The sequence below is a fragment of the Coprococcus sp. AF16-5 genome (assembly GCF_003479365.1).
In the GTDB taxonomy this organism is placed as follows: domain Bacteria; phylum Bacillota; class Clostridia; order Lachnospirales; family Lachnospiraceae; genus Coprococcus; species Coprococcus aceti.
Genome location: NZ_QUGZ01000003.1, coordinates 287,250 through 344,920 on the forward strand (window position 1 = coordinate 287,250; position 57,671 = coordinate 344,920).

Below are 57,671 nucleotides of genomic sequence, written 5' to 3' on the forward strand. Positions count from 1 at the left end.
TAAACTATTTTGAAATTTCTTCCTTAACCTGAGCAACCCACTCATCAACCGTACCATACCAGTCGATCATTTCCTGAAGCTTTTCTTCCTCAACATCATCATCGCTCTCTAAGATCTGTTTATGCTCATTGAGCACACCGGCCATGTCGACCATTGTATCAACCAAATCCTGATCATAAGCCTGTGGATTTTCGTTGATAATGTTTGCAACCTCATTAAAAGATGTACTTGTCTTATTGAACGCATCAATCGCAGGCTGCTTATCTGCACCGCCGCACGCCACCAGAGACATTCCCATCATCATGGTCATTATGAGAACCATCAGTTTTTTCATTGCCTTTTTCATAATAATTTCCTCCTCTTTATTGCAATCACATAATCTGAGTATATTTTATTATGTATTTGCAATCAGTGAGGTCTAAATGCACGAATCGTACCAAAAATGTATCGAATCGACACTCTTTTACAATGACAGTCTGAGCGTAAACTTGCCATCCTTTTCCGCAAAGCTGAAAACCCCGCCGTAACGCTGCACGATCGCACATATGCTCTGAACGCCTATACCATGTCCTTCCATATCAGACACAGGTATTCCATTTTGAAACTTTATGGGAGCTTTACAGTCATTTACCACCTGTAAAAAAAGGTGTTTATTTCTTTCATAAAAATTCACATCAATCTCGCATGATCTTCCCTCTGCAGCCAAAGGCACACATGCATGCAAGGCATTTTCCAAGGCATTAGACAAGAGCACACACAGATCACTTTCCGACACAGTAAGATCTGCGGGAATTGCACATTGTATCTTTATTTCAATTTCTTTCTTCCTGGCTCTACCCGCAAATGAAGATAGGATCAGATTCACTGCCTCATTTTCACAGTATATTTGGACCTTCTGCGCCTCAATCTCCTTACATATTCCCGATATATAAGCCTGCGCCTGTTCAACTTCACCATTTTCTATACATGTAGACACATACTGCAGGTGATGACGCATATCATGGCGATACTGTCTGGTCAATGTCTGCGACTCACGCAGACTGCTGATTTCCCTCACCGCCTGACTTAACTGCAGATCCAGATTATTCCGGATCAGCTTCATCTCATTCTGCATCTGTTCCTTTTTGGAGTTATATAAGAGAAAGGCCAGATATGCAACACAGCATACAAAAGGCATAAATTCCGCTACAACGTAACTGCCACTCAAAAGAAGGTTCGTATACACTATTGTAAAATAGTCAAATACATAATATAGCGCCGGTATGATTCCAAACTGCCATTGCTCCCTGAGACTTTTATCTGACAATCCTCTGACTGCAGGTGACACAAAATGAAGCAGAAGCAGCAATGCAGGGATTGTAACCACAAGTTCTGTAATATCCTGCATCATCTGCCTTCCCGAAAATGCAGCAACTGTGGCAAGTGCAACCCATCTTCTAAGTTCGCAGCACAAGTATGCCGCCTGTACAGAAAAAACAGACCACAGCAATTTTCCTGTCAACATCCAGAGAACAATGACCAATGGAAGATGCACCGCCAACGGATAAATATGTCTTACAAAATCAGCGCCCTTGCTGAAATATAATATGCTCTGTATCAGCGGGAGTAAAACCATGCATCCTATGAAAATGAGTTTTCTTTTCCTAGTGGATAGCGCATTACAAAAAGACGCTGATAATATTCCCCCAAAAAAGCTCACAGCCATATTGTTAAGGAGCGAAATATATAGGCTCATATCATTACCTGCCTGTTCTGGAACGCATATTCAAGGAATGCATCCTTTACTTCATTGTATTTTCCCCGTGGAACCGGTATTTCTGCAAGACTAGACATGGTAATCCCCCTAAATGTTATGTTTTGCACATATTCCAGATTTACCAGATAAGAACGGTGAGGTCTGTGAAAAAAAGGATACGTGGAAAGCTGCTTTACAAGCTCATCCATGCTGCCGGCGCTTTCCAGTACTTTTCCTGTATTCAGGTGAAATATAAGGGTGCGGTGAATGACTTCGCAATATTCCAGGGCTTTTATATCTATACGGGTGATTCCACTCTTACATCGCAGAATGAGGCTGGTCTCCGCCTCCTTTTTACAGGCTGCAAGCACAGAATCAAGCAAACGGAAAAAGCTCTCTGCCCAGATGGGCTTTAATTGATAATAGTATGCACCTATCACGTAAGACTGCACCGCAAACTCAGAGGACGATGTGACAAATATGATCTTGACATTTTTATCGTATTTTCGTATCTCCGTTGCCGCTTCAATTCCATTCTCTCCCGGCATCAAGACATCCATAAACAGGATATCATATCTGTTTCCCTTCTCTATTTCCGCCACCAGGTCAAAAGGATGATTGAAAATATTGTATTCTATTTTGCAGTCTCTCTCCGCGCAATACTGTTCCATGAGCCTTTGCATCTCATCAAGCACAGAAACATCATCATCACAAAACGCAATTTTTGCCATAACCCCCTATATGCCTCCTTGGTGCCAAATATTTTCTCCAGCACTTATTATCGCACATCTTTTACAATTCGACAACAAGGGGGGGATATTGCATTGATTTGTATGAATTTATTTTCTCACCCACCTGGCGTAGAGTTTTCTGCTGCCGGTGCTGCCGGCTGCAATCTTCGTAACCTTTTTCTTGAATTTTGGATCGCTGTACCAACCCTTGAATATATAACCTTTTCTGACTGGATTCTTCAAGACTATAGTCCTGGAAACGACGGTATAACTGGCTGGATTGGACCGGCTGTTTGCCCCCTTGCCAAGACTGTACTGGATCTTATACTTTACCAGCTTCCACCTTGCGTATAATGTCTGATTCTTGGTAGTCCTCACAACCGAACTGCTGCCGATCCTGCTGCCGCCACTCTTTGCTGTGTACCAGCCTGCAAATGTATATCCCCTTCTGGTAGGTGTCGGCAGGGTTCCGTAAGTTTTTCCACAAATGACTGTCTTACTTCCAGAACTCACACGCCCTCCATTTGAAGCAAATACTATTCTCACGCGCTTTACTGTGTCCGTATATTTTGCAGTAAAAGAAAGCTTGGTGGATGTTCCTGCCACACGCAATGCAACCTTTTTACTTCCCGCCTTCCACGTCATCTGATTTAAGGCATATGCGATAATCCCATTTTGAATACCCGAAATGCTCGGCGGATATGACGCATTGTCAGTGCTGACTTCGAATTTGGTTTTACCTGCATTGAGATTTTTCTGAATCCTCTCAGCGTAGGCTCGCGCCCACTTTGCGGCATCTCCGTTCCTGACAAAATAGTTATCTGCCAGACTTGTGGAACGTGTGCCATAACCGCTTGCCGTATAAATCTTATTATGACCGTTGTGTGCCAACGCCATGAGTTCATCCGTCAGTCCAAAATACAAATGCGTAGGATCAAAGTTATAATAATTGTCCTTTGTATCATCCCATGTACAGTCCACCTGATACCATTTGCCATCCAGTTTCATGGCGTTCCAGGTATGTCCATCATAGGTATCCCTTGTCTCAGCATTTGTTATGCCGGCTGCAGTAAGCAGTTTTGAATAGGCACTCTCATATGCTTGACATGTGCCCAGTTTTCGTGTCAGTGCACTCTCTGCCGAAGACCATTTCAGGGAATGATCGTAATCAAGCTGCTGCAACAGCCAGTCATGCAGCCACAATGCCTTTTCATAGTCTGAACCATCAGTCTCCTTGCTGCACTTTTTTACCGCAGCATTCACGATGTCACCCACGCTCGGATAAGCCCTGTCAGATACCTGTATATTTGTGCTCACACGCATATAATAAACCCCTGAGGTTTTATCCATTACATAAAACCTGAAGTTATAGACTCCCGAAGCAGCCATTGTGAATTCAAAGTCGTGAGATTCGCACTCATCTGTGTATTGAATCCACGCTCCGCGGCTTGGATCCGCCACGGATTCAAAGCTGTACTCACCCGGATCGGAATAACTCGGTGCATCCATTCTGAACAAATACCGGCCACTGCCACCATCCGCTGAAACATGGAATGTTGTATCCTCCCCTAATTTGGGCTCGTTCCATTCAACCTTCAATGCTACACCATTTTGAGGGTCACTTTCAGCACTGTACTTATATTCTGTAACTCCCTCTTGGGGATTTGTTGATGAACCAGAAGATTCTTCCTGCGCATAGCCTATCACACGAATCGTCGATACACCTGTCATCACCAGTATTAATGTCAACATAAATGTTGCAAATTTTCGTTTTATCATAAGCAATACCTCATCACTTTCACAAATCAGACACCCTTAAATCTACTCCCCATGCCTCTTCACCTCAATCCTGCCTCTTCCACTCTCCTTAACATCATAGAGGGCGTTATCCGCCTCCTCATACATCTCGTTGAATGTCAGTTCAGTTCTTGCGATCACCGCACCCATGGAGATTCCTGTTCCTCCCTCTGTGGCCTTCACAGTCAGGTTCACCTTGTCAAATATCTGCTGGGCACGTTCCCTTATCACGTCATCAGACACACTCTTGTTGAAGAACAGCATGGCTGCAAATTCATCACCGCCCATACGGCATGCATGGTCATCACCGCGGAGTGCCGCCTGCAGTGTCTGTGCCACAAGGACAAGATATTTGTCGCCATTGTGATGTCCGTAGGTGTCGTTGTACTGCTTGAATCTGTCTACATCCATCATGATCATCACCGCTGTGTGCGTACACTCAAGAAGTCTCTGCTCCATGTCACTTCTAAATGCCGCATGGTTCAAAAGTCCTGTGAGGGGATCTGTACGATAGGTATTCTCCCAGTTTCTGAGTCTCACATCCGCCTTATTCTGCTCCGCATCTGTCAGCATCTTCAAAGCATATGTACTTGATACATCCACTATTACTATTTCTCCTCTGTCTTTCTGAAGTGCCGAATCATAAAACATTCTTCCAGTACATAATACATATATATCCCTGCCATCCTTCCTATGTATCTTGTGTTCCTGAAATACAAATGTGCTCTTTGCCAGATTCGCATTTACCTGACAGAGATATTCTGTTTTATCCTCGTCCGGTATAAGGTCGATCTGGGTTATGATATTATTCTCTATGTCCTCCTTGCTGTAACCCGTAAGCTCCTCAAAATTATCGTCTACAGATATGATCCTCCAGTTTTCATCCACCAGATATCTGCTATATTTGACTGTATGTACACGAAACGCATCCTTGCCATATTCAGTAGAATCCACCATCTGTCTGCGCGCCATAATCCGGATCTCTGTCTGTTCGTCGTCTGTGCTGGCGCCATCACCATCAGCGTCCGCCAGACCATCTCCTGGGGCAGTTCGATCACCAACATTCTCTCCATTACCATCTGCACCGACACCACCATCAGCAGCCCCTTGCTTTGAGTCAGCTGCCAGCGAATCTGCATACTTCTCTGATACAAGCCTTATAAACTCCGAAACTATATATGGATCAAACTGGCTGCCCGCGCAGCTCTTTAATTCTTCTATCGCTTTTGATATCGGCATACCCTTTCTGTAAGGTCTGTCATTGATCATTGCGTCAAATGCATCGACCACCGCGATCACACGTGACAGAACCGGTATGCTTTCACGGCTCAGTCCATCCGGATATCCATTTCCATCCCATCTCTCATGATGATGCCTTATCTCCTCCGCGATCTGTCTGAGTTCTGTGTTGCTCATGGCGATCTCATAACCCTTCTCAACGTGGGAACGCATGATCTTCCATTCCTCATCCGTGAGTTTTCCCGGTTTGTTAAGTATCTCCATAGGAACTCCTACCTTTCCTATGTCATGGAGCAGACAGAGCAGCGCCAGCTTGCTCTGCTGGCTATCTGACAGCTCTATTCGTCTGCCAAGCTCAGCCCCCAGCTCCTGTGTACGACGCACATGCTGTTCCGTATCGCTGTCGCACTCCTCAAGAGCCCTTATAAGCGATGTCAGCATATCTGAGTGCGATGATTCACTGTCCACAAGCTTTTTTGTCTTCATGGCTGTTGCCGCATCAGTGATTGCAGCGACGATGCTCTGTCCCTCATCCGCAGCCACCCCCACTGCATACTGTATACTTCCATCATACTGTTCTTTGACCTTTTCAACACATGCCGCCATCTCTTCCTCACTGCTGTGACTGCAAAGTGCTATCAGGTGCGCATCAATACCCCTGACGTAATATGTTCTCTCCGGAAAGTCCTTTCTCATGATGCCCGCAAGTGCATTTATCCTCTGGTCACCCGCCTGATTACCCAGGGTGCTGTTGATCACGGACAATCCGTTGATATCGCATATTGCCACTCCAACCGGAAACGTAAAATGGTCCACCTCCTCCATGGCAAGTCTCTGAAAGCTATCCCATTTCTGAAATCCTGTAAGCATATCCGTCTCCAGAGATATATCCGAAAATACGAACATCTGGCCAAGCCTTCGGCCTTCCTTGTTGTCAAGCCTTCTGATGTCACACCTTAAAGGTCTGTCTCCATCATCACCTTTTATATAGCACTGCAGAGAAAAACTGTCGTCATCAGCTGCAAGATCAACGGACAGATCATACGTCTCAAGAAACTGCTGCAGATTCTCACATCTGCAGAGGAGTTCCTTTCCAAGGAAGTCATCCGCTCTGTCATTGTGCAGGATCAAATGGTTGTCATAATCAAACAAAACTATTCCCTGACCTATATTCTCGAATATGTTTGTCTTTAGTTTGTTGAGCATGCCATGGGTTGAATAATTAAAGCAGCTCCAGTACAGAATATATGATGTAAGACTGTAGCCGCAGATGGAATAATCCAGAAGTTTGTACACCTCCGATCCCGGAACGTAGAGAAATATTGCATTTATCCCAACGAGCACAGAGAGTCCCAGAATGACACTGCTGTACTGCAAACGATATTCATGCGGAATCGTGCAAAGCTTCTTTACAAGGAGTATGAGTACCACACCCACCAGCGCATATGAAAAAACCAGATGCATATCATACAGCGGCTTCATATCATAGCTGTATTTTGCTATGACGGTGTCCCTTCTGACATACCCTATCGCTATATTTTTGAATGGGTTTATGGCAAATATTACAAGCTCATACAGACAGTAAAAAAAGCATAAGCCTATCGCCGCCTTTCCATACTTTGAAAAACGTCCGTTTGTAAAATAAACAGTAAATATGAGCAGACATACCAGCATATAATCAATGCTTACAAAATATATACTCGACATGACGGACATGGCCATATACGAATCGCTTATAATGCTGATAAGATAACTGACATCAACTATAGCTGCTCCTATGCAGGCAAGTCCCAGAAACCTTCCCGTCGTCTTATTCTTTTTTATGGATTTCATCGCCAGTATAATATCCATGACGGCTATTATGATTGACGAAAAGACATATATCTTTAAAACGACTTCATTCATACTCATTCCTCCTGAACACCCGCCATGCAAAATATGGTTATATTTTACTACGTATCAAGATATGGGGCAATGTAGAAATTTTACCCATTCCCTCCCTTTTGCACATAAATTTCACTTGGTCTGACGGAATTCAAATATTGAACACACCTGTATTTGATGATAAAATCTACTATATTTATTGAATTTGGAGAACTAAGATGCAGAAAAAAATCGCTCTAATAAATGATGTTACAGGATTCGGAAGATGTTCCATCGCTGTCATGGCGCCGATAGTGTCCGCCATGAAGATCCAGGCAGTCACTGTACCGACGGCAATACTGTCTACACATACACAGTTTCCTATATTTTACTTTGATGACTACACACCAAAAATGCGGGATTATATCCAGACCTACAAGGATCTGGAGTTGCAGTTCGATGCCATATCCACAGGATTTCTCGGTTCTGAGGAACAGGTTGATATAGTTATCGACTTTATCAAATACTTTAAAAACGAGAAGAATTTTGTTATCGTTGATCCCGTCATGGGTGACTACGGAAAACTGTACCCGACCTATACCGCATCTATGTGCAGCAAGATGAAGGAGCTTGTAAAATATGCCGACATTATCACTCCTAATCTGACGGAGCTTTGCACCCTCCTTGATCTTCCATATCCGGAGCACACTGTGACCGTGAACGAGCTCAAGCAAATGTGCATGGTCCTGGCAAAGCAGGGACCGGAACATATCGTTGTGACAGGAATACATTTCAATAAGACTCAGATAGCCAACTTCATCTACAACAAGGATGAGGATTTCCAGATGGTCATGGTTGACAGGATCGGCGGCGACAGGAGCGGCACCGGGGATGTGATTGCAGCCATCATTGCGGGTATGTATATGAACGGACACAGCGTCTATGAATCCGTTAAAAAGGCAGCTTCCTATGTGTCAAAGTGCATCAGCTACTGTGTTGAGAACAATGTTCCGGAGAACTGGGGACTGTGCTTTGAAATGTACATGAAGGATCTGACTGAGGAATAACTTAAACGATTGGAGATTCAACTATGGTTTTATACACTGTAACCGGAAAAGTCGGTGAGGAAGGTTACCTCGACATTGCAAAGAGCGGGGATCTCACAGGCAAAAATATATATGTAAACATGACAAACAAATGTCCATGCAGCTGTGTGTTCTGCCTGAGGCAGACAAAAAAGCAGCAGGAGAACAATACTCTCTGGCTGAAGGATGGCGAGCCTTCTATAGAGGAGGTTCTGGAACTTTTCTCAAAGTATGACCTGAATATCATAAATGAACTTGTATTTTGTGGATTTGGCGAGCCTCTTGAGAGACTGGAAGACGTGTGCGCGGTGATCGATTCACTGAAAAACACATATCCCAATCTCAAAGTCCGTCTCAACACCATCGGACTTGCCAATCTTATATATGGGAGAGATGTCACACCTGAGCTTGAGGGCCGATTCGACACTGTATCAATATCCCTGAACGCCCCTGATGAAAATGAATTTCTTGAACTGACCAGATCACGCTATGGGATCCAGTCCTACGCGGCCATCAAGGATTTTGCCGTTCTTGCCAAAAGGTACGTTCCCAATGTTGTCATGACCGTTGTAGAAAAGGTCATGCCTGAGGACAAGATCAAGCGATGCCGCCAGATATGCAAGGATTTAGGCGTGACTTTGAGGGTTCGCCCATTTGAAAATTAACCGCTTTTTACAGTGACACTTACAAAGGAGGTACCGCTATGTTTCAATCTCTAGAGTTAAAACACCCAAGATTTTATCAGGCATTCCGCCTGTTCATCGTCGTATTTGCATCTATACTATACGCATGGAATCTCCGATGCTTTGCCAAGACCGCAGGACTGTTTCCAAGCGGGTTCTCCGGAGCATCCCTGCTTCTCCAGAACATTGGAATAAAATTTCTGCACATAAGCGTGCCTTTTGCAGTATTCAACATTGGACTGAATCTATTTCCCACATACATATCATACAAATATATCGGCAAAAGATTTACCCTCTATTCGATCATAGTCATTCTTCTGTCGAGTATATTTGTGGATATTCTGCCATCATATGTATTCACTGACGACATAATGCTTGTAAGCCTGTTCGGCGGTCTCATCAACGGACTCGCCATCAGCCTGTGCCTGAACGTTGGAACCAGCACCGGGGGAACTGATTTCATAAGCATATTCCTGTCCCACCAGAAGGGTATTGATGCATGGAATTACATACTGCTCGGAAACATCGTGATGCTGATCGCTGCCGGCGCGCTGTTTGGCTGGTCTAAGGCTCTGTATTCGATCATTTACCAGTTCTGCAGCACCCAGGTGATCCAGCTTCTATATAAGAGGTATAAGAAAGAAACGTTGTTCATCATCTCCGACAAGTCAAATGAGATCTACCACGCCATCAGCGACCTGACTCACCATGACGCTACTCTGTTCAAGGGTGTCGGATGTTACGAGGAGAAGGAGAAAACCCTCATCTACTCCGTCATCAACTCGGAAGCGAAGCGTGAGCTCATACCGATGATCCGTGGGATCGATGAGCACGCATTTATCAACGTGGTCAAGACCGAGGAGCTGGACGGAAGGTTCCATGATATTCCTCACGACTGACGTGTGGCATCCCCTACCGGGATCCGTATCTCCGTGACAAACTTGCTCGTGTCACTTGTAAGGCCGTTGTCGATGAGGGTTATCTCCCTTGCAAAATCTGTCATTTCCAAATGTTTTTCTTCTATATATTCCATGAGTCTGCCATAGTGTTCCGGGGCCTCGTTGTGACTGCCGCGGAATCTTATAGTGACGCACCTCTGTGCCGGGATCAATTCCACATCGCCGCGGTATTCCTCCTCATCGTCCAATATGAGGAACGCCCGGTCGTACACATATCTGCCGTGCCGCAGATTGTCCTCAGATATTCCCACGCCGACTTTGCCCAGGAACACCAGTATCTTATCCTGATTCTCCTGAAATCTGCGGATCGAACCTTCCAGTCCAAGGTATGTTCCAAGTTCAAGCTTCTCCCGCACCTGCACTATCCTTTCAGGCGGAATTATCTTCTCTGTTATAACTTCCAGCTCCGATTCAGATGCGTCCCGAAGAAATTCCAGCCTGTGGTCCAACTTCTTTGATATGAGCTCCAGATCCCGGATCTTTGCCGACACGATCTGTTTCTGATTGAGCAATTTTTCCTCTATAAGCTCCACATCCCTGTTCTGAATGAAGTCTCTGATCTCGGATAGCGGCATGTCCAACACCCTAAGATAACCTATGGTATTGAGCACCTCAAGCTGGCGCACTCCATAATATCTGTAGCCGGTATTTTCATCTGTATATTCTGGTGTGAGAAGTCCCTCCTTCTCATAATGGCGCAGTGTACCCATGCTCACATGATACATCTTCGCCACTTCACCTATCTTGAATAATCTGTTTTCATCCATATAAATCTATCCTCACGACAATAATACCTTTACGAAAGGGACGCTCAGTAAACATTACTATCACCAATAAACATATCTCTTATAGGTTCGCCTTATACAGCGTACCGCGTCTCTTCATCCACACAAATGCGCTCACACATATAACTATCGAGATAAGTGATCCCGCAGGAGCCGCAAATCCCATAGGAAACAATGTATCAGGATATTTGATCGATGCCAGATATGAGCCCGGAATCCTTGCACATACTATGGCTATCATGTTGTGTATAAATCCTATGTAGGATTTGCCATATGCACAGAAATATCCGGTGAAGCTGAAATGGATTCCGGCAAATACGCAGTCCACGATATAACTGCTTATATACTGGACACCCATGGTCACAACCACCTTGTTCTTGCTGAAAAGTCCCACAAGTTCCGGTGCAAATATTTCAACTACCGCAATAGCTATGGCTCCGTATACCACTATGATCCCCAGCGCATACCTTAGTATCTGCTCCGCCCGGTCATGCTTTCCTGCGCCAATATTCTGTGCGGCAAGTGCCGACACTGTGGCGAGCATTGACGATGGAACTATGAAGATAAAGCTTATCATCTTCTCCACAACGCCCACTGCCGCCGCGTCATTTACACCACGTTTATTCGCAATGACGGTTATGATGATGAATGCTATCTGTATACAGCCGTCCTGAACAGCCACCGGAAGACCTATCTTTACGATCTCTCCGAGCACAGATCTTCTCGGAACAAAATCATTTTTCGTAAGTCTCAGCCCTGTGTTCATTCTCTTTATCGCCACAAATGATATTATAACGCTGAAGGTCTGTGCCAGCGTTGTTCCAAGTGCTGCGCCAAGAGGGCCCATGCCGCAGACGCCTATAAATATATAATCAAGTGCAATATTAAGGCCGCATGCAACAGCGATGAAGTACATTGGACTTTTGGAATCGCCGAGTCCCCTGAATATGGAACTTATCACGTTGTATGCTGTTATAAATGGAATTCCTATAAAGCAGACTATCAGATAATCCGTGATTCCTTTGACAGCCTCCTCCGGGGTATCCATAACTGCAACTATTGGATTTATAAAAATGAGCAGCATTACTGTAAGCAATACTGATATTATCATGAAGATGGTGACTGTATTTCCGATGGCCGCCTGTGCATCCCGAAGCTTCTTCGCCCCCACTGCTTTTCCTATGACAACTGTGGTTCCCATGGCAAGTCCCACCAGAATAACTGTGAGCATGTGCATGACCTGGGAGCCATTTGCCACCGCTGTGGTGGCCCCGGCATCATTGCCACAGAACTGCCCTATGATGAACAGATCCGCCATCCCGTATAGAGTCTGTAGAAAATAAGATAATAGATAAGGCAGTGCAAAATACGCCATCGTCTTTGGCACACTGCCGGTCGTAAGGTTCTTTTCCATTGATTTGTATGGCCTCGTCTTTCATGTTGATATGGACGGAGGGCGTCCGTTACCTCCGTCCCCACATGATATTAAACCTTACAACAGTTGTAATGTCAACACATCAACTCTACCAAGGATACTGTCCTTTCTTGGCATATGGCAGGAGTTTTCCGTCAAACTTGATGATGACTCTGTGGTTGCCCTCGGCATCCTCAGTCACATCCACGTCAAGGCCAAAATCGATGGCACTCATGATGGCATTTCCGCCCTGCTCGTGGATTATGTCCTTGATGGCAGGACCATATGTATCAATGACCTCATGAAGTCTGTAGAGAATAGGATCCGTGTTGCCTTTATATGGGTGCTCTGCAAGAAATGCCGTGGCTGACTTATCTATTCCCAGTGCTTCTGCAAGCTTATCGCAATATTCTTCAGGCACATACTGCTGTCCCTCAAATGCTGATGCGAGCCATACTTTATTCACACCTATTTTCTCTGCCAGCGCCTCATATGTGAGTCCGCTTGCCTTTTTTGCTGCCTTCATAGCGTCAAGTTCATCTGCGTGCTGCAATCTGATAAGATAATCTGCATTGTTCATCGGTGTCATAACATCATCCTCCTCAAAAATCTGTACGGATATAAAATCCATCATAAAAAAAATAGAGGCACTGCAAGATTCTGCAGTACCTCTTTGTACTTTCTGAGCTAATAATAGTCCTATATTCCCAATATTGCAATATACAACATCATGTATTTATATTTTTTAGATAATTCTTCCGTTCTAAATACTTGCATATTCAGGGCAGCCACTATCAGGCAACAATCACAGACATAAGATAAAATGGTGTAGTGCCGGCACACTCATCATCAAGAACCATTATTTCAAGTGTGTGTTTCTTCTTCTCACCGTGATGAAGCACAGGCTCTATATACAGACAATCACCCCAGTCCTCATCAAAATTGCCATCTAATAAAACTGAATGCTCGATATCCCCATCAAGCACAGCCTGCGCCCTAACCGCAGGTCTTGATATTGTCTTTCTGTACTGTATACCTATACAACTTCCTTCAAGCTCAAATGTTATGCTATCACCGGCATTTTCTCCGATCCATCCATTCTTGAAATGATCAAGGTGTCCCTTCTTCTCATGAGTATCAGCCCTGAACCCTGAAAGCTTAGGACATATCTCGCGTATGGTAAGCCTCTTTGCATACTCATAAGCATTTGCGGTCACAGGTGCCGGAAGTACACATGAGCAGGCTGATTCGTCCTGGATATCATTCTCTGTGTCCGCGCCAGCATATGCGGTATCCGTATTTGAGTCATCAGACAATTTCTCAGACTGTTTGAGATCACCTACAATACTCTCAAGAAACTTTGTTATCTCACCGGCTACCAGGCCATGTCCCTTGTCATTTGGATGAAGTCCATCCGGGGTTATGTCGATCCTGTTATATTCTCCCGCCTTCATCCGTCTGTATATGGTGTCGTGCACGCTCACATACGGCACTCCATAATGATCTGCAAGTCTGTTGTGAATATCCTGGGTGCTCACACCCGTGTCGTAGAAAACATTATTGAGCACCACCACCGCCGGTCTTGAATGCCAGCCAAGCAGTGTTCTCAGCACACCTTCAAAGGTCTCTTCACAGTATATGTTATCCACATCATTTACACTGAAATCCACAACCACAAAATCAGGCTGGTACATGAGCACATCAGTCACAGCCCTGGACACACCATAGTATGAGTCTGTGCCGCCTATTCCGCCATTCACATAATTGAACTTTGCCTGTGGAAATGTATCACACCACCACTTGTATACCCTGTATGCATAAGTATTTTCATGCTCCGTCGCCAAACTTCCCTGCGTTATCGAACCGCCAAGGAACCCTATTGTAAGTTCCTGTCCACTCTGGGCGCGCTGTATAACTGATTTTATTCTTTCAAGATCATAATTTTCCATGGTTTATCCTCCATATTTGAACATCAGCTCATTAATAATCCTATATTACCTCTAAGTTAGGATATAATTTAATTCCACCCCTCAATTTCGAGACCTTCTATATATTCGGCCAGCTCCGTTGCCATCTCACACGCCTCCGGTATTCGGAGATGTCCTGGCGTGCCGCAGCCGTTTCTTCCATATACATAATGAGTTATCATTTTATCATTCATAGTGTCAACCACTTCATCTATAGCCTTGTCCCATGAACAGTCGTGACAGAGAAGTGTGGTACAGCAGATTATGTGTGCATCCGGATATGTCTTCCTGAGTTTTCCCAGAAATTTCATGTAATGGTCACGCCACGTTTCCGCCTGCCTGCCGTTATAGTCATTTTTCATAAAATCATACGGATGGTTGTCATTCTGTCCTATAGCAACTATAACAACCTGAGGTGTGTACTGGGAGAAATCCCACTGTGTCACCGGACCAAATGTAGGATTGTAGTGAATCTTATCCCACACACTTTCCATGCCAATCTGATTCGGCTCTTGGAACCATCCTATCCTGTCCATGAGAGCTATCCCTCCCTGGGCTATGTCATGAATCTGTGCTTTCAGCTTTCTTGCAGTAATCCACGCATACGAATACCAGCTGTTTGAATAACCGCCATTGTGTACCGGGTCTTCCTTTCCAACGCAGTCGACAGCCTCCGATACCTCGCCCGCTGACACCGAATCTCCATACACCTCTATTCGCCTGCCTGACAGCGGTTTCAAAGGAAGAAGTCTCTCCCCATCTCCAATCTCATACTCAAGTATTGTTACCTCATGGCATGCATCCTGTCTCTTGAAGAACAGCACACAATGTTCATTTGTATCGTTATCCGGAACCGCTATATCCAGTTCCATGATCCCTTCTTTGTTCAAAAAATAACTTCTCTGTGACTGGTCAATTATACAGCCCAGATAATTGTTCCAGTAATTGTTTCTGTTGGACACCTTTATCTTAAGAGTATTGCCCGTAAATTTCATCTCCGCAGATGTACAAGGATATACCCACACCGGCTTCTCCGCATCTGTCCAGTCAATACGTCCTGTATACCTGATCATAACATCATTTGGCTTGATCTTCATAATATTGTCTCCTGTCATTCCATTTGTTCTATATATATTATACATTTCTGTTTTCATATTAGTTAAGCTCTACCTAATAGTCAAACTTAATTTAGTTAAATATTAATTATTTTTTAATCACTTTAAACAAAATATGATTGAGAAGGTAGTTTCATATCTATAACACACCCCCATATACGTCTATTGATTATTTTTAACTGCAGTTCTATTATATGAAAGTAAACTATTCAATACATTTTGTAAGGAATGAAATCTATGAAAAGAGTAAACTTTGAAAATGGAAAGATAACTCAAAATATACTCGGTGTGGCCATGCCTATGCTAGTGGCTCAGCTCATAAGTCTGCTGTACAACGTGATCGACCGGATCTACATAGCAAGAATACCTGATGTGGGCACCGCTGCTCTCGGCGGAGTCGGTCTCTGTTTCCCGATCACCATCATAATCACTGCCTTCAGCAATCTGTTTGGCAGTGGCGGTTCCCCTCTGTTCTCAATCAGAAGAGGGATGGGGGATGATAAAACCGCAGATACCATAATGAATACAGCCTTCACTATGTTATGTGGTGCTGCCATTATTCTCATGGCTGTCGGTATGATATTTGCAAGACCGCTGTTGGTCCTGTTCGGAGCATCGGAAAGCGCACTCACATATGCGTACCCATATATGATGATATATCTGCTTGGCACTCTGCCATCCATGGTATCAACAGGCATGAACCCATTCATCAATGCACAGGGATATTCTGTAACAGGTATGCTGACAGTGGCCGTCGGTGCTGCCGCCAACTGTATTCTCGATCCCGTATTTATATTTGTCCTACATCTCGGCGTCAGAGGTGCGGCCATAGCCACCGTGATATCGCAGATCATGTCTGCCGCTTTTGTCCTCTACTTTCTGAAGAACAAAGCCGAATTGCAGGTAAAGCTGCTTTCATTGGGACAATTCAGGGAGTGTGTGACATATGCAAAGGATATTGTCAGTCTGGGAACCGCTGGATTTGTGATGCAGCTCACAAACAGCCTTGTATCAATATGCTGTAACAGTGTCCTGTCACGTACCGGAGGCGATGTCTATGTGTCAGTCATGACCATCGTGTCAAGCGTCAGACAAATCGTCGAAACTCCTATCTGGTCAATAGCCGAAGGTGCTTCCCCAGTCATCAGCTACAATTATGGAGCCAGAAAGCCCGATCATGTCAAAAAATCCATAGCCATCATGTCCCTGCTTGCAGTGATATATATGGTCATAGCATGGGGAATCATCCTGATTGCTCCGGGAGCACTTATATCTGTATTCAGCTCAGACAGTTCACTTATAAGTGACTCCATCCCAGCTCTCAAAATATATTTCGCTGCATTTGCATTTATGCTGCTTCAGTATATCGGCCAGACTACTTTCAAATCGCTGAACAAGAAAAAGCAGGCGATTTTCTTCTCTCTGCTCAGAAAGGCGATCATCGTAGTCCCTCTTACATACCTGCTGCCGTATGCTTTCCATCTCGGAACAAATGGCGTATTCATGGCTGAACCTATATCAAATATACTCGGAGGAAGCGCATGCTTTTTCACAATGCTGTTAACCGTAATACCGGAGCTTAACCGGATGAAAAAATAAAAATGATCCCACAGATATCCATAATAATATCTGTGGGATCAATAATTCTCTCTCTATTTTATTGTCTGGTTAAACTGCTTATCATCTAAGCTGCCTTCTTATCCTGAGTCATGTCTTTTGCATCTGGAGCCGTGATATCCTCTGATTCACGGTGCATCTTCTCACCCCAGTTTTCGTCCACAAAGCATTTGATAGCTGCTGCAAGTGCTATAACCCCAAATGTATAAGCCAATATATCCATTGCCATAATTATCTCTCCTTCACTGGTAATCTCTATTACATTTAATTCCCAATGAAGGTGCGCTTTTTCCCGTCTGACCTGTGTATATATTCCAGGAGTATCCATCTGCGGCTGTTTGTCATCTCGGGATATCTGCCTGCAGATGCACATACACAGAATATCAGACTCAACAGCAATGCCGCAAGAACCGCCGACAGCATCCATGTATCGTCTATGGATTCTTCTGAATTTCCAGTCCGTATGTTCCTTGTCTGGATCACAAGCCCCGCAGAACTGTCAACCATGAGCACATCGTTGTTCCCGGCGTCTATTCCCCGACTCTCACCAAGCAATGATACCGAATGCGCAGAATAATTCCTGACATTCGGGTTGTAAAGCCCACAAACTCCAAGATATGAGACGCACATAACCACAGCAATTATCCATGCATATATATTGTAATGTGCTCTGCATCCTGCCATATGTGCCACCTCCCATACTTGATAAATACATCTGTCTTACTTACCATGTATTATATTATATAAGGGAGATTTTTTCTTCCGATACACCGCTTCTTTAGCTGTCTCTTTGCCGTTTATTTGTCAATTCTTATCCTACTCAGGCTGGACAACCTCTATCCTGAACACATTGATCGTGTCCACATCAGGACAACAGAACACTGCAGTTCCCGGCTCATTTCCCGGGATGGTTCCACCATATCTAAGAATATCCACATATGGAAATGCCACATGCATGGCCATGGGACAGAGCTGCCCTCGCTCAGTATCAAAATCGTAGCTGTCACCTATCTTATGCCCCCTGTGGCAGCCGTGAGGGCCTTTGCGGTCTATGAGTGTTATCTTGATCTGCGGTCTGCTCATTCCGTTATCACCTCTATGTACTGTTCAAGAGGGATTCCCTTGTACTTGTCAACATTGTCCTTGTTCAAGGCTATAAGCTTCTCCACCACTTTCATGGCTGACTGCACACTGTCTTCTATGCTGTGTCCGCCTCTGTACTTTCCGATAAGCACAGCAGAGAATATATCACCGGTTCCCGGAAATCTCACAGGAATCTCTGTATATGGGAACACGTTCATTTTGTCTGTCTCGCCATCCAACAGGAGAGTGCTTGTCTGTCCATCTATATTCACGCTGGTAATAACTACGGTCTTTGCTCCATATCCGTGAAGCGTATGTGCCAGATCTTCGGCCTCCGCCATGGTCAGTATCCTCTTGTCAGTGTATTTGCTGGCAAGAAATGCTGCTTCTGTGCAGTTTGGCACTATGAGATCCGCCACTTTGCACATCTGTCTCATATAGCCAACCGTATTCTCCGTAACACCGTTGTACAGGATTCCGTCATCGCCCATGATCGGATCGACAAATATAAACGCACCCTGGTCTTTCTTCTTCTCACAGAACTCAGCCACAAGCCTGGTCTGTTCCTCCGATACAAGAAATCCGGTTGCTATGGTGTCAAATGTAAATCCAAGCTCACCCCACACTCTCATGCTGTTCTTCATATAGCCGGTGGTCTCAAGAATATCGAATTTACCGTAGTCCAGTGTGTTTGACACAAGGGCTGTCGGCAGGTTGTACACCTGAAATTTCATGTTGGACATGATCGGTATCATGGCTGACAGTGCAACCTTGCCATAACCAGCCATATCGTTTATAAGCAGTATATTATTCATAGTCTCTTCCTCTTCCTGATCAATTAAAGTATATTATTTTTATAACATATATTTGTCACCGGATAAAGACTGCTTTATGAACTCGTACTCTTCATCGGTGACTGAGTACAGCTTCCTAACAATGTCATCTATCTCTTCATACAATCTGTATCGCTGCAAATGGTCTTTACCTGTCTTGTACGTCTGCATTTCTGAATTCACAGAACTTTCTGTGATAAGTTCTTCTGCCATAAGCTCTTCTGCCTTTGAGATTATGCGTCTCTGTGTCTCCTCGTCTGCGACTGGAACAGGAATATTCTCTATATGGGATCTCAGAACCTTCACTGCGTTGTACCGCTTCTCATATATGTACTGCGCCACCCTTGAATTGAGTATCGCCATGATATATCTCATATCAAGTCCCGGTATATGTGGAATGACCACATTGCAACTGTTCAACGTAAGCCTCTGCCTGTCGTCATATACAAATACAAGCTGTCTGTTGATAAACCTGTAGATCAGTTTCTCCGGAGCCCGGTAAAGCTCCAGCGGCGCCGCCTGCTGATACAGGGTAAGTTCCGGATACATATATTTTTCCGTTTTTCCGCATCTGTATCTGTATACATCTGCTCCGGTTATCACTGCCTCCATTCCCTCTCCGCATTCTGTGGACACATATTTCGCATTATCCCCGGTCACTATTCCCAGTGCAAAATCTGCCTGTCCACGCAGAAATTCACAGTTATCTGTATTTTCTATTCTGCAAAGCAGCCTGTACTCATCATCAGTGAGCCTAAGCATAAAATTCTCACTGCCAAGCGGCCTGTCCGTTCCTACAACAAACTCTCTGCCGTCTCTCTCGATCACCGCACCTTTGCTATGTCCAGGATCAAAACTCTTTTCAAGCTGCAGCACCAACGATGGACATTGCACACCATAGAATGCATCGCCAAGGAAACTCACCCGGCTCACATTTGCCGATTCGGCTATGATCTCCCTGATCGTCTTATGATTATGTACATCTAACAATGCCTCCGGCAGCACAAATGCAAGAACTCCTTCATCTGTCAACAGCTTCAGCGCACACTCCACGAACACATCAGACGACTCCACGCCCCTTCCGGCTGCAGTTCTGTATGCTTTCCTGAGTAATGTCCGTGTCTCCCTGTCAAATGTATATCCCCACGGCGGGTTACCGATGATGATGTCATATCCCGGATCAGCCAAGAGCTTCTTATCATCCCCACCACATTCTGAATCATTCCTGTATTCTGAAATGAAGTCTCTGCGCTCTATGTGCTCATATATTGTCCGGATCGCTTCGTCCACATTGACATGTCTTCTTCCGGACAATCTCCCAAGTGCCAGATTGAACCTCGCAAGCTGTACACTGAGTTCATCTATATCGCACGCATATATATTATTTAGTTCTATATCATCCGGAAGCTGTATAAGGAAATTACCGGTTCCGCAACATGGATCGAATAATCGCTTACCACCCTCAGATATTCTGCTTCCCATATCACCGGTCACATCACTTATCAGCGTTCTTACTACCTTTGTCGGCGTATAATATGAACCAGCCGCCTTCCGGCTGCCTGCATCTCTTATAGACATATAGAGAAGTCCAAGTACGTCCTCCCCCTTTTGATAATAGTAATTGGTGTCCATAAGATTTTTGTTATTATTTGCCCATGATAATGCTGCTTTTTTGTCCTGAATTATATCATCGATCAGCGCACTCCATACACCAATTGTCAAGCTTCCATCTATATATGCAGGGAATATTTCTCTGTCAACAGTAATCTCACCACTGCTTACCAGCAGCTTGAGTGCACAATCCGCCAGCAGAGTTCTCATGACCATCTCAGTCACACATATATTCTGCCTCTCCAGCTTATCCACCAGACTTTTTACTGTGTCTGTACTCTCGCAAATGTCTGACACATATCTGTCATACAATCCTTTGCCGGACACATACCGCTTATTCCGCCGGCTTCTGAGCGACCTTCGTTCGCCAGTTTCCAGTGACTGTTTCAGATTACTTACGTACTCCTCTGTGAAATACATCTGACCGGCCGGATCTATGCCCTGTGATTCAATTTTCCCAAGTCTGAGCCAGTTCCGCCCCGTTGCCCTCGATATTGAAAGCTGCTGACACAATCCATCCAGCGTTATGTATTCCTCACTCATACACAGCCCCTCGTTTCTTCATATGTCTGCCTCATATGCTTTTCCTGATCATATTCAAATATATTCATACGCAAAATCTCCGCCTTATTCTTCTTCAAAAAATCAGCCAGAATATTATTCCTGCTCTTATGAAAAATGTGATATAAAAGCATGAGAAATTCGCAAATTATAGATACGTTGGAATGGTCCGTTTCTTACGTTCGGACTCATAGAAACCTTCGACTTGAAACCTATGCTTTGAACGGATTGTAACACCTCGCCCAGCCTTTGTCTATACTTTAGGCAAAACTCTCCAAAACGGAGAATTATGACTCTGGCTGAGGTTCTTTGGATGGCTCTACACAGCCAGAATCCGCAAGCTGTCTCTTAAATATAGTTCTGAATATCAATCTCACAAGCGGTCCGCAATAGCAGAGCTGCCAGAGCAGTGCAACAGGGAGATTCATTCCCCATGTCTGGATAAATGTACCAACACTTGGTGAATCCTTGAACAAAACAGTTGCTATAAGGCTCATGATTGGACACATCATTATGCAGATGTAGAATGATATCATGAAGGTTATCACCTGTGGTCTGTCAGTCGGTCTCACGATCTTGAACGCAAGCATTGGTGCAAGCTTTCCAACCACGAAAAGCTCAAGCACAATAGCTATCGGCCACATGATCGGCATCTCATGAAGTGCCATGACAAATGTCTGATTGGTGAAACCTCCTGTGCTTAATGCTACATTGTAGCAGATCATTCCATAGACCATGAACATGGCCATGATTGTTGTGAATACGAATTCCTGTAATTTGTTTTGTGGCATAATAATTTCCTCCTTACGAAAATAATATTGAGCATGCGCATTCAAAGGCGCTTCGCGCAGGCGCATGCGTGCTTCTCAACATGTCGTCAAGCGTAGCTTGATGACCTGCGCGCACATCAGTGCGCTTCCTCTGCAAGGATTCCTCCCGCTTACGCGGGCCCCTCCTTACGAAAATAATTGAGCATGCGCATTCAAAAGCGCTTCGCGCAGGCGCATGCGTGCTTCGCAAGGAATCTCCCGCCTTGACGGCGGGTCCCCCTTACGAAAATAAAAAGCCCAACGAAACTTTCATCTCGTTGAGCTTAACTGCGACTACCATTAATTGCCCCTATGGTAGCACAAATATTTTTAAATTGCAAGTAATTTTCTGTTTTTTATAAACAATTCGGCTTACGCCTGCCCAGCTACGGCCTTCTTGCCAGTGTACAGCTGATAATATCTGCCCTTCATATCTATGAGCTGGTCGTGGGTGCCTCTCTCTATGATGCGTCCCTGCTCCATGACCATGATACAGTCCGCATCCTTGACCGTGGAAAGTCTGTGGGCTATGACAAATGACGTTCTTCCTTCCATGAGGGCATCCATTCCCTTGGACACCATAGCCTCGGTTCTTGTATCTATGGATGAAGTAGCCTCGTCCAGGATCAGTGCCGGGGGATCCGCAACCGCTGCCCTTGCGATAGCCAGAAGCTGTCTCTGTCCCTGACTGAGATTTGAGCCATCCCCAGTGAGCACTGTGTTGTAGCCGTCAGGAAGACGCTTTATGAAATCGTGGGCATTTGCCAGCTTTGCAGCCTTGATGCACTCCTCATCCGTGGCATCCAGTTTGCCGTATCTTATGTTGTCCATGACTGTTCCTGTGAACAGATGTGTATCCTGAAGAACTATACCAAGGCTTCGCCTGAGATCCGGCTTTTTGATCTTGCCTATGTTAATATTGTCGTACCTTATCTTGCCGTCCTGTATATCGTAAAACCTGTTTATCAGATTGGTTATAGTCGTCTTGCCCGCGCCTGTACTTCCGACAAATGCAATCTTCTGTCCGGGCTTTGCATACATATTTATATCGTGCAGAACTATCTTGTCCGGATTGTAACCGAAATCAACATTCTCAAATTCAACCTCACCTGTGAGTTCCCTGTATGTCACTTCACCTGTCTCATGCCTATGTCTCCATGCCCAGAGCCCGGTTCTCTCCTCGGTCTCCGTGAGATTGCCATCTGCATCCTTCTTTGCATTTACCAGCTCAACATAGCCCTCGTCCTCCTCAGGCTTCTCGTCTGTCATGGTAAATACCCTGTCAGCTCCGGCAGCCGCCATGACTATGGCGTTGATCTGCTGACTTATCTGTGTAACCGGCATCGTGAAACTCTTGTTAAGCGTCAGGAATGCCACAAGCGTTCCTATGGTAAGACCTGACCAGCCATTTACTGCAAGTACACCTCCAAGTACAGCGCAGAGAACATAGCTTATGTTTCCAAGGTTCGCATTCACCGGCATGGTAATGTTGGCTATCATATTTGCCTTGTAGGCGCTGTCCTGAAGAGATCTGTTCAACTTGCAGAAATCGTCATATGCCTTTTCTTCGTGGCAGAACACCTTGACAACCTTCTGACCGCTCATCATTTCCTCTATATAACCATTTACCTTACCAAGATCCTGCTGCTGCTTCATAAAATATCTTCCCGACTTCGCGCCCAAGCTTGATGTCGCCTTTATCATGATAAATACCATGACGACCGACAGAACCGTGAGCGGTATATCAAGAACTATCATAGCAATGAGTGTTGAGATAAATGTGATGCTTGAGTTGATAAGCTGTGGCATACTCTGGCTTATGACCTGGCGGAGTGTGTCAACATCATTGGTGTACACCGACATGATATCTCCATGTGCATGCGTATCAAAGAAAGATATCGGAAGAGATTCCATTCGCTCAAAGAGCTGAACTCTGAGCCGCTTCATGGTTCCCTGGGTCACATTTACCATGATCCTGTTGTACGCGTATGCGCAGATGATTCCCAGCACAAGTATAAGTCCAAGCCCCAGCATCCTGTGGGCGAGAGGTCCATAATCAGGTGAGCTCTGTTTCATCATCGGTTCAATATATACATCGATAAGTTTCTGCATGAACATCGATATACTCAGTATTGCAAGTGCCGATATAAGTATGCTGACCACAACTGTAACGCATGCCAGCTTGTATTCCTTAAGAATATATCTGATCAGCCTTCCAAGTGCCTTCATGGGATTTTTGCCCTGATTCTTTCCAGGTCTCTTCAGCCCTGCATCCACTTTATCATCCATCTTATTTTCACTGTATTTCTCTGTATTTCCTGTCATTACACTGCCTCCTTTCCTTCATAATTAATTCATCTTCTCATCAAAATCTCCGCCGCCAGACATCTGGACATCATAGATCTCCTTATATATCGTGTTGTTCTTCAGCAGATTCTCATGTGTGTCAAATCCACTCACCATTCCGTTATCCAGAACTATGATCCTGTCGGCATCCTGCACACTTGATATTCTCTGTGAGATTATGATCTTGGTGGTGTTCGGTATCTTGGTTGCAAATGCCTGCCTGATCTTCGCATCAGTTGCAGTGTCAACTGCGCTTGTGGAATCATCGAGAATGAGTACCTTCGGACTCTTGAGCAGCGCTCTGGCAATGCAGAGTCTCTGCTTCTGACCGCCGGACACATTGCTTCCGCCCTGCTCGATCCAGGTGTTGTATCCATCCGGCATCCTGTCTATGAACTCATCCGCGCAGGCAAGCCCGCACACCTCACGGCACTCATCCTCCGTGGCGTCCGCCTTGCCCCATCTCAGGTTGTCAAGTATAGTGCCTGAGAACAACACATTCTTCTGCAGCACGACCGCAACCTCGTTTCTGATGGTCTCCATGTCGTAATCACGCACGTCGTGGCCTCCGACACAGACCGAACCGCTGTCCGGCTTCACATCATACAGTCTGCTTATCAGATTGACAAATGTCGACTTACCACATCCGGTTCCACCTATCACGCCGACCGTCTCTCCAGACTTTATGTGAATGTCGATATCCTTCAGCGTGTCCTCTGCACTGCCAGCCTTATACACGAAATCCACATGGTTGAAATCTATTCTTCCATCAGGCACCTCCATGATAGGCTCATCAGGATTGGTCATGGTCGGGGTCTCCTCAAGGACCTCAGATATACGTCTCATGCTCGCCATGCTCATGGAGATCATGACAAATACCATGGACAACATCATCAGCGACATCATCATGCTCATGACATAGCTGAAAAGTGACGTGAGATTACCAGTCGTCATACTTCCGCCGACTATGAAATGTGCTCCGATCCATGAGAGGAGCATCATGCATGTGAAGATAACAAACATCATGATAGGATTGTTGAAAGCCAGCAGGCTCTCAGCCTTTATGGACAATTCCGCAAGGACCTCTGCTGCCTTTCCAAACTTCTTATCCTCGTATTCTTCCCTGACAAATGCCTTTACGACTCTTATCGCTGATACATTTTCCTGAACGCTGGCATTCAGGTTATCGTAGTTTTTGAACACCTCGTCAAATATAGGTGTTACCTTGAATATGATGAAGAACAATCCAAATGCAAGAACCACAAGTGCTGCCACAAATACAAGTGACAGCTCCACGTTGATTGTAAAGCACATTATCATACTGCAAATGAGCATGAGTGGCGCACGGACTGCGATTCGTATGAGCATCTGGTACGCGTTCTGTACATTTGTAACATCCGTCGTCATACGTGTTATAAGACTGGCGGTGCTGAACTTGTCGATATTTGTAAATGAAAATTCCTGTACGTTCCTGTACATGCCCTCCCTCAGATTGCATGCAAATCCCGTCGATGCGCTGGCAGCAAATTTGCCCGCCATCACTCCAAAGAAAAGGCTCAGGAAAGCCAACACAAGCATGAGTCCGCCATACATATACACCTTGCTCATGTCCTGTCCGTTGATTCCCTCATCGATTATCTTGGCGGTCACAAATGGAATGAGGATCTCCATGAAGACCTCTGCCGCCGTAAATACAGGTGTGAGTATTGAGTCCTTCTTGTACTCGCCCACCTGACCAAGCAATGTTTTGATCATTCTATTTCCTCCTTGTTTCAGTTTGAAATGCTGACAGAATCCTCAGATGCACAAAATCAGGAATTTGATTTATGATATGCGATATCTGATCGTCAGCTATGTGTGATTTGACGCAAGTTGCATAAATATTAATACTTCTATTTTTTAATGTCAATAGTATACAGAGGCGTTTTATTTGTGAAATTTCTGTGTATTTAAAGTATTTAATGTCATATTAAAAATGAGGCATATGAACATCTTTTTAGTCCATATGCCTCATTTTATAGAGATCTAATATGTAATTTCCGCTCTTTTTCAAGATATTCCTGAATCTCCAAAGTCAGTGTCTTCAAAACTGTCTACCACTCATGATTGTATTTCTCCAAACCAACGACTCGCCAAATCATGTTGCTCATGGAAATCTTTATCCTCACAATCTGGTTTTCACTGATTTTCTATATCTGTACCTGCCGCCCTGGCTGCAAGCTTCTTATCAATCGCTCTAAGTATAAATCCTGCTGCCACTCCGGATGCCACTCCTACCACTATACCACCCAGAATATCCGTCGGAAAATGTACATACAGATACATCCTTGAAAAAGCAATAAACACAGCCACAACACATGCTATACTGCCCAAAAGCTTCTCTTTCCTCATGAACAACGCCGTGACAGCTGCAAATGATGCCGCCGTGTGCCCCGATGGGAAGGAATAATCCTTTGGTTTCTTCACTATCAGATCTGTAAAATTCGCCACATCATATGGTCTTGTCCTGGCGACAAGATTCTTTAACAGGCAGTTGGTTATGAGAAGATCAAGGATAAGTGCAATGGCCATGCACAGCCCTGCCTTCCTCGTCTTTGGAATGATCAGCAGCACAGCCGCCAGCACTATCCACAGTATTCCCGCATTTCCAAGGGATGTGATCGCCACCATGATCTTGTCAAGCCATGGGGTATGTATATTCTGGAGAGCGTCAAGTACTTCTATCTCCCACATCAGAAATTACCGCCGTTCCAGCCCCAGTCATGTACGCCGTGGTAAGTCACGTACACCGCATTTCCCGGGATTCCAAGTACATCTGCAAATATATCGCAGATCTTTCCTGTCATGGCATCACATGCCTTAGGAGTCACATCACCGAATACGCTGACTTCCACATATGCACCCTTATCAAGTTTCTTTCCGCCCATGAACAGGTCGTATCCATCGTTGATGCCGACCATAAGGTAGCTCTCCGTCTTGTTCATCGTTGTTATCGCCTGACCGAGACTGCTCTTGAGAGTCTCCTTCTGGTCATCGCTCATCTTCACTGTAACCTTTGAATCTATAAATGGCATTTCTTTGTCCTCCTAAATTATATTATTCATATAAAATATATACACGACTTTTGTAGACATTTGTCTTTGTATGCTATTATGATTCTGCCACGTTAATAACTATCCCAGGCAAATGTCTACAAAAAATCCTCAAATTCTATCTCAGACGGCAGTCTCAGATCTCCTCTCGGGCTGACCGACACGGTTCCAACCTTCACACCGTCCGGCATACAGTTCCTCTTGAACTGCTGGCGGAAGAATCTCGTGTAGAATACCTTCTGCCATTTATCGATCTCGCTGTCTGAGAAATTGTACTCGTCACTCTGTCTTACAGCCTCCTTGCACAGCTCATTTACCTCCTCAGGGGACATTCCATATCGCAGTGTATAATATAAGAAGAAATCGTGCAGGATGTATGATCCCACGGTGTCCTCCGTCTTCTGCGCGATGGTTCCGTCCGGGTTCGGTGGCAACAGCTCCGGGCTGACCGGTGTGTCTATAATATCGTCTATGATCGGCGCGATGCCCGCAAATCCGTCAACCTCCATGAAGTGTCCGACTTCGTTCACAAGTGAGCGCACCAGCGTCTTTGGTATACTTGTATTCACCGCATACATGCTCATATGGTCGCCGTTGTAGGTGCACCAGCCAAGTGCCAGCTCCGAGAGATCTCCGGTTCCAACCACGAATCCGCCCTCCTTGTTGGCGACATCCATGAGTATCTGTGTTCTCTCCCTCGCCTGACAGTTCTCATAAGTGACGTCATGCACGCTCTCGTCCTGTCCAATATCGGCAAAATGCTGTCTCACCGATGCAGCTATGCTTATCTCTCTGCTGTCACAGCCGAGCAGTCTCATGAGTTCCGTGGAGTTGTTCTTCGTCCTGTTTGTCGTTCCAAATCCCGGCATGGTGATTCCCACGACAGTTGTGGATGGAAGTCCCGCATTCTTCACCGCCTGTGCCGAAACTAGCAGAGCCAGTGTAGAATCAAGTCCACCTGACACTCCCACGACCACACATTTGCAGTGGGTCGCCTCTATCCTTCTCTGAAGTCCGGCAACCTGCATCTTGAATATCGCCATGCACCTCTCAAGCTTATTTCCCGATGGGACAAATGGTGTCATCTTCACCTTCATGAGCACATTTCCTTTGTCCATGAGCGGAGTATCGCACACCACCGTCTCATACTTTCTGAATGCGAAATCACGCTTACAGTCGGCAAATGACTTGTTGGCTATCCTGTCGTGTCTTATCTTGGTAAGACTTATATCCCTGATCAATACTCCGTCCTCAAATGGCTTTACCTCGCCGAGGAGTTTGCCGTTCTCGTACATCAGATTGTGTCCTGAAAATACCAGATCCGATGTGGACTCATACATTCCAGCGGACACATACACATATCCGCACAGGCAGTCCGATGACACACTTCCTATCAGCTTGTGCCTGTATGCAGCCTTTCCTATGACCTCATTTGACGCGGAAAGATTGAGTATCACCTCTGCTCCCGCCATGGCGAGAAGTCTTCCCGGCGAAACCGGAGTCCAGGCGTCCTCGCATATCTCTATGCCAAGCTTGACCCTCTGTTCTCCGCTGCCCATCTCTATCATCACATTGTTGCCAAACAGCACTTCACTGCCAACAGCCCTGTCCCCGGCTTTCTTTGAACCGGCATTGTATTCAAGCTCATCTCCATCATCTTCCGGGTCCATGAGATTGACCATCACCGCATCATACTTTCTGGCTGAGAACCATCTCTTCTCGTAGAACTCACCGTAGTTTGGAAGGTAAGTCTTCGGCACGATGGCCACGACTCTTCCACCCTGCAGGAACGCCGCACAGTTGAACAGCTCTCCGTCCACCTCAAATGGCAGACCGACCACCAGTGCCGACTGACCAGTACATGTAGCCATGGCAAGCTGAAGAAGTCCTCTTCTCGCACCATCTATGAGCTTTCTGTTCTCAAACAGATCCGCACAGGTATATCCCGTGATAGACAACTCTGGCGTCACTATGACATCCGCAGCATCCTTATACTCTTCATATATATCCATTATCTCTCTGACATTTCCGCTGACACTTCCGATATGAACCTTCGGCGTAACGGCTGCCACACGCAGCATATTCTTCATTGTTACCTCCTTGTAAAATCTCATTTGATTTTGCCTTTTCATAACATTTACACTTTACCACCCGGAGACATTTATTTCAACGAAGTTCACAACCTGATGAGTCTCTATTTTCGGTCATTTCCCAGTTCAGGGCTTGTCCGCCGGGTGTCAGATAACTTTGTGTTTTTATCTTTTGGCGAAAATGCTTTAAAAAAAGGCTCCCGGACATATCATTGCGCCGGGAGTCTTTTTTCTGCCATGCAGACATCCAGTGACATACGGTTTATCCGCCATCACTCAACACTGCATCTATATATTATAATGTACTGATTACTTTCCAAGTGGCTTGCCTGTGAGCTTCTCATAGCCCTCAAGGTAGATGTCGATGGTCTTCTGTGCGACATCATCAGGAAGCTTCCAGCCCTTGTCAGGATTAGCCTTCAGCCAGTCACGTGCGAACTGCTTGTCAAATGATGGCTGGCCATGACCTGGCTCATATACATCTGCTGGCCAGAATCTTGAGCTGTCCGGTGTGAGCATCTCATCGCCGAGAACGATGTTGCCATTCTCATCGAGACCAAACTCAAATTTTGTATCTGCAATGATGATTCCTCTTGTAAGTGCGTACTCTGCACACTTCTTGTAAAGTGTGATGGTGTACTCCTTGAGCTTTGAAGCGTACTCCTCGCCCTTGCCAGGGAAGTACTTCTCAAGGTGAGCAATGCTCTGCTCATATGATATATTCTCATCGTGATCGCCAATCTCGGCCTTTGTTGATGGTGTGTAGATAGGCTCAGGAAGCTTATCAGACTCCTTTAATCCCTCTGGGAGCTTGATTCCACATACTGTGCCATTCTCCTTGTAGCTTGCCCAACCGCTTCCTGTGATGTATCCACGAACGATACACTCGATTGGAAGCATCTCAAGCTTTCTGCACATCATGCTGTTGCCATCGAACTTCTCCTGCTGGAAGAACTCAGGCATATCTTTTACATCAACTGAGATCATGTGGTTAGGAAGAATGTCCTGTGTCATGTCAAACCAGAACTTTGACATCTGTGTCAGAACTGTTCCCTTCTTGGAAATTACATTGTCGAGGATGACATCGAAGCAGCTTATACGGTCTGTAGCTACCATGATCAGGCTGTCTCCATTGTCATAAATCTCACGTACCTTACCTTCTTTGATTGGCTTTAATTCCTGCATTTTTTTATCTCCTTGATATTTGTATTAATACCTGTTAGAAATTGTATTCATATAAGTGTGTATCACTTTTTATGGTTGCTTGTCAAGGCTTTGACAGCCCTCAAAAATTTTTTCTCAAAATTTGTCAAGGTTTATGCGCCTCACGGGATTTTTATTGTGTAAAAGCACATTTTTCATCTTTACAATATCATTTGTGATGACTATAATAACAGAGCACAATATCTAGTGGGTGCTTCACATTATTTCCACCAAATATATTGTGTTCACAATAATTATTGCATATTTTTCCTTTATAAATAATTCCATGCGGCACAGGCAGCCGCATCTACTATATTACGTCGAACCAGACCTGATTGGCCTGATTTCAGTTAACTTGAATGATTGGAATATTACGATTAAATTTACCATTGAATTGGAAGAGGGAGGCTATTGCTGTGTCAGAGGAAGCTAAAACACACGTACACGTAATCAAAAGGAATGGAGAAGAGGTGACATTTGACCTGTCAAAGATCGAGAATGCCATCAAAGCTGCCAACAATGAGGTTGACAAACTCCACCAGCTCAACGAATATCAGGTTCACGCCATCGCGGACAACCTGGAGAAACAGATAGAATCAATGTCCCACGCAGTTCACGTGGAGGACATTCAGGATATGGTCGAGACCGGTATCATGGAGATGAGAGGATATGAGGTTGCACAGAAATATGTGCGTTACCGTTACAAGAGAGAGCTCGCACGTAAGTCCAACACCACGGACAACGGAATCCTTGCGCTCATAGACCATATGAACGAGGAAGTCAATCAGGAAAACTCCAACAAGAATCCGGTGATCAACTCGACACAGCGTGACTACATGGCCGGTGAGGTATCAAAAGATCTGACCAAGAGAATGCTTCTGCCTGAGGATATAGTTGAGGCACATGAGGCCGGAATCATACATTTCCATGATTCTGACTACTACGCTCAGAAGGAGCACAACTGTGACCTCATCAACCTTGAGGATATGCTGCAGAACGGAACAGTGATCAGTGAGACCATGATCGAGAAGCCGCACAGCTTCTTCACGGCATGCAACGTCACCACGCAGATCGTGGCACAGGTTGCCAGCAACCAGTACGGCGGGCAGACATTTACCTTGTCTCATCTGGCACCATTTGTGGATGTTAGCAGGAAGAAGCTCCGTGCACAGGTCATCGAGGAGCGCAAGGACTGTGGCGAATCCCTTGATGATGCCATTATCGACAAGATAACAGAGAAGAGACTTCTGAACGAGGTCAAAAGTGGAATACAGACTATACAGTACCAGCTCATCACCCTGATGACATGTAACGGACAGGCACCATTTGTCACCATGTTCATGTACCTGGATGAGGTTCCTGAGGGACAGACAAGGGATGACCTGGCACTCATCATAGAGGAGGTCCTGAATCAGAGGATCAAAGGAGTTAAGAACGAGAAGGGAATCTGGATCACTCCGGCATTTCCTAAGCTCATATATGTTCTGGACGAGGACAACATCACCACAGATTCCAAATACTGGTATCTGACTGAGCTTGCCGCCAAATGCACCGCAAAACGTATGGTTCCTGACTACATCTCCGCCAAAGTCATGAGAGAGATGAAGGACGGCGACGTATATCCATGCATGGGCTGCAGATCATTTCCTACAAAGGAGGACGGCATCAGGAATCCTGATGGATCCCGCAAATATTACGGACGTTTTAACCAGGGTGTCGTGACCATCAATCTTGTTGATGTGGCATGTTCATCATACGGCGACATGGACAAGTTCTGGAAGATCCTGGACGAGCGTCTTGAGCTTTGTCACAAGGCACTCAGATGCAGACATGAAAGACTGCTCGGAACCATATCAGATGTCGCTCCTATACTGTGGCAGCACGGTGCGCTGGCAAGACTTAAGAAAGGCGAGAAGATTGACAAGCTGCTCTTCGGCGGCTACTCAACTATTTCCCTTGGCTATGCCGGTCTCTGCGAAATGTGTGTCCGTATGATCGGCAAAACACATACATCCGAGGAAGGCAAGAAATTTGCGCTCGCTGTAATGCAGAAGCTCAACGACAAATGTGCTGAGTGGAAGGCCGCTGAGAATATCAGCTATTCCGTATACGGAACACCTATGGAGTCCACTACTTATAAATTTGCCAAGAATCTGCAGAAGCGTTTCGGCATCATCCCGGGCGTAACAGACAAGAATTACATAACCAACAGCTATCACGTACATGTAACCGAGCACATAGACGCCTTCAGCAAGCTGAAGTTTGAGTCAGAATTCCAGAAGCTGTCACCGGGCGGCGCCATCAGCTATGTTGAGGTTCCAAACCTCCAGAATAACATAGACGCAGTCCTTGAAGTCATGAAGTTCATATACGACAACATTCTCTATGCAGAGCTCAACACCAAGAGCGACTACTGTGAGAAATGTGGCTATGACGGCGAGATTAAGATCGTGACAGACGATTATGGCAAGTTGGTGTGGGAGTGCCCTAACTGCGGCAACCGCGACCAGAACACTCTCTTCGTTGCAAGACGTACCTGCGGTTATATCGGAACCCAGTTCTGGAATCAGGGACGTACACAGGAGATCAAGGACAGAGTCCTTCACCTGTAGAATTAGTCAGCTTAAAACTGATACTTTCAAATAAAAATACAGACAGCACAATTGTGAATGAAGTGACCTCAAAAAACAATTGACTGTCTGTATTTTTATTACTTTCTTATAACTACAATATCTAGCATACCCTCATGTAAGCGGCATCATCTGCAAAATCCGGCTGATCCGAAACAAACTTTATAACATCTGCGGATTTTACGCCTGGATTTCTTTTGATATAAGCAGTGAGCATTTCTAATCTTTCTGCATTCTTCTGAGCATAATGCTCCATAGCCGAGACAAACTCAAAATAAGAATCATCTATATTGTTGAGCAGTTTTCTTAATTCTTCCATAACTACGCCCCCTTACATTTCTATTCTCATATATATATTATAGTTATCATATCCATGATTCTCAAAATAATACCAATATGGTTTATTATCTATTCCATACGAAATATGTACTGCGTATGTTTTTCCTTCGTATTTACTATAATTCGTATTTATTTCTCTGCAGATTTTTGCATATTCTGCCCTATCCAAGATAAATGTATTATAAACAAATCTCACAACTTCTCCTATCATTCATAATATCATCTGCACATAAATTACACAAGCTAACACCAAAACATATTATATACCCTAATTTGTGATAATTAATGCAAATGTAATTTTTGATAGATTTAGATGTAATAATCCATTTAATACGTCTCCCACAACTTCATATTCTTGGCATTATCCACTATGTCAATGCAGCTTCCGTCAATTGCATTTATACATATAATCTGGGATATCTCCCCTACCGTGTCCTGTCCCCGGAGCTCCTCGCTCTGTGTAAATATCCATGCAGGAATGTAGCAGAGCTTTCCATCGTCATCTGCTGTCGCCATGTATCTGAGTGCCACGTTGTTGAACTGAACCTTGCCATATCTGGTCTGGTATTTCTCATAATATGTTGCAATGCCCTCATTTGCCTTTGCGATCATGTCGTTCCAGCTCATGAGTTCCACATCCTCCGCCTGCAGGGATGAAGGATCTGTGTAAAGCTGGGCAAACATATCTACAACTCCATCATCATCAATATTTAATGTTACACTGTCACCAGGCTCAAACATATAGCCATTCTGTGTCTGGAGATTGTCAACGTTATATAATTCGCCCTCTCTCTCCTTTGCTCCGTATATAGACCTGCTGAGCGTTACCGAGTATCCACTCACCTTGGTCTGCTTTACCTCGCCATTGTCATCCGACCATATTCTGGCAAGCGGCTCTGTCTTTGTACTCTCCATACCGTCTATCCCCATCTTTGAGAGGAAATTCATCGCTTGGGATATGGCATCGTTCTCCGTGAGTTTGCTCTCATTTGTGACATTGGTCAGATCTATGTCTGTGGCATTGCTGATGCCCGTCACATAGGTGTATGTTGCGCCGCTCACACCATCCAAAAGCTTGTTCTCCTCACTCTCGGATTTGTAAAATGATATATACACACCTGCGTCTGTATTGTCATCCTCACCGCCATACTGTGATATACTCACCGTATATTCCTTGTCTCCATATTTGCCTGTATACGATGAATACGGGTCATCATAATTCTCCAGCAAAGGAAGTGAATCCGGTGCATCTGCCATCTGCTTCTTGTATGTCTCTATCTGGGTATCATACCAGGCATCCGACGAATCATCCCCCTGACCCTGAGCCTCCTTCTTGAACTTCTCTGTACTCTCTATCATACTCTTCAGCTCATCCTTGGTCTGCACTCCATCCTTGCGGATATATATGCCCTGGGACTTGTCCAGGAGTCCCTCGACAATGCTCTGTATCTGTGCAGCATCAAGCTTCATAGTGCTGTAATATACCCTCTTCATGGAATCCGTATCAGGAATATCTATCGAACCGGAACAGCTTATCTCTGACAAGCCCGAATTGCCCACATCAAATGTCTCATCACACTTCTCCGGGATTCCCAGACTCTTTGCAAGGCTGCCACCCGCATCGTTACTGCCATCATCACTGTATCCACTTGCCGAACCCGACTCTCCATCCAATGTATAATCAACCTTTTTATTTCCACATCCTGTCATCTGCATCGCCATCACTCCTGCCAGCACACATGCCGCTATTCTTGTCGCTCTCTTTCCCATGATTATCTTCCTCCTTGTCATTTCGCAAATATTCATATATTAGACATTTCACCTGACCATATCAGCACATTTATTTTGATATGGTTTTTGTTCCTGCCCCAGTCTCCGGGTCTGTTCCGTACCATGTCTCAAGACATTTTGCAGTCTCAATTATATCTACACAGCTTCCATCCACTGCGTTTATGTACACAAGCTGCACTATATTATCGTATGTGCCATGCTCCTCTGAGATGTCATTATTTTCAGACTGGGTCAGTACCCATGCCGGTATGTACACAAGATTTTCTCCATCCTGTATACAGGGAACATACATAAATTTCACATTGTTAAACCGCACCTCTGAATAGTCTGTAGGATATTTTTCATAATATTCCGCTATGTTATCGTCAGCCTTATTCACCATATCTTCCCAGCTTAGGAGATCCACCTTTTCCCTGACAAATGAATCCGTATCCGTACTTAAGATTGCTCTCACATTAAACACTCCGCTGTCATCCACACATACGGATATCCTGTCACCTTCGTACATGACGTAACCATTTTTATTCTTCAGGTTATCCACTCCTGTCGGGTCTATATAGGCAGTATCCACTCCGCCGATCTGTATTCCAAATTCGAACATGTACCCATTCTTTTCAGCTTTTATAATTTCAAATCCGCTGTCCAGCCACGACCTCACCACAGCCTGACTTCCGCATTTTGCCATTCCGGATATTCCCATCCTATCCAGAAATGCCTGAGCTTCATGCTCTGCTGTATTTTCATCTATCCCACATTTATTTTCCTGGTCTTCAATATCGCCGCCAAAATAGTTTTGCCCGGCGGTCTCCGTCATCACTGCATCTTCCACATCTGCAAGATATTTCTGCTCCTGATCACCCGCCGGCTCATATACTATGCTTACCCTGCCAGATGCATCTGCTGTGTCATCCCCGGATATCCACAGGCTGTACTGTTCACCGTCATGCTGGCCTATGTATATCTTATTTGTCGTATATTCTCTGACCGGCGTATACGAATCGGGGGCTTCCTTCATCCGCCTCTTCGTCTCTGCTATGTCACTCTCATATATCTCCGCAACATCCTGCTGCCCTTCTTCCAGAGCCTGCTGCCTGTACACCTCTATGAGGTCTATCTCCTTCTGTATCTCCTCCTTCGTCATATTCTCGTCGCCGTCATCACGGCAATATATTCCCTGGTTTTTGTCAAATACACTCTCCACCATGTCCTGTATCCTCGACGTATCCATCCTCATCCTGTCAAAGCTTACAGTATACGCCCTGTCCACATTTGCAACCTGTATGTCATCATCCAAAAGACTTATCTCCGAAAGCTTTGAATGACCGGTATCAAATGTTAGATCACAGCTATCAGGAACGCCAAGCCTTATACCGAGTAGTCCTCCGCCATGATCCTCCTCAATGGAATCACCATATATGTATTCTGTCCTGTCCTCATCACCGCTCGACCTGTTCTCACAGCCACATATGCCACATACGGCAAGTACAGACATGACCAGCGCAGTTTTCCGCCACGAATTTCCTGACATTTTCTGCCTCCCTTCACATTAAACTTCAGAAATGTCTCTGCTCATAATGTATTGTAAAATGGGTGTACATTAAGAAACAATTGCCGGGAACTTTAAGATATTCTTAAGACGAAAAAATCCCTTCCGTATGATGTACCTAATCATACGGAAGGGATCTATAATCCACATTATATTTAGAATTTGAAAAACATCAGCAGGAGTATGATTCCCACAAGCGTGAGTGCCGCTCCCACCAGAAAGGCTATCTTAAACCACTTCTCATCACCTGTCACCCTGTCAAATGTATCATCCTCAACCTCAACAAAGCTGAGTGCCGTCATGGTCATAAGCCCAAGTCCGGTAAAAATCGCAGATGAAGCAGGTATCCTTATGGCCGGTATAACCCACAATATAAAATATACTACATCACATCCAAGCAATATAAACAGCTTTTTTCCATACTTCTCAAGCATAACCCTCGATCTCCTTAATATAACACTTAACCTGTATCATAACACCTTATATGTGTTTACTCAAGCTTTCCGCCTTTTTGTTCTTAAGCCTCCTTATTATGTCATCACATCCACAGACTGCACTTATTCCCACCGCAATCCCAAGCACGAACAGCATTGTGGAATTGCCATATGCGCTTGCGGCCTTCCAGTCTGAATCAAATGCCGCGCTCAGTGTGTAATAGAGCGGAGCCCCCGGCAGAAGCGGGATAAGTCCGACTATGAGATACTGATTTGCTGGTGCTTTCATGATCCTTGCCGCTATCTCAGCATATATGGCAGCCCACAGGCTTGCCGCAAGAGATGGGATAAATACGTCATCTATGATATTTCTGACCAGAATGTATACTATCCATGTGCACATTCCATTGACCGCCGCCGGTATCACATTTCTCTTTCCTAGATTGAACATAAAAGCAAATCCCAGCGAACCTAATAGAGCAGTGACAACCTGTATGATCGTTTGCTGCACTTGTCTGCACCTCCTAAATCGTGATAAATACCGCCAATGCAAATCCGCAGGCTATGCCTGCCGCCCACAGCACTGACTCAACCAGTCTCAGGCTTCCAGTTATCGTATCACCGACAAACATGTCCTTCACTGCATTTGTCAGCGCAAGTCCCGGGATCAGCAGCATGATGTCTCCTATCATGACCTTGTCCTCATGTATTGGAAACACACGCCCCGCCAGTCCGATCAGCACTCCTGTGACAAATGAACACAGAAAATTAAACAGTATGTTGTTGGTACATATCGGGGCGAAATACATCTGCATCAGCCATATCCCCACAGCAAATGCCGCCGCCATAGCTCCATCAAGTATGGTTCCGCCGAAGAATACTGCAAGCGCTCCCGCCGCCAGCACGCTTCCCACGCACACCCGGAGTCTCGGCGCTGATGCCTGCTCTATCTCTTCAATTCGTTCTTTCAGGCCCTCAGTGGCTAGTGGCTGTCTGCAATACTCTCTGCTCAGGGCATTTATCCGCTCCAGCTTCCAGAAGTCCGTCTTTGTCCCATCCCTGGTTCCTCTGGTCATGGAGCACACCGATCCATACGGCATGTTCATGGTACATACCAGAGTGGATGTAATAGCAAATACGTCCATACGCTCTGCTCCATAAGCAGCTCCCATTCGTCTGAGTGTATCCTCCACTCTCTTCACCTCCGAGCCATTCCGGATCATCATGGCTCCCACATCCATGAACAGGCCGAGCATTTTCACATCCTCCGGACTTCCCTGAGGCATATCCCGCAGCTTCTCCATTCCGCTGTGCCTGTCAATATCCGCCATACCCATATGCCACCATCCTTTTTGTACAGATATACCTCATGCCATTATCTATCTCATTGGAACCTGCTGGAAGTACTGGTGTCTTCTCTCATCCACCATTTTCTCCAGTTCCTTCTGATTGTGGTTATATATCTTATTTATCTCATCGTTGTATCCTATTATTATGTATGGAACCATGCATTCTATGTATGCAAGGGTGTCATCACAGTCCTTCTCCTTCCTCATCGGAAGCGCCATTCCGCTGCCATCATTCAGCCTGACCTCGATCTGGTAAGACTTACCCGCCTTAATTCCGTACACTTTGTTCTGGTTTATGAGCTTATATACCCACATAAGCTCCCTGGTCTCGGCAAAATTCACCGTGTCACCCTTGATATACATGAAGAACTCGTTATTTAATCTGAGGCCATTCACTGCAGCACCTGATCTGTAAAACTGCTCTATCCTCTCCATCTCATATTCAGGATTTGGCTTCTTCTTGCAGTAATCCAGTACGTCTCTTATGTTGCTCTGCCTTATTGCCAGGGATACAAACCATGCCGCAAATGCGAGGAACATCGCGGATCCAAGCCCTATCCATATCGATCCTTCATCTACCCCCATTGCTGCAGCAACACCGGAGATTCCGATTGCTGCAAATATCACTGCTCCAATAATACATTTTATCCTGTACTTTGTTCCAAGCTTCTTTATCATCTGTTTTAACCCCATTTTCTTAATTGTATTCAGTCATATTCCACCTTCATCAGGCAAAGTCCATGTGGAGGCGCCGTAGGCCCCGCCAGCTGCCTGTCCATCCCGGCTATGATCTCAGGAATATGCTCCGCACTCATATTCCCATATCCAACATCTACCAGTGTTCCGGTCAGTATCCTCACCATGTTCTGCAAAAAGCCATTTCCATGGAATCTCATGTGGACGTAGTCTCCCTCCTTGACTATATCCACATCGTATATGGTTCTGACCGTGGATTTCTTCATCTTATTGTTGCCACAAAAAGATCTGAAATCATGCTTTCCGACAAGATACGATGCAGCCTTTTTCATCACATCCACATCAAGTGCACTGCCCTGCGGCACACACCACACATAATTTCTGTCAAATACAGGTTTCTCAGCACCTACATACAGCGTGTATTCGTAGACTTTACCGGTTGCATTCAACCTTGCATGAAACCTGTCCCCGGCCACAGCAACATCAAGCGCGCAGATATCCGCAGGCAGATATCTGTTCAGATAATCTTTTATCTCTTCCGGAGTCTTATCTGTTTCTAGCCTTCCGTTCGCCACCATGGCTCTGGCATGCACTCCCGCATCAGTCCTGCCTGCACCATGGATGTCGACCTTTGCGTCGACCATCCTGGTGAGGACCGCCTCTATTCGCCCCTCCACTGTATCCGCATTTGTCTTGCTCTCCCAGCCGTGATAACGTGTGCCATCATAGCTGAAAGTAAATCTGTAATTTACCATATGTCCTCTCCAGGGACCTGCTCGCCTGTGTCTGCCTCAAATTCCTTTACCTGTTCAAGCCAATATTGCTTATCTTTTTCTGTTATCGGTCTTATGACTTTACATGGATTTCCAGCAGCTATCACACCATCCGGAATATCCTTTGTGACAACCGCCCCTGAGCCTATGACAACATTTGAACCTATGGTCACACCCGGATTGATGACCGTATTGCCGCCGATCCATACATTATCGCCTATTGTGACCGGCTTGCCAAGCTCCACACCGGCATTTCTGATCATCGCATCTATCGGATGACTTGCGCAGTATATATTGACCCTTGGTCCCAGAAATGCATGATCTCCAATGATGACGTCACACTGATCCAGAACTATCAGCCCTGTATTTGCATAGAAATAGTCTCCCACATGTATATTTGTTCCATAGTCGCAGTAAAATGGCGGCTCTATGTAACACTCCTTTCCCATGTGTGCGAATAATTTTCCAAGATACTCGCCGGTTCTTGTCATTGTCTCAGACCTCGGAGCACCATTGAACTTATCAACCAGATCCTTCGCCTTCCCCTCCGGATCCCAGTCCACACATTTATATAACTTGCCAGCTTTCATTCTGCCAAACATTTTCTCTACTCTATCCATAGAATTTTCTCCTCGTATTATAATATTTACTCATCATGTTTATATCTGACTAAAAGATACCATTCTTTATGGCTGCAATCAACCGCAAATATAATTACTCGTAAATCGAATCCAATATAAGCAATAAACTGCTATCGTTAACAGAAAAACTGCTCTCCAGATATTATAATAAGCCGCGTGCCTGTATTCTGAATCGATAGCGTAATCGACTGAACTTCAGCGCTTATTGCCGGAGCGGCGCGCACAAACGCCCTTATCGTGCGCAGAGCGCAGTGCAAATATAAGCAAGCTGAAGTGACGGAAGATTAGTGTGATTCAGAATACAGGCACACGGCTTATTATGTCTGGAGAGCATTTTTTCGTCCGTCCTCAATACACATAAAGGTACATCCCAAATTAAAATACTAGTTTGATATTTTCCAACAGCTTACAAGCCGTTTATTTCTGTGCTTTTCCGTGCTGATTTTTCCATTTTTCCATAGTATTTTTTTATTTTAGTATCGTTGTAGTATCACCAGGGCATTGACACACTAAGTCAAACTTAGGGCGTCAAATAGGTATGCCCATACTCTCCGCAAGGCTCTGCACTGCTTCATTATGCTTTAACCTCAATAATGCCCTATATTCTGTATCGTTGATTGCCTGGTATGAACTCTGCAGCTTTTCCTTCATGTTTTTTATAGTGCATTTATTCTTGTACTTCATTTCTATAACTTCCCACTGTTTTGGAGATAATACACGCTCAGCAATCGCCCAGATCTCGGCCATTGCTGCATCATCCAGCGCATTGTTCAATTCTTCGCACTCCTTGCCTACTATATCATTCAAAGTGTGTGAATCCTCGTCATCGCTTGCTATAGACTTATCCAGGCTCTTTACAGTGCTATATATTATATCCTCTATCTTGTCGACCTCTTCCAGCTTAACGCCTATATAGTTCGCATATTCACGCCGTGACGGTTCTCGGCCATATTTCTGTGTGTATATGCTCTTGATCGTATTATATTTATATATTTGTTCCTGCCTGTATATAGGTAGCCCAATAATACGGTTTGTTTGTCGGACATACCTTTTTAACTTTCCATCAAGCCATATCATCATGTATGTGCAGAAGTTGGCCCCCTTTGACCTGTCATAATGCATGGCAGCTTTATACAGTATGATATAAGCCTCCTGCGTCAGATCTTCCAAGGACGCCCCCCAGGTGTATCTTCTCGCAATCTTGTAGATCATGCCATGATTCTGATTATATAGTTGTTCCATGTTGTCTGTGACGTTCTCACCGCTCTGTATAAGCTCAACAAGCTCTTCATTGGTCATTTATAAGCCTCCTTACCAAAAGAGCCCCCACAACGCACTGTGAGAGCTCTACAACAAACAATATATATAGTCAAATACGCCCCACGGGGAGGAATAGGCGTATTTATTGCCTTACTGGTGTCCCTCTGTTGACTGTGAAGCCACCGGCACAGCCTGGTAATATATAGCCTTCTTCTTGTTCTCCAGAACAAAGGCATCATACACTATACGACCTTCTACAAGTGCACCACTGATGCCCGGTGCATCCTGATGGATCTTGTAATCCTCTAACTTCGTAGGTGCCACGGTAGCGCACGGATGAGCCACCATAAAGCCGAACCCCTTCGGGAGTCTTACCGCTGGCACCTTAATGACTGTGAGGCCGTCCAGGTTGCCTATAACGCCCTTAGCTCGCATATCTGCCCCCACCTCAGTTTCAAGCACTATATCCTTGCTCTTCTTCATCAAGCGGTATATTGCAGGTGTTACAACAAGCACACGGCTTGTTTCTGGCACCTCTGCGTCGTCCAGTGCCTCGGTGGCTGCGGTGATCTCATCATAGATATTATCAATTGTCAGCTCCTTGGCTGCCGGTGTATTTCCTGCACCTGCTGCCATGACTCCATAGGTGTATGTATCTACCTCAGGGACTACAACAGCCCTCTGCTGTCTTGATAATGCTGATGCAGCCTGTAACTGCTGCGCTGTCTCGTCTGTGTCCAGCTTATCAATGGCAAATGTGAATGATCTGTCCTTTTTCAGTGTGAACTCCTCTGTTGTGGCGTCCAGGCTCTCCACCTTGCCATATCTGGAACCCTCAACACCTGAGCCGGTCCCGGTTCTGTCGTAGTCGTTCATGCTGCCGGTGCTGATCTTGTACACCTTGACTGTGTGAGCTCCTGAGAACTCAAAATCGTTATTTGTAAGCAGTGACTTCTTGCTGTCACTTGTAAATACCTCATCAACATAAGGTTCAAATTTATCTGTTAAATTTATAGCCATATTATTCACCTTTCTTTCTTAGCAGATTCCCCAAATGGGAATATGCCTCTAATCAAGGCCGAAAGCTTTCTTGAACTGGTCGGGCTCTATGCTCTCCCTAAACTCTGGCAGCCTGTTCTCGATTATATGACGCCTCTCAGGCCTGCCGCTGCCGTCCTGATCTGCTTTCATGCCCTGTATATTGCTGATGGCATCTATAGCGGTCTTTAACTCGTCCTCTGTGTCGTATTTAAGTACAGATGCAAGGCTTTTATCTAACCCTTTCTCACTGAGCAACTCCGCCGCTCTGATCGCCATCTCTCGTTTATTTATATCTTTCTCCCTCTGGTCAAGCTCTGCAGCAAGGGTGGCCTTCTGTTCCTTTAGCCTCTTGCTTACAATGGCATTTACCTGCTCCTGTGTAAATAAGCCGGTGCCGTTCTTCTCGTCCTGATCTTCGGTATTACCCTGGTTCATTCCAGTAATATTCATATGCTTGCGCTCCCTTCGTTTTACGCCCTAGGTGGGCTTGATATATCCAATCTATCCAACTCACCGCCAGAAGTCAACAGAGCCCCAAACAGGCTATAATACACAAAAACAGGCTATAGCACACCATAAACATATAAAGGTGTATGTAAAGCATTCAAAACCATTTATTAATAAGGTAAAAATTTTTTTTATATTTTTTTCAATGTCAACATTAGACTAACATTTACTAACATTTCATGCCATCATAAGGTTAACATTGGTTAACATCCGGGATGGGGTCATTACTAATGAGGTCGGGGTATCCGCAGTATGGATACCCTTTCGGTTCTGACGTTAGCATTTGTTAGCAATTTCTGGTGTCGCATTTTGCGACACCAGGAACAACCGTACCTAAAAGTACGCTTGTACCCTGACAGAACGATTCGTTCGGGGAGCTCTGTATATTGGTTTTTCTTGGCCTATATATTCTCTAATGTTGGGTTTTGCCAAGTTGTATATATCCCTGATGTAAAGTTTTGTAAGGTTGTATATATTCTCTAATGTCATGTTTTGACATGTTTTAGGGCTGCCCTGATTCGGGGTACCCTAGGTTCGTTATAGGTTCGAACCTTAACATTTATTAACATCTGACCTGTAGTTTTCTGTAGTAAAACTGAAGTTTTCTGAAGTAGTTTATGAATAGCGTCACGAATCGTTACTCCATACACCGATGGCCTCGCCAGTACCGACCTCATATCTCGGGTACCAAAACGGTACTTGAAATCCTGATTTAGGACTCCATCAAGCACTACCCCGATTCAGGGGAGTGTCACAAGCCGCACACCCTTAAACACACAAAAAGACACCCTACAAGCCTGTAGAGTGCCCTCTGCGATCAAAACGTTATTCATAAGCCTTCGGTTTGTTTGGGGTAACTTCCCCCAGGTGTTCCAGCACCTTTTTGCGAATTAATCCTTGACATCTCCGGATTGCTTGGATATATTGAGCTTGTATGTTGTTCAGAGTATACTGTACTGATGTTTATCCTTTTTTCTGATCGTAGTGTGAAAAGCAATCCGGATTGTCAAAGGTGTTAGGCGGTCTGGGTTGTTTTTTTTGCCCTTCTCGCCCTCTCGGCTCTCTTGCCGTATATGTACCCAAGTAATAGCACATCAATGCCATATGACACCATAAAGCTGTGTAAACTCTTCGATGCATTCGGTACATGTGCGTTTATAATGTCCTCTACTTCAGAACTCTTTACATCGCCTGGTAGCGGCATATATCCCAACATTTTCATAGTGTCATTGGCCTCATAAATAGATGTTGCCCTATCTTCTTTCGGTGTTATCTTGCCGTAAACTGGTATAGTTGCCATTGTTTAATCCTCCTTAAACTGTGCCATGAAATCATCATGATCTGTTTGTATCTGTCTGCTCCTGATAGATTCCTCTGGTAAATGGATAGTGATGGATTGGCTATCTATTCTATCTATTATTCGTTCGTCCATCTTTAGCTCATCTATGCGCTTATTGCTGGTATAGATTGTTACAAGTCTGTTTGCATATCTTTTATCTATCAGTTTGAATAAAACTGTATCCACCCATTCTTTAGCCATCTGAGCCCCTATATCATCAATTACAAGGACTGGAGCCATTTCTAAACTCTTCAAATCTACGGCCTCATTATAGCTTTTTTTCGTAAGCTCCAGATAATCATATATTGTCATAAACCTTGCAGGCACTGCATACCTCATTGTGACCTCATTCAATAATATACTGGCCAGCATGGTCTTGCCTGTGCCTTTTTTCTTTGCGTAAAGATATAACCCATATCCTCTATCCTGAAACTTCTCAAAATTTGTTATAAATGCATTGATCGTCTTTTTCATATCGCTGGTATCCTGCTCGTATATATCAAATCTGAACCGATCCGCTCGCATACCTGCATACATCTGCGGTATTCTCGCCCTAGATCTCCGATCATTTGCACACTCCTGGTCAAGCTTATTCAGTGCTACATACTCATAGCCATCATCAATATATACTCCTCTTGGCATATCTACGAATCGTATAGCATCTATTGCCTCATCGCTGCAGCCTTCGTAACTGGTGCCCTTGATCCGCTGGCGTATATACATATTGCGCTCTATGTGCTCTTCTGGCGTCATCTTCATTACGTGACTCTGTGGGAACATTGGATTCTCAGCGTATCTGTACCGGGCCAGCTGGCTGGCTTTTCTCTTTTCCATGTACTTACTCCTTACTGAAACGGATCATCCGGCTTTGGGGTGTAGTTTGGTCCTGCTATACCATCTATAACACCCTTCTGATGGTCTTCTCGTGGCTCTTCTGGAGTTTCAGGCGTATATCTAGGGGTGTACTGTGTATTATCGCTATAGCCCCCTTCTTTGCTCTCCCACTTGTCAAGAAGTGTTTGCCAGTCTGTTATATCCTTTCCATTCTTGTACTTCCATTCTCTGGTTTGGTTATATTCAAAAAACCTTGAAGGGCTGACCTTATAGTTATGTTCTTCACAATAAGCCTCTACTTCCTGATATGTTGGTATACCTTCCCTAGCTTTAGCTATAGCTATAGAGTTAGATATATTAATCTTACCTATCCTATCCTTACCTATCCTGTGGCAACCATCGGTTGACACTTTGTCGCCCATTTGGCTACCTTTTGGTATACCACATGTTGAACCATCAGAAGATGAGGCTAATATATATTTGTCATTCTCTACTTCTACGGTATCCAAATACTCTTTAAATCTGGTTTCTGTGTACCTATCTTTACGGATATAATTATTTGCTCTCCAATCAGTTATTAGTATTACTCCATCCTCAAAAGGGATAACGAAACCCTTAGCTACTAATAGCTTTAGATCATCTGGTACACTTCTACATACCGCAACTATTTTTTTAGGTGAGGAAACAAAGCCATCATCGTCTGCCCGCATACCCAAATGAAAATATAAGTTTTGAGCTGTCGGCGACATGTCCAGGAACTGATCCGTATCAACCACATCCAAGCTAAACATTCTGCGTCTCGCCATCGTTCTCTTTTACCTCCTGAAATTTAATAGCAGTCTTATCACTTATCTGTTTGATAGTGGTCAAGGTATCAACTGCAGTCTACATCATAACCAATGTTAATTTAGCGTCAGCATCTGACTGCTTGGATGCCCCATATCTTTCTAAGTAGCCCGTGAGTATTGCATATCCTATTACATCCATGAAACATCCTTCCATGGAATATCTAGTGTCGTGATGTTCTATATTATTCATCTTCATTACCTCCTGTAATCTCGTTTATGAACTCATCCAGCGCATAGCCCACGATCATCATTTCTTCTTTCGTTGCGCAAGTGTGCAGCGTCCTGACCATGACATTGTAGGCGTGTGCGTTGAGATCCTTTTCTGTCACACTGTAAACCTCTTCATCTTCCTGAACATCAACGCTTACGTTGTCGCCTACAATCTCGCTTGCTGGTGTGTCGTTCGGGTTGCCTATGGTGATAATATCGCACACTCCCAAAGCGTTATATATACGGTCTAACGTGTCTTTCTTTGGTGTCCGCTTGCCTGTCTCCCAACGCTGCAACGCCTGCGGTGATACGCCTATCATTCCGGCTAGATCTCCCTGTGTCATTCCTCTGTACTGCCTGAGCTCTTTTATTCCTGCCCTCTTACTCATGCTCCTGCTCCTTCCTGGTAGCAACGCTCATATAAATAGCGTTTGTTTACCTTTCCATTCACTGTTAAATATCCCTTAGCTGACATTTCGCCGTTCAGGTCCTTAATGATCTGATAAGCCTTTGACTTTGAAACGCCCAGAAGAGCCATAACATCATCAACATTTAGATATAGCTTATCCATTCGCAACGCTCCTTTCTTATCCTGCTTTCTGTGCCGCCAAGCTCTCCATTGTTTATAAATATTCATCTGCCAACAACTCGGTTATGTCGCAGCCTATAGCCTTTGCGATCTTCCCGGCTGTTGATGGTCTCATATCAACAGTGCAAGCCTGTGATATTGTGGTTGGCTTTATGCCTGCTGCAACAAGGTCATTGCGGCTCTTGCAAGCTCTTGCCATTGCTATATCTAACTTCTTACGGTCAAACTTCATGTTCTCACCTCCTTTTTGTTCGGTTTTGACTTACCGTGTTTTTATAATAGTTCGGTTCTAACTAACTGTCAAGCATTTTTTCGTTTTTGCCGTACTTTTTTATTTACTTTTGTTCGGTTTTGCTGTATCTTGTATGTGTGGAGGTGTATCAAAAATGGGAAATAGTAAAAAAAATCAAGAATTTGCTCAGAGATTAAATGAATTACTAAAGAAAAATAATATAACACAATCTGAATTAGCTAAAAGAATGGGAATAGCAAAATCTTCTGTTAATGGATGGTGTAAGGGTACAGCATACCCACGCATGGACAAGATGACAGAGCTTTCATCTATTCTTAACGTAGATATTTTTACTTTAATCTCAGGAGAAAAACCATATATTATATCGGTTGATGCTGAAAAATTCGCCCAAGCAATGGAAATAAAAGAAAAACCATTATTAAAACAACTTAAAGCCTCATTTACCAAACTGAATGAAAAAGGCCAGGAAAAAGCCGCCAGCTATGTGGAAGATCTAACGAAGATTCCGGAATATAAGAAAACAGAATGACGCCGTATTTTGCGTTTTAAGCCATTTTAGTAATTTAGGGTATAAATTACCGTCTAACTCTCTAAAATTAAAATATGGAGAGCTGAGACAGTCACAGCAACATATACAGATGTTTTTATATTGCTTTCTGTGCCGCCAAGCAAGAAGGGAGATATAAAACATGCCAGTATATAAGGACAACAAGACAGGTACATTTTATGCAAAATTCTATTACCAGGATTACACAGGACAGCGCAAGCAGAAACTAAAGAGGGGCTTTAAGCTCCAGAGAGAGGCCAAGGAATGGGAACGGCAATTCCTGGAACGGCAGCAGGGCACGCCGTCCATGACCTTTCAAAGCCTTTATGATATCTATATTGAGGATATGAGCCACAGGCTCCGCAAGACAACCCTAGACGGTAAAAAGAACGTATTCAAGAATCGAATATTGCCATACTTCAAAGATAAGCCGGTGAATGAGATCACCCCGGCAGATATAAGGACATGGCAAAATCAGCAGATAGCCGCCGGTTATTCTGCCGGTTATCTATGCCGTGTTGACAGTGCACTTACAACACTGTTTAACTATGCTATGAATTATTACAATCTGCCATCTAACCCATGCACCAGAGCCGGACATATAGGCAAACATACCAGATCACTGAACTTTTGGACTGTTGACCAATATAACCAGTTTATGGCAAGCCTTGACAACGACAGGGCACGCATGGCCATAGAGCTGCTATTTTATGGTGGTATGCGTGTTGGTGAACTTCTCGCCATTACAGGCAAAGATATAAACTTTGAGCAGGGTATCATAAACATTGATAAAACCATCAATACTGATTCTGAAGGTGCTCACATATCGCCCCCAAAGACAGAGAACGGCATAAGGGTGATATATATGCCTAAAGCCGTTATGAATGATCTGAGGGGCTATATTGATAAATTATACGGCTATCAAGATGATGATCGTATCTTTGATTTTTCAAGAAGCCTGATTCGAAACGCCATGGTGCAATATTGCAAAGTGTCCGGGGTGCCATTTATCAGGATCCACGATCTCCGGCACCCGTATGTCAAGCCCACGACAAAAAATTTATAACTTTTTTTGCAGTTTTTCGGGCAGCTTCATAGCTGCCCATAGCTGTTTCAAATGGGTGTTCACGGTTATACTTCCTTTTCGGATTCCTTAGTTTCTAAGAAATCCTGTGTTGCATATTCAATCTCAATCCGATCTCCTGGAAAGACGTAAACTTTATTGATAAGCCGGTCAATCAGAGCTTTTGTCAGCATGTTGGCGTTTCCGACTTTCTGCACAATTTCCTGTTGTTTCAGCTTAATCTCATAATCACTTTTTATCTGCTTTGTCTGTGCAGTGATGACAGCATGAACATTTTTGGCTTGTACCAGTTCCGTGTCATAAACCGCTTTTCGTGTCCGATAGGTTTCCAAATCAATCTCTCCGAGTGCATACTGCTCATAAAGATACCGCTTGCTATCTTGAATAGAACGGAGTTTTTCTTCATGTTCGGCCTGCTGGACTGTCTGCAAATCCAATTTATCCTTATTGCTATCAATTCCCAATGCCGGACACATTTGAGCCCGAATTGTTTCAAATACAACCTGCTCCAGATCTGCCATCTTTATGCGCACACCATGACAAGGAAGCGTTTCAGCCACCTCGGAATGACGGCAATAAAACCACGCACCATTTCGTAGAGACATTGCATGATCGCAGCATCCGCAGAATACCTTACCACGGAGCAGATAATCACGCGGCTTTTTATTTGACAGAGAGAAACGCTTAATTGAAGCATTGGCTCTCTCAAATAGATCCACACTTACAATAGCCGGATGATGGTTCGGGATTTTGAACCACTCACTTTCATCCTTTAACTGTGTATGTCGGCTGCCAATCTCTTTTACCTTTCTCTTGCCAATTACATAGGTACCGATATATCTTTGATCTTCTAAAATACGCAGAACCGTTGATGTACTCCAAACGCCGTTTGTTCGGGAAACATTGTAATAGGCCTTGCCTTTAAGTTTGCGATATTCCCCAGGGGTGGGGATATTCATGGCATACAATTTTCTTGTGATCTCGGCTGCGGTGTTGCCTTCAGACGCCCATTGAAATATCATCTGCACATTCGGGGCAACATCCTCGTCCGGTTCCATACGTCCGTCTGCACTCTTGCGATAGCCGTAAGGACAGATGACACTCTGATATTCCCCACGACGCATCTTTGCGTATTTTGCACTTTGGATTTTCATGGACATATCCCGGCTATACCACTCGCTGATAAGATACTTGAAAGCAATATCAATCCCTCCGGTATCACCTTTGAAATTAGCTGTGTCAAAATCATCACTGACGGAAATAAAACGGGTGTGATAAAGAGGAAATACCCGCTCAATAAAATAGCCGGTTTCAATGCTGTTACGTCCAAATCGGGAAAGGTCTTTTACAATAATACAGTTGATTTTTCCGGCCTGAACCATTGTTAAAAGTTCCTGCACCGCCGGACGCTCAAAGTTTGTCCCCGTATGACCGTTGTCAATAAATTCCAAAATCTCGCTGTCATCCCATTCCGGCAGAGACATAGCTTTTTCACGAAGAATCAGTTTTTGATTTGGTATGCTCAAACTTTCAGTTTTGAAATCTTCCACAGAAAGACGGATATAAAGGGCAATCACATAGTTGCGCACGGTTCCACCGCCTTTCCCTGAAATTCATTTTTGAAACGGAAGGTCACATGAATATTCCGCTCGTGGTCTATCTCAATTCGTTCAATGAGCCGTTTGATCAGTTCTACAGTCAGTACGTGATCCTGTGCCAGTGTTTTTGCATCCTTTTCCATTGCACGGTATCTGGCAAGCTGGTTGTCCAGAGAGTCCATAGATTTTTCAAATACTTCAATCTCACCAGACAGAGCATTGATAGCATGTTCATAATCCGCTTTCAATTCAAAGTATTCGTCATTTGTCAAAATACCCTGCACAAAATTTTCATATAGGCCACGGATCAGCCGGCGTGTTTTTTCAATTTCCTGCCGTTTGGCCGACATCTGAATTTTCAGCTTATCTTTTTCCTGTTTTTGTCTTGTCTCCAACTGAAAGAGTGGCAGCGACATTCCCAGCGCAACTGTCAGCTCTTTTTCAAGAATAGCCGTAACAGTAGAAATCAGTTCTTTCTCTTGTATCATCGCACCTTTGCAGCTATCTTTTTCTACCCGGCTGTTTGTAAGGCAGTGGAACCAGTAAGTGTCGGGTCCTTTCCGGCGCTCGGCGCGTTGCCTGTGAAGGCTTCTGCCACAATCAGCACAGAACACTTTACCTTTGAAAATGTTTGGTGTGTAGGGACGTTTTGGAGTTGCTTTGCTTTCTTCACAGATCTGTTTTCTGTATTCCTGAACTGCATTAAACAACTCATGGCTGATGATCGGTTCATGGGTGCATTTTGCAATAATCAGATTATCTTCTCCAGCCTTGACCTGCTGATGATCTACAATCTTTGTTTTTCCTTGCACCAGATCGCCTGTATAAACTTCGCTTTCTAAGATTTTCATCACTGTGCGGGTCTGCCATTTGCCACTTCCGATCAGTCCCGGACTGGTAATCTCGCCAGTGGTCTTTTTATAATGGCTCGGTGCCGGAATTCCCATCTCATTTAGATTGCGGACAATCCGGTTCAGTGCCACATGCTCATGTGCCCATTCAAAAATCTGTTTTACCACAGGGGCAGTATTTTCATCAATCAGAAGTTTATGGCAATTATCCGGGTCTTTCCTGTAACCGTAAGGCGCCCGTGCACCAATATAGTCGCCATCTTTCATAGCCTGCCGCGCCTGTGCTTTGATTTTTCGTCCAATGTCCAGAGCATAGGCTTCATTGATCATATTTTTCAAAGGCAGCATGATACCACCATGAAGATTTCCGGAATCCGCTGTGTCAAACTGATCCGTAACAGCAATGAAGCGAACATTATGAGCATGGAAATACTGTTCGATATAATAACCTGTGTCAATAGAATTTCGCCCTAATCGGGAAAGATCCTTAACAATCACACAGTTAATGTGGCCTGCTTCAATATCAGATAGCATTTGCTGAAATCCAGGGCGGTGAAAATTTGTCCCTGTCGCTCCGTTGTCGATATAAGTATCATACACAACGAAGTCCGGTTTATCCGAAAGAAAGTCATTCAGTACCAGTTTTTGGTTTTCTACTGAGCAACCCCGCTTTTTGTTATCCTCCACAGAAAGACGGATATACAGAGCCACATGTACATACAAAGATGGTGCCGGCATAGGAGCTGCCGTCTGTTTTCTGCTTTTTCTTGCCATTTAGCTCACCATCCTTTCTTCATTTTTTGTAGCAATCTGTTCAGCCAAAGAGATTGCTTTCTGATATTCATCCTGGTAATTAAATTCAATATGCAGTTCATCTTTACCCATTACCCGTATGCTTCGGATAAGCTGCATGACTGCCCGGCGGTCAATATCCTCCATAGTAGAAAATTTCATAAAATGGTTGATCCAACGGTTTCGTTCGCTTCGGTTTTCCAATACATCTGTAAGTTTATCGTTCCATTCAGCGATTGCCTTTTGGAACAGTTCAATATCTGCATTGTATTTTCGCTTATAAGAGAGAAATTCTTCCTTTGTCAGAATTCCACTCACCAGATTTTCATAGAGTTTTGCCTTAAAGCCCTCGGTCTGTGCCACACGCTTTTCATTTACTCTGATCTGTGCGGCATATTCCTGCGCCAATTCCCGGTTGATCCGTTCCTGACTGATACTGGACAGCAGGGCATCCAGAGAAGCAACATTTTCAATATGTCCTTTCAAACTGTCCTGCACACATTCAATCAGATCCGACTCTTTCAGCATGACCGACGATGTGCAGCCATTCTTTTTGCCGGTCGGGCAGTAATAATAGTGATACTCTTTGTCTTTATAGCGGTTCGTCTTGCGGGTCATACGGCAGCCACAGCATCCGCAGATCAAAATACCGGAAAACAGGTAAACCTTATCCGATTTGGGAGAAGTCCTTGTGTCAATCCTGCGGAGCCGTTGCACCAGATCAAAATCGTGCTTTTGTATGATCGCTTCATGGGTTCCCTCCACACGAATCCATTCCGAAGAAGGTTTGTCCTCACGCTCTTTTAATTTGAAATGGGGCGTTGTCTGTTTGCCCTGGACCAGTGTTCCGGTGTAAGTTTCATCCTGCAAAATGCGGATGATTGTAGTTGCAGACCATTTGCAATCCTTTCGGTCTGTATAGCCACCTTTTGCATGAGGCATTCCGTGATTGCGCTTATACGCTAAAGGCGAAAGAATTCCTAATCGGTTCAGTTCATCCGCTATATGGGAAGCGCTGAATCCCTCCAGCCGTTTTCTGAAAATATCCCTCACAACATTAGCAGCATATTCGTCTACTTCCAAGCTCTTGTGTTTATCGCCGACTTTCACATAACCATAAATGGTAAAAGCACCTACAAAATCCCCGCTGCGCCGTTTTACTTCCAGGGCGCTCCGTGTCTTAACGGAAATATCCCGACAGTAAGCCTCATTCATAATGTTTTTGACAGAAACCGTGAGATCATCGGCAGCGTCATTTTCCGTGTCCACATTATCGTTAATTGCGATAAAACGCACTCCATAGGCTGGAAATACCCTGCGCATATAACGGCCTGTTTCTATGTACTCACGACCTAAGCGGGAGAGGTCTTTGACAATCACGCAGTTAGCTTCGCCTTGTTCGATCATCCGCATCATTTCCTGAAATGCCGGGCGATCAAACAAAACACCACTATAACCATCGTCAATTTTTTCTGCCACAACCTCAATTTCCGGGTGTCGGGCTATGTAGTCATCGATCAGGCGCCGCTGGTTAGCAACGCTGTCACTTTCTACTGTTTTATCATCCGTATAAGAAAGACGGATGTACTTAATCGCTTTGTAAACCTGCATAAAAAAACACTCCTTTCGTTGCACAGAAAAATCCCCGCAATTCAAGAAGTGTGGTTATGCCATATTCAATTCCTTTTCCGATTCTTATTCTACCATGCTTTTACGGAAAAGTCAGCCCCTTTCTTAAAATTGCACCTATCGCAAAATACCCTTGATACATTCTTCCAGGGTAGCACCTTCAGCAGAAAAGCTGGCCTGTACAGTAAAACGCCCACACTTAAAATGGTATGGATTTTTGATTTGCTGAACGAATTCTGCAATCCGTTCATCACGGGAAAGTTCTTTGTTGACAGAGACATCCCGAATGTCTACCAGTGTACCCACTTCACTGACAATGGTATTCAATTCCATAGTATCAACTCCCTTCTGAAAACTGTGTTATCAAAACCACATGAATAGGTCGGATCTATGGTTATTACACACATAAATCCGGCCCATTATATCTGATTTCGATTTTACTGCCGTATTTGCCACGCACCCCGGCAAGTCCTTCTGTAATAAGGACGGGGCTGTTACAGGCTGCGGGTAGCGTCACCGCATCATAGTCCCGCATACGCCGCCGCTTTGCCAGAGCAAGCAAACGCCGCAGGAACTCTCCCCAAGTCTTTAGGAAGCTGTGAAGAAGTACCATTATGATCTGCGTCGTTATCGCGTCCGGCCTGCCACAGCCGGTTTCGTAGGTTGCGTTTATCGCTCGGACAGCCTGGATCCATCACCTCCTTAGGCCGCCTGTCACCGCGCCGCCCCATCTGCCGCTCGGAACACAGAATGAAGTACCTGTAACAGCGTATATTCGGTTGTCAAGGAACAAGCAAGGGGCATGGCAGACAAATTGATATTGCAGTTGGGGTGGGAGGATGTATATGCTTCCTTACCACACCCGTCCAGCTTGTCCCGCCGAATATGTCCCTCTACTATTCAGTACATTTTTAGGGGCAAAGTTGCCGTCTGTTATAAAATTTCTTTGAAATATTTTTCCAGACTACGCAATCCGGCTTCGATAGAACGGGTGATCCGGCTTTTGTGTGTTCCTTCCGCTTTGGCAATATCTGCTTTGCTCATGCCAAGAAAAAAGTGTGCATAGATTCGTTGGCGCTGCTTTACCGGAAGTTTGGAAAGACCTTTATAAATCAACTCCGTCATTTGGCGCTGTTCCCAAATTTCTGCCGGGTTAAGAGGCTTTTGCAATATCTCACGCTCAATACCTTCGTCTCGATCCAGAGAGTAAAATGCTTTATAGCGGTATGTACGAATCCGATAGGCTTCTTCCAACAACATATATTCCCGAAGCAACAAAGCAACTTCATCCGGCACCTCAACGATCATGTCCTGTGTATAATACGGGTAATAATCCCGAAGATTGATTTTCTTCATAGTAATTTCCTCCAATTTCGATGTTTGAGTTGATGGCAAAAATCGAAATCAGAGGGTGGGCTGCGGCAGCGATAAGGTCTAAGTCTCTTTCTGATTAAAAAAAGGGTACAAAAAAGCGCGCCCGTACAAAGAACAGGCGCGCCAAAGCAGCAGTATGAAATTTTTCCGGGAGGTTGACAGCGAAAATGCTCAAACTTTGTCGAAACCAAAAACGCCGCAATCCATACGAGCTGGACTACGACGTATAGGTGACTGAATGTAAAGCAGTTTATCTGCAGATCTGTGTTGCATAGACGCATAGGCATTTCCTCCCATCAAGGAGGAACCTGAATCGGCTGCTTGATACCTCCTTGGGAGAAAATTATATCGGTTATGTTTCCTTTATCAGTCCGCAGATATTCGCTTTTTACTCTTTATATTCGCAATTTTCCACATATTCCGCTCTTAGAATATATGCTGCAAAAAGCAAGCCCACAAGGGGAAACAACACCTTGTGGGCTCATGTTATAGATGTTCAAATTTATAGCCGATCCCGGCGACACTCTCAATATAGTTTGGAAGATCCGGTTCAAAGCGCAACTTCTTACGCAGCTTACTTATATGATTATGAATCGCTTTTCTCGAATAGAAATCACAATCCTCTTTCCAAACCAAATCGGTAATCAGTTCGTAAGTAAAAACACGTTTGGGATTGGCAATGAGCAATGCCAGTATATCAAACTCCTTACTTGTCAGGTTGATCATCCGTTCCCTAACCCTGACAGTGCGGTGTTCCAGGCATAGATAAAGCTCGCCTTCCTGTATTTCTGTTAGAGGATTTTTCTTTGCTGCGAAGGAAGTGTGACAGGAATTGAATACCGTTCCATGACAGGCTCCTTGTTCCAAAATATATTGCATTAGAGCATTCTTTTGTTCCTCGTTAAGAAGCAGAAATAACTTTTCTCCGATCTGCTTGCCGGATTCTTCTATATCAAAAACAGCTAATGTCCCATCACATCATCACCTCCGTATTTTAATAAATTTATTGATTAGAGTTCAATTCTTGCTTTCGATGGCTTATCTTCACAATAGATAACTTTAATCGTTGTTCCCTTGTCAGGGACTTTGTTTCCTGCGCCAATCCATTTTCGGCAGATGTAATCTTTGCCGTCTATCGTATATTTGACCTTGATAGTATGCGGAAAGGCTGCGCCATCCATCGCATGAACGCGGGCAGGTTTACGATTCACTTTTAACCACCATTGTTTTATAACTGAAATTACAGTTCCCATTGTTTCTTTTTCCATAAGTTATACCTCCAATGATATTTTTGATTGATGATACCTATTTTCTATTCAGCCTTTTCTTTGTTTGTAGTAAAAGCGGAACGCTGCTGCGCCGGTGGCCGCCAACTGTACCAGAATCAGCACAGCAAACAGACCGAAGCTCTCATAGTAGAACAGTTCATCCCAAAAATATAGTCTGTTCAAATGATGCCATTTATTGTATTCTAAATTTGTAGGTAAGCTGAACGGGTAACTTACCAAGGGATAGCGGCAACAGATGTCTATCTAACCATACTACCATTGAGATCGAAAAGTATGAATTGAAGAGTACAATAATAGGGTTGATTGAGGATCAACTTTTATTTTTTGTACCTTCATGTTAGAAGCCGTTGTGGACTATTACCTAAAAATAATAGATATAACACAAAGAGAATTATTCAATCTGTCCAAGCATAACAGGAAGGAAAAGATTGAAATTCCATAGGTAGTGGCTTCGTTGACGCGACTAAGTTCAATACGGAAAAATCGGTCTGCAGGTGTGTCAAACAGAAGACACTATTTTTTTATATCTGAGACCGATTGTTTCCGATACAATTTATGGAACATTCAGCACATCATGGACAAACCAAGTCTGAGCCGTGACCATAATGGCAAATGTGCAAATAGCAAAGAGAAGTACTTCAGCCACAGCATTGACACGGCTGGATTGAAGTTGCTTTTTCAGATTGGCAGGCAAGATTCTTGACAGCAGACAATAAACTAAAAATCCAATACAGGCTCCAGCGGTATTTGTCATCAAGTCATTGATGTCGGAAGAACCCCAGCCAAACATCTGGACAATTTCAACAGCC

At 44.5% G+C, this 57,671-nt stretch carries 57 protein-coding genes (1 of these 57 only partly in view); 7 read left to right on the forward strand and 50 right to left on the reverse strand.

Annotated elements, in window-relative coordinates; genetic code table 11:
• Nucleotides 1-4: 4 nt before the first annotated feature.
• From DWW70_RS09885 to DWW70_RS09905, 5 genes are all read right to left on the reverse strand, one after another.
• The gene (locus DWW70_RS09885; RefSeq protein ID WP_015533631.1) at nucleotides 5-346 is read right to left on the reverse strand and encodes a hypothetical protein; all 342 of its coding nucleotides are present in this window, start codon (nucleotides 344-346) and stop codon (nucleotides 5-7) included.
• A gap of 117 nt (nucleotides 347-463) precedes the next feature.
• A complete protein-coding gene (locus DWW70_RS09890) occupies nucleotides 464-1,453 on the reverse strand; it encodes a sensor histidine kinase (protein ID WP_242992707.1) in 990 nt (329 codons plus the stop codon).
• 278 nt (nucleotides 1,454-1,731) lie between these two features.
• Nucleotides 1,732-2,466 (reverse strand): LytR/AlgR family response regulator transcription factor, encoded by a 735-nt coding sequence (locus tag DWW70_RS09895; RefSeq protein ID WP_117550961.1) that lies wholly within the window; start codon nucleotides 2,464-2,466, stop codon nucleotides 1,732-1,734.
• A 108-nt stretch (nucleotides 2,467-2,574) separates the two neighbouring features.
• Entirely contained in the window at nucleotides 2,575-4,245 is a 1,671-nt protein-coding gene (locus tag DWW70_RS09900; RefSeq protein WP_243017709.1) for an InlB B-repeat-containing protein, read from the reverse strand.
• Nucleotides 4,246-4,287: 42 nt separating this feature from the next.
• Complete coding sequence (locus DWW70_RS09905) at nucleotides 4,288-7,407, reverse strand: diguanylate cyclase domain-containing protein (RefSeq protein WP_118649776.1); 3,120 nt, start codon at nucleotides 7,405-7,407, stop codon at nucleotides 4,288-4,290.
• Between the two features lie 197 nt (nucleotides 7,408-7,604).
• Between DWW70_RS09905 and DWW70_RS09910 the strand changes: the two genes are divergently transcribed.
• The 3 genes from DWW70_RS09910 to DWW70_RS09920 are packed head-to-tail and all read left to right on the forward strand — an operon-like array spanning nucleotide 7,605 to nucleotide 10,032.
• Complete coding sequence (locus DWW70_RS09910) at nucleotides 7,605-8,432, forward strand: pyridoxamine kinase (RefSeq protein WP_118649777.1); 828 nt, start codon at nucleotides 7,605-7,607, stop codon at nucleotides 8,430-8,432.
• Nucleotides 8,433-8,455: 23 nt separating this feature from the next.
• The gene (locus tag DWW70_RS09915; RefSeq protein WP_118649778.1) at nucleotides 8,456-9,115 is read left to right on the forward strand and encodes a TatD family nuclease-associated radical SAM protein; all 660 of its coding nucleotides are present in this window, start codon (nucleotides 8,456-8,458) and stop codon (nucleotides 9,113-9,115) included.
• A gap of 38 nt (nucleotides 9,116-9,153) precedes the next feature.
• On the forward strand, nucleotides 9,154-10,032 hold the full coding sequence (locus DWW70_RS09920; RefSeq protein ID WP_118649779.1) for a YitT family protein: 879 nt from the start codon (nucleotides 9,154-9,156) through the stop codon (nucleotides 10,030-10,032).
• On the opposite strand, the gene DWW70_RS09925 is transcribed toward DWW70_RS09920, so the two are convergent.
• The 5 genes from DWW70_RS09925 to DWW70_RS09945 all read right to left on the reverse strand — a co-directional run bounded on the left by DWW70_RS09925 (nucleotide 10,023) and on the right by DWW70_RS09945 (nucleotide 15,355).
• Nucleotides 10,023-10,859 carry a MerR family transcriptional regulator gene (locus DWW70_RS09925; protein WP_118649780.1) on the reverse strand — a complete coding sequence of 279 codons (837 nt, stop codon included), beginning with the start codon at nucleotides 10,857-10,859 and terminating at the stop codon, nucleotides 10,023-10,025. The genes DWW70_RS09920 and DWW70_RS09925 overlap by 10 nt on opposite strands.
• Nucleotides 10,860-10,938: 79 nt before the next feature.
• Nucleotides 10,939-12,291 (reverse strand): MATE family efflux transporter, encoded by a 1,353-nt coding sequence (locus DWW70_RS09930; protein ID WP_118649781.1) that lies wholly within the window; start codon nucleotides 12,289-12,291, stop codon nucleotides 10,939-10,941.
• 109 nt (nucleotides 12,292-12,400) lie between these two features.
• Entirely contained in the window at nucleotides 12,401-12,880 is a 480-nt protein-coding gene (locus DWW70_RS09935) for a cyanase (protein WP_015533612.1), read from the reverse strand.
• Nucleotides 12,881-13,085: 205 nt separating this feature from the next.
• Nucleotides 13,086-14,240 (reverse strand): SGNH/GDSL hydrolase family protein, encoded by a 1,155-nt coding sequence (locus DWW70_RS09940; protein ID WP_118649782.1) that lies wholly within the window; start codon nucleotides 14,238-14,240, stop codon nucleotides 13,086-13,088.
• A 68-nt stretch (nucleotides 14,241-14,308) separates the two neighbouring features.
• A complete protein-coding gene (locus DWW70_RS09945; protein WP_118649783.1) occupies nucleotides 14,309-15,355 on the reverse strand; it encodes a GDSL-type esterase/lipase family protein in 1,047 nt (348 codons plus the stop codon).
• Between the two features lie 255 nt (nucleotides 15,356-15,610).
• On the opposite strand from DWW70_RS09945, the gene DWW70_RS09950 reads away from it, so the two are divergent.
• Nucleotides 15,611-16,972 (forward strand): MATE family efflux transporter, encoded by a 1,362-nt coding sequence (locus DWW70_RS09950; protein ID WP_022216274.1) that lies wholly within the window; start codon nucleotides 15,611-15,613, stop codon nucleotides 16,970-16,972.
• A gap of 85 nt (nucleotides 16,973-17,057) precedes the next feature.
• Here the strand turns inward: DWW70_RS09950 and DWW70_RS15005 are convergent, their stop codons facing one another.
• The 12 genes from DWW70_RS15005 to DWW70_RS10005 all read right to left on the reverse strand — a co-directional run bounded on the left by DWW70_RS15005 (nucleotide 17,058) and on the right by DWW70_RS10005 (nucleotide 30,600).
• Nucleotides 17,058-17,219, reverse strand: coding sequence for a hypothetical protein (locus DWW70_RS15005; RefSeq protein ID WP_015533608.1), 162 nt, complete (start codon nucleotides 17,217-17,219; stop codon nucleotides 17,058-17,060).
• Between the two features lie 35 nt (nucleotides 17,220-17,254).
• Nucleotides 17,255-17,674, reverse strand: a complete 420-nt coding sequence (locus DWW70_RS09955; RefSeq protein ID WP_055147572.1) for a hypothetical protein — start codon at nucleotides 17,672-17,674, stop codon at nucleotides 17,255-17,257.
• A gap of 132 nt (nucleotides 17,675-17,806) precedes the next feature.
• Nucleotides 17,807-18,073 carry a TIGR04076 family protein gene (locus DWW70_RS09960; protein WP_118649784.1) on the reverse strand — a complete coding sequence of 89 codons (267 nt, stop codon included), beginning with the start codon at nucleotides 18,071-18,073 and terminating at the stop codon, nucleotides 17,807-17,809.
• Nucleotides 18,070-18,888: a pyridoxamine kinase gene (locus DWW70_RS09965; protein WP_015533605.1), complete on the reverse strand. Its 819-nt coding sequence runs from the start codon at nucleotides 18,886-18,888 to the stop codon at nucleotides 18,070-18,072. Before DWW70_RS09965 ends, DWW70_RS09960 begins: the two co-directional genes overlap by 4 nt.
• A gap of 39 nt (nucleotides 18,889-18,927) precedes the next feature.
• Nucleotides 18,928-21,060, reverse strand: a complete 2,133-nt coding sequence (locus tag DWW70_RS09970) for a TaqI-like C-terminal specificity domain-containing protein (protein WP_118649785.1) — start codon at nucleotides 21,058-21,060, stop codon at nucleotides 18,928-18,930.
• 305 nt (nucleotides 21,061-21,365) lie between these two features.
• A complete protein-coding gene (locus DWW70_RS09975; protein WP_118649786.1) occupies nucleotides 21,366-21,869 on the reverse strand; it encodes a DUF2798 domain-containing protein in 504 nt (167 codons plus the stop codon).
• 390 nt (nucleotides 21,870-22,259) lie between these two features.
• Nucleotides 22,260-24,176 (reverse strand): ABC transporter ATP-binding protein, encoded by a 1,917-nt coding sequence (locus DWW70_RS09980; protein ID WP_199669327.1) that lies wholly within the window; start codon nucleotides 24,174-24,176, stop codon nucleotides 22,260-22,262.
• 60 nt (nucleotides 24,177-24,236) lie between these two features.
• Entirely contained in the window at nucleotides 24,237-25,988 is a 1,752-nt protein-coding gene (locus DWW70_RS09985) for an ABC transporter ATP-binding protein (protein ID WP_118649788.1), read from the reverse strand.
• Between the two features lie 423 nt (nucleotides 25,989-26,411).
• On the reverse strand, nucleotides 26,412-26,966 hold the full coding sequence (locus DWW70_RS09990; protein WP_199669326.1) for a phosphatase PAP2 family protein: 555 nt from the start codon (nucleotides 26,964-26,966) through the stop codon (nucleotides 26,412-26,414).
• A complete protein-coding gene (locus DWW70_RS09995) occupies nucleotides 26,966-27,307 on the reverse strand; it encodes a phenylpyruvate tautomerase MIF-related protein (RefSeq protein ID WP_015533597.1) in 342 nt (113 codons plus the stop codon). Before DWW70_RS09995 ends, DWW70_RS09990 begins: the two co-directional genes overlap by 1 nt.
• 116 nt (nucleotides 27,308-27,423) lie before the next feature.
• Nucleotides 27,424-29,415: an NAD(+) synthase gene (locus DWW70_RS10000; RefSeq protein ID WP_118649790.1), complete on the reverse strand. Its 1,992-nt coding sequence runs from the start codon at nucleotides 29,413-29,415 to the stop codon at nucleotides 27,424-27,426.
• 309 nt (nucleotides 29,416-29,724) lie between these two features.
• Nucleotides 29,725-30,600 carry a phosphoribosylaminoimidazolesuccinocarboxamide synthase gene (locus tag DWW70_RS10005; protein ID WP_015533595.1) on the reverse strand — a complete coding sequence of 292 codons (876 nt, stop codon included), beginning with the start codon at nucleotides 30,598-30,600 and terminating at the stop codon, nucleotides 29,725-29,727.
• Nucleotides 30,601-31,034: 434 nt separating this feature from the next.
• On the opposite strand from DWW70_RS10005, the gene nrdD reads away from it, so the two are divergent.
• Nucleotides 31,035-33,230 carry an anaerobic ribonucleoside-triphosphate reductase gene (gene nrdD, locus DWW70_RS10010; protein ID WP_022216859.1) on the forward strand — a complete coding sequence of 732 codons (2,196 nt, stop codon included), beginning with the start codon at nucleotides 31,035-31,037 and terminating at the stop codon, nucleotides 33,228-33,230.
• 121 nt (nucleotides 33,231-33,351) lie between these two features.
• Here nrdD and DWW70_RS10015 read toward each other — a convergent pair whose 3' ends face one another.
• From DWW70_RS10015 to DWW70_RS10105, 20 genes are all read right to left on the reverse strand, one after another.
• Nucleotides 33,352-33,567, reverse strand: a complete 216-nt coding sequence (locus tag DWW70_RS10015) for a hypothetical protein (RefSeq protein WP_117551001.1) — start codon at nucleotides 33,565-33,567, stop codon at nucleotides 33,352-33,354.
• Between the two features lie 12 nt (nucleotides 33,568-33,579).
• The gene (locus DWW70_RS10020; RefSeq protein WP_055280430.1) at nucleotides 33,580-33,783 is read right to left on the reverse strand and encodes a hypothetical protein; all 204 of its coding nucleotides are present in this window, start codon (nucleotides 33,781-33,783) and stop codon (nucleotides 33,580-33,582) included.
• A gap of 131 nt (nucleotides 33,784-33,914) precedes the next feature.
• Nucleotides 33,915-35,357 carry a DUF6034 family protein gene (locus DWW70_RS10025; protein ID WP_118649792.1) on the reverse strand — a complete coding sequence of 481 codons (1,443 nt, stop codon included), beginning with the start codon at nucleotides 35,355-35,357 and terminating at the stop codon, nucleotides 33,915-33,917.
• Nucleotides 35,358-35,427: 70 nt separating this feature from the next.
• The gene (locus DWW70_RS10030; RefSeq protein ID WP_118649793.1) at nucleotides 35,428-36,906 is read right to left on the reverse strand and encodes a DUF6034 family protein; all 1,479 of its coding nucleotides are present in this window, start codon (nucleotides 36,904-36,906) and stop codon (nucleotides 35,428-35,430) included.
• Nucleotides 36,907-37,079: 173 nt separating this feature from the next.
• Nucleotides 37,080-37,358, reverse strand: coding sequence for a hypothetical protein (locus DWW70_RS10035; protein WP_015533590.1), 279 nt, complete (start codon nucleotides 37,356-37,358; stop codon nucleotides 37,080-37,082).
• A gap of 46 nt (nucleotides 37,359-37,404) precedes the next feature.
• Nucleotides 37,405-37,869: a threonine/serine exporter family protein gene (locus DWW70_RS10040; RefSeq protein WP_022216862.1), complete on the reverse strand. Its 465-nt coding sequence runs from the start codon at nucleotides 37,867-37,869 to the stop codon at nucleotides 37,405-37,407.
• Nucleotides 37,870-37,882: 13 nt separating this feature from the next.
• Nucleotides 37,883-38,695 carry a threonine/serine exporter family protein gene (locus tag DWW70_RS10045; RefSeq protein WP_118649794.1) on the reverse strand — a complete coding sequence of 271 codons (813 nt, stop codon included), beginning with the start codon at nucleotides 38,693-38,695 and terminating at the stop codon, nucleotides 37,883-37,885.
• A gap of 42 nt (nucleotides 38,696-38,737) precedes the next feature.
• On the reverse strand, nucleotides 38,738-39,385 hold the full coding sequence (locus tag DWW70_RS10050; protein ID WP_055222924.1) for a DUF6709 family protein: 648 nt from the start codon (nucleotides 39,383-39,385) through the stop codon (nucleotides 38,738-38,740).
• Nucleotides 39,386-39,414: 29 nt separating this feature from the next.
• Nucleotides 39,415-40,158, reverse strand: a complete 744-nt coding sequence (gene truA / locus DWW70_RS10055; RefSeq protein WP_055222922.1) for a tRNA pseudouridine(38-40) synthase TruA — start codon at nucleotides 40,156-40,158, stop codon at nucleotides 39,415-39,417.
• Complete coding sequence (locus DWW70_RS10060; protein ID WP_055222920.1) at nucleotides 40,152-40,796, reverse strand: sugar O-acetyltransferase; 645 nt, start codon at nucleotides 40,794-40,796, stop codon at nucleotides 40,152-40,154. The genes truA and DWW70_RS10060 overlap by 7 nt, the downstream gene beginning before the upstream one ends.
• Before the next feature lie 549 nt (nucleotides 40,797-41,345).
• Complete coding sequence (locus DWW70_RS10065) at nucleotides 41,346-42,116, reverse strand: sigma-70 family RNA polymerase sigma factor (RefSeq protein WP_118649795.1); 771 nt, start codon at nucleotides 42,114-42,116, stop codon at nucleotides 41,346-41,348.
• Nucleotides 42,117-42,227: 111 nt separating this feature from the next.
• On the reverse strand, nucleotides 42,228-43,097 hold the full coding sequence (locus tag DWW70_RS10070) for a hypothetical protein (RefSeq protein ID WP_118649796.1): 870 nt from the start codon (nucleotides 43,095-43,097) through the stop codon (nucleotides 42,228-42,230).
• A 48-nt stretch (nucleotides 43,098-43,145) separates the two neighbouring features.
• Entirely contained in the window at nucleotides 43,146-43,568 is a 423-nt protein-coding gene (locus DWW70_RS10075) for a hypothetical protein (protein WP_118649797.1), read from the reverse strand.
• Nucleotides 43,569-44,640: 1,072 nt separating this feature from the next.
• Entirely contained in the window at nucleotides 44,641-44,925 is a 285-nt protein-coding gene (locus DWW70_RS10080) for a hypothetical protein (protein ID WP_118649798.1), read from the reverse strand.
• 3 nt (nucleotides 44,926-44,928) lie between these two features.
• Nucleotides 44,929-45,798 carry an ATP-binding protein gene (locus DWW70_RS10085; RefSeq protein WP_118649799.1) on the reverse strand — a complete coding sequence of 290 codons (870 nt, stop codon included), beginning with the start codon at nucleotides 45,796-45,798 and terminating at the stop codon, nucleotides 44,929-44,931.
• Nucleotides 45,799-45,809: 11 nt separating this feature from the next.
• The gene (locus DWW70_RS10090; RefSeq protein WP_118649800.1) at nucleotides 45,810-46,604 is read right to left on the reverse strand and encodes a hypothetical protein; all 795 of its coding nucleotides are present in this window, start codon (nucleotides 46,602-46,604) and stop codon (nucleotides 45,810-45,812) included.
• A gap of 79 nt (nucleotides 46,605-46,683) precedes the next feature.
• Nucleotides 46,684-46,836: a hypothetical protein gene (locus DWW70_RS14895; protein ID WP_158576547.1), complete on the reverse strand. Its 153-nt coding sequence runs from the start codon at nucleotides 46,834-46,836 to the stop codon at nucleotides 46,684-46,686.
• Nucleotides 46,829-47,245, reverse strand: a complete 417-nt coding sequence (locus DWW70_RS10095; RefSeq protein ID WP_118649801.1) for a helix-turn-helix transcriptional regulator — start codon at nucleotides 47,243-47,245, stop codon at nucleotides 46,829-46,831. The genes DWW70_RS14895 and DWW70_RS10095 overlap by 8 nt, the downstream gene beginning before the upstream one ends.
• Entirely contained in the window at nucleotides 47,242-47,427 is a 186-nt protein-coding gene (locus DWW70_RS10100) for a hypothetical protein (protein WP_118649802.1), read from the reverse strand. Before DWW70_RS10100 ends, DWW70_RS10095 begins: the two co-directional genes overlap by 4 nt.
• A 52-nt stretch (nucleotides 47,428-47,479) precedes the next feature.
• The gene (locus DWW70_RS10105; RefSeq protein ID WP_118649803.1) at nucleotides 47,480-47,677 is read right to left on the reverse strand and encodes a hypothetical protein; all 198 of its coding nucleotides are present in this window, start codon (nucleotides 47,675-47,677) and stop codon (nucleotides 47,480-47,482) included.
• A 154-nt stretch (nucleotides 47,678-47,831) separates the two neighbouring features.
• Between DWW70_RS10105 and DWW70_RS10110 the strand changes: the two genes are divergently transcribed.
• Nucleotides 47,832-48,227, forward strand: a complete 396-nt coding sequence (locus DWW70_RS10110; protein ID WP_158576549.1) for a helix-turn-helix domain-containing protein — start codon at nucleotides 47,832-47,834, stop codon at nucleotides 48,225-48,227.
• Between the two features lie 160 nt (nucleotides 48,228-48,387).
• A complete protein-coding gene (locus tag DWW70_RS10115; protein WP_118649805.1) occupies nucleotides 48,388-49,311 on the forward strand; it encodes a site-specific integrase in 924 nt (307 codons plus the stop codon).
• 65 nt (nucleotides 49,312-49,376) lie between these two features.
• Here DWW70_RS10115 and DWW70_RS10120 read toward each other — a convergent pair whose 3' ends face one another.
• From DWW70_RS10120 to DWW70_RS10165, 8 genes are all read right to left on the reverse strand, one after another.
• Entirely contained in the window at nucleotides 49,377-50,918 is a 1,542-nt protein-coding gene (locus tag DWW70_RS10120) for a recombinase family protein (protein ID WP_118427045.1), read from the reverse strand.
• Nucleotides 50,903-52,552, reverse strand: a complete 1,650-nt coding sequence (locus DWW70_RS10125; RefSeq protein ID WP_118649806.1) for a recombinase family protein — start codon at nucleotides 52,550-52,552, stop codon at nucleotides 50,903-50,905. The genes DWW70_RS10120 and DWW70_RS10125 overlap by 16 nt, the downstream gene beginning before the upstream one ends.
• Complete coding sequence (locus tag DWW70_RS10130; protein ID WP_117468927.1) at nucleotides 52,553-54,181, reverse strand: recombinase family protein; 1,629 nt, start codon at nucleotides 54,179-54,181, stop codon at nucleotides 52,553-52,555.
• Between the two features lie 135 nt (nucleotides 54,182-54,316).
• A complete protein-coding gene (locus tag DWW70_RS10135) occupies nucleotides 54,317-54,532 on the reverse strand; it encodes a DUF6870 family protein (protein ID WP_005361189.1) in 216 nt (71 codons plus the stop codon).
• 600 nt (nucleotides 54,533-55,132) lie between these two features.
• On the reverse strand, nucleotides 55,133-55,555 hold the full coding sequence (locus DWW70_RS10145; protein WP_015542925.1) for a hypothetical protein: 423 nt from the start codon (nucleotides 55,553-55,555) through the stop codon (nucleotides 55,133-55,135).
• Nucleotides 55,556-56,059: 504 nt separating this feature from the next.
• A complete protein-coding gene (locus DWW70_RS10150; RefSeq protein WP_055201467.1) occupies nucleotides 56,060-56,452 on the reverse strand; it encodes a winged helix-turn-helix domain-containing protein in 393 nt (130 codons plus the stop codon).
• A gap of 131 nt (nucleotides 56,453-56,583) precedes the next feature.
• Nucleotides 56,584-56,841: a DUF3592 domain-containing protein gene (locus DWW70_RS10155; RefSeq protein WP_071441246.1), complete on the reverse strand. Its 258-nt coding sequence runs from the start codon at nucleotides 56,839-56,841 to the stop codon at nucleotides 56,584-56,586.
• A 574-nt stretch (nucleotides 56,842-57,415) separates the two neighbouring features.
• Nucleotides 57,416-57,671, reverse strand: the end of a protein-coding gene (locus DWW70_RS10165) for a VanZ family protein (protein ID WP_025580950.1). The gene runs 368 nt beyond the window's last position; only the last 256 of its 624 coding nucleotides appear in the window; its start codon lies off the right edge, out of view; its stop codon occupies nucleotides 57,416-57,418.

What these genes read in the sequence shown, in the direction of transcription:
- DWW70_RS09940 (WP_118649782.1), bottom strand. Translation starts at nt 14,240, where the DNA reads ATGGAAAATTATGATCTTGAAAGAATAAAATCAGTTATACAGCGCGCC.
- DWW70_RS10015 (WP_117551001.1), bottom strand. Translation starts at nt 33,567, where the DNA reads ATGGAAGAATTAAGAAAACTGCTCAACAATATAGATGATTCTTATTTT.
- DWW70_RS09975 (WP_118649786.1), bottom strand. Translation starts at nt 21,869, where the DNA reads ATGCCACAAAACAAATTACAGGAATTCGTATTCACAACAATCATGGCC.
- DWW70_RS09980 (WP_199669327.1), bottom strand. Translation starts at nt 24,176, where the DNA reads ATGGATGATAAAGTGGATGCAGGGCTGAAGAGACCTGGAAAGAATCAG.
- DWW70_RS10045 (WP_118649794.1), bottom strand. Translation starts at nt 38,695, where the DNA reads ATGGGTATGGCGGATATTGACAGGCACAGCGGAATGGAGAAGCTGCGG.
- DWW70_RS10145 (WP_015542925.1), bottom strand. Translation starts at nt 55,555, where the DNA reads ATGAAGAAAATCAATCTTCGGGATTATTACCCGTATTATACACAGGAC.
- DWW70_RS10035 (WP_015533590.1), bottom strand. Translation starts at nt 37,358, where the DNA reads ATGCTTGAGAAGTATGGAAAAAAGCTGTTTATATTGCTTGGATGTGAT.
- DWW70_RS09945 (WP_118649783.1), bottom strand. Translation starts at nt 15,355, where the DNA reads ATGAAGATCAAGCCAAATGATGTTATGATCAGGTATACAGGACGTATT.
- DWW70_RS10060 (WP_055222920.1), bottom strand. Translation starts at nt 40,796, where the DNA reads ATGGATAGAGTAGAGAAAATGTTTGGCAGAATGAAAGCTGGCAAGTTA.
- DWW70_RS09885 (WP_015533631.1), bottom strand. Translation starts at nt 346, where the DNA reads ATGAAAAAGGCAATGAAAAAACTGATGGTTCTCATAATGACCATGATG.
- DWW70_RS10105 (WP_118649803.1), bottom strand. Translation starts at nt 47,677, where the DNA reads ATGAAGTTTGACCGTAAGAAGTTAGATATAGCAATGGCAAGAGCTTGC.
- DWW70_RS10030 (WP_118649793.1), bottom strand. Translation starts at nt 36,906, where the DNA reads ATGTCAGGAAATTCGTGGCGGAAAACTGCGCTGGTCATGTCTGTACTT.
- DWW70_RS09930 (WP_118649781.1), bottom strand. Translation starts at nt 12,291, where the DNA reads ATGGAAAAGAACCTTACGACCGGCAGTGTGCCAAAGACGATGGCGTAT.
- DWW70_RS10125 (WP_118649806.1), bottom strand. Translation starts at nt 52,552, where the DNA reads ATGGCAAGAAAAAGCAGAAAACAGACGGCAGCTCCTATGCCGGCACCA.
- DWW70_RS09910 (WP_118649777.1), top strand. Translation starts at nt 7,605, where the DNA reads ATGCAGAAAAAAATCGCTCTAATAAATGATGTTACAGGATTCGGAAGA.
- DWW70_RS10025 (WP_118649792.1), bottom strand. Translation starts at nt 35,357, where the DNA reads ATGGGAAAGAGAGCGACAAGAATAGCGGCATGTGTGCTGGCAGGAGTG.
- DWW70_RS09985 (WP_118649788.1), bottom strand. Translation starts at nt 25,988, where the DNA reads ATGATCAAAACATTGCTTGGTCAGGTGGGCGAGTACAAGAAGGACTCA.
- DWW70_RS09915 (WP_118649778.1), top strand. Translation starts at nt 8,456, where the DNA reads ATGGTTTTATACACTGTAACCGGAAAAGTCGGTGAGGAAGGTTACCTC.
- DWW70_RS09965 (WP_015533605.1), bottom strand. Translation starts at nt 18,888, where the DNA reads ATGAATAATATACTGCTTATAAACGATATGGCTGGTTATGGCAAGGTT.
- DWW70_RS10115 (WP_118649805.1), top strand. Translation starts at nt 48,388, where the DNA reads ATGCCAGTATATAAGGACAACAAGACAGGTACATTTTATGCAAAATTC.
- DWW70_RS10110 (WP_158576549.1), top strand. Translation starts at nt 47,832, where the DNA reads ATGGGAAATAGTAAAAAAAATCAAGAATTTGCTCAGAGATTAAATGAA.
- DWW70_RS09925 (WP_118649780.1), bottom strand. Translation starts at nt 10,859, where the DNA reads ATGGATGAAAACAGATTATTCAAGATAGGTGAAGTGGCGAAGATGTAT.
- DWW70_RS09920 (WP_118649779.1), top strand. Translation starts at nt 9,154, where the DNA reads ATGTTTCAATCTCTAGAGTTAAAACACCCAAGATTTTATCAGGCATTC.
- DWW70_RS09970 (WP_118649785.1), bottom strand. Translation starts at nt 21,060, where the DNA reads ATGAGTGAGGAATACATAACGCTGGATGGATTGTGTCAGCAGCTTTCA.
- DWW70_RS10080 (WP_118649798.1), bottom strand. Translation starts at nt 44,925, where the DNA reads ATGGCAACTATACCAGTTTACGGCAAGATAACACCGAAAGAAGATAGG.
- DWW70_RS09955 (WP_055147572.1), bottom strand. Translation starts at nt 17,674, where the DNA reads ATGGCAGGATGCAGAGCACATTACAATATATATGCATGGATAATTGCT.
- DWW70_RS10070 (WP_118649796.1), bottom strand. Translation starts at nt 43,097, where the DNA reads ATGGCTATAAATTTAACAGATAAATTTGAACCTTATGTTGATGAGGTA.
- DWW70_RS10155 (WP_071441246.1), bottom strand. Translation starts at nt 56,841, where the DNA reads ATGGAAAAAGAAACAATGGGAACTGTAATTTCAGTTATAAAACAATGG.
- DWW70_RS09950 (WP_022216274.1), top strand. Translation starts at nt 15,611, where the DNA reads ATGAAAAGAGTAAACTTTGAAAATGGAAAGATAACTCAAAATATACTC.
- DWW70_RS10090 (WP_118649800.1), bottom strand. Translation starts at nt 46,604, where the DNA reads ATGGCGAGACGCAGAATGTTTAGCTTGGATGTGGTTGATACGGATCAG.
- DWW70_RS14895 (WP_158576547.1), bottom strand. Translation starts at nt 46,836, where the DNA reads ATGAATAATATAGAACATCACGACACTAGATATTCCATGGAAGGATGT.
- DWW70_RS10095 (WP_118649801.1), bottom strand. Translation starts at nt 47,245, where the DNA reads ATGAGTAAGAGGGCAGGAATAAAAGAGCTCAGGCAGTACAGAGGAATG.
- DWW70_RS10135 (WP_005361189.1), bottom strand. Translation starts at nt 54,532, where the DNA reads ATGGAATTGAATACCATTGTCAGTGAAGTGGGTACACTGGTAGACATT.
- DWW70_RS10050 (WP_055222924.1), bottom strand. Translation starts at nt 39,385, where the DNA reads ATGATAAAGAAGCTTGGAACAAAGTACAGGATAAAATGTATTATTGGA.
- DWW70_RS10100 (WP_118649802.1), bottom strand. Translation starts at nt 47,427, where the DNA reads ATGGATAAGCTATATCTAAATGTTGATGATGTTATGGCTCTTCTGGGC.
- DWW70_RS10130 (WP_117468927.1), bottom strand. Translation starts at nt 54,181, where the DNA reads ATGCAGGTTTACAAAGCGATTAAGTACATCCGTCTTTCTTATACGGAT.
- DWW70_RS09995 (WP_015533597.1), bottom strand. Translation starts at nt 27,307, where the DNA reads ATGCCATTTATAGATTCAAAGGTTACAGTGAAGATGAGCGATGACCAG.
- DWW70_RS15005 (WP_015533608.1), bottom strand. Translation starts at nt 17,219, where the DNA reads ATGGCAATGGATATATTGGCTTATACATTTGGGGTTATAGCACTTGCA.
- DWW70_RS09895 (WP_117550961.1), bottom strand. Translation starts at nt 2,466, where the DNA reads ATGGCAAAAATTGCGTTTTGTGATGATGATGTTTCTGTGCTTGATGAG.
- DWW70_RS10065 (WP_118649795.1), bottom strand. Translation starts at nt 42,116, where the DNA reads ATGACCAATGAAGAGCTTGTTGAGCTTATACAGAGCGGTGAGAACGTC.
- DWW70_RS09990 (WP_199669326.1), bottom strand. Translation starts at nt 26,966, where the DNA reads ATGTGGGAGATAGAAGTACTTGACGCTCTCCAGAATATACATACCCCA.
- DWW70_RS10075 (WP_118649797.1), bottom strand. Translation starts at nt 43,568, where the DNA reads ATGAATATTACTGGAATGAACCAGGGTAATACCGAAGATCAGGACGAG.
- DWW70_RS09960 (WP_118649784.1), bottom strand. Translation starts at nt 18,073, where the DNA reads ATGAGCAGACCGCAGATCAAGATAACACTCATAGACCGCAAAGGCCCT.
- DWW70_RS09905 (WP_118649776.1), bottom strand. Translation starts at nt 7,407, where the DNA reads ATGAATGAAGTCGTTTTAAAGATATATGTCTTTTCGTCAATCATAATA.
- DWW70_RS10000 (WP_118649790.1), bottom strand. Translation starts at nt 29,415, where the DNA reads ATGAAGAATATGCTGCGTGTGGCAGCCGTTACGCCGAAGGTTCATATC.
- DWW70_RS10085 (WP_118649799.1), bottom strand. Translation starts at nt 45,798, where the DNA reads ATGGAAAAGAGAAAAGCCAGCCAGCTGGCCCGGTACAGATACGCTGAG.
- truA (WP_055222922.1), bottom strand. Translation starts at nt 40,158, where the DNA reads ATGGTAAATTACAGATTTACTTTCAGCTATGATGGCACACGTTATCAC.
- DWW70_RS09935 (WP_015533612.1), bottom strand. Translation starts at nt 12,880, where the DNA reads ATGACACCGATGAACAATGCAGATTATCTTATCAGATTGCAGCACGCA.
- DWW70_RS10005 (WP_015533595.1), bottom strand. Translation starts at nt 30,600, where the DNA reads ATGCAGGAATTAAAGCCAATCAAAGAAGGTAAGGTACGTGAGATTTAT.
- DWW70_RS10150 (WP_055201467.1), bottom strand. Translation starts at nt 56,452, where the DNA reads ATGCAATATATTTTGGAACAAGGAGCCTGTCATGGAACGGTATTCAAT.
- DWW70_RS09900 (WP_243017709.1), bottom strand. Translation starts at nt 4,245, where the DNA reads ATGATAAAACGAAAATTTGCAACATTTATGTTGACATTAATACTGGTG.